The organism is Actinoallomurus vinaceus (assembly GCF_039542055.1).
Lineage (GTDB): Bacteria > Actinomycetota > Actinomycetes > Streptosporangiales > Streptosporangiaceae > Actinoallomurus > Actinoallomurus vinaceus.
The window spans coordinates 1-56,691 of record NZ_BAABHK010000033.1 but is presented as its reverse complement, the minus strand read 5'-3'; the positions used below and the strand labels follow the sequence as shown (position 1 = coordinate 56,691).

Genomic DNA, 56,691 nt, shown 5'->3' with positions numbered 1-56,691 from the left:
TTCTGGCCGATGCCGCCGTGCGCCGCCGTGACGGCCGGCTGGTCACCTTCGCCAGAGCGGTCGGCGACCCCGCCCATGACGACGCCGCATGGGCCTGGCGCGCCCTGCGGCATCTGAGCGGCGAGCATGTGAGAACCCGGCCGGGTGAGCCGGCCCGCTGGTTCGCCGATGTGGCGACTCCGGTGCGCGGCCTGGACGAGCCGATGTTCCCGCTGCACCCCCTGGCGTGCAAGACCGGCACGGCCGCCCTCCTGGCCGCGCACGGTGCCCGCGTCCACCTGACCGGTCACGGCGGGGATGAGCTCACCGTCGTCCCGCACTGCTATCTGCACGATGTCGCCCGCACCCGGCCGTCCGCGTTGTGGCCGCGCCTGCGCGCCGGCCGCGCCCGAGAACGCTGGCCCCTTTGGTCGTGCCTCCGCGCGCTGGCCGACCGCCGTACCTACTCGGAGTGGCTGGCCGACCAGGTCCGGCAGCTGACCGCGCCGGAGCCGCCGATGGGCCACCCGGACTTCGGCTGGGAGATGCCGCTGCGGCTGCCCGCCTGGGTGAGCCCGGCCGCGGTCGACGCGGTCGCGCGACGTCTGCGCGTCACCGCGCGCGATGCCCGCCCGTACGCGACCGAGCGCGCCCAGCACCAGATCATCTCCAACGTGCTCAGGACCGCGCCGACCTACGCCGCCCTGCGGGACCTCACCGGCCAGGTCGGCGCCGCCACGCACGTTCCCTTCCTGGACGACCACGTCATGAGCGCGGCCCTGGCCGTCAGGTTGGACCATCGTGTCGTCCCCGGCGTCTACAAAGCCCTCACCTTTGCCGCCATGCGCCCGCACGTGCCACCCGAATGTCTGGCACGCACCACCAAGGCCGACTTCTCCGCCGATTTCTACGACGGTCTGCGCGCGCACCGCGACCAGGTGCTCGCCCTGGCCGACGGTTCCCTTCTGGTCGAGTACGGCCTGGCCGACCCCGCGGCCCTCCGTGACGTCTGTACCGGGACCCCTGCCGAGACCGGGCGCCGGTCGCTCCCCCTCATCACCTTCGTCGCCGTCGAGAACTGGCTGCGCGCTCAACCCTCCGGCGCCGAGAACACCGGCTCGACCATCGGCCGGCGGAAGGGAGGTCCGGTCCGTGAAGACGCGCCTACCTGACCGCGTCACTCTCACCCCCGCCGACCCCGAGCCGGGCGATGGCGGCGGGCAGAACGGGGCGGTGCTGCTCGACGAACGCACCGGCCGCTACTACCAGCTCAATCCCTCCGCCCATTTGATCGTGGCCGGGCTGATGGAGGGAGCGACCCCGGCCGAGGTCGCCGCGCGCCTGACGGCCGCGTACCCCGATGCCGCCGCCCACGCCGACACCGACACCCGCCAGTTGATCGCCCACCTGACCCGCGCCGGGCTTCTGGAGCAGCGATGAGCGTCTCGTACGTCCATCAACGGCGGCCTCGGCTGCCCTGGCGGCAGCGCCCCGCCGCTCTGCTCGCGGTCGCCGCCGCCCATGTGATCGCCCGCCAGTCGCCGGCCCGCATCCGCGCCGTACTCGCCGCGGCCCGGCGCGGCGCCCGTCCGGCCACCGCCGCCCAGGCGAAGGCCGCCCGTGACGCCGTCATCGCGGTGAGCCTGTCCTGCGCCGGCGAGGGCTGCCTGCCCCGCTCCATCGCCACCGCCCTGCTGTGCCGTCTGCGTGGCACCTGGCCCACCTGGCGCACCGGCGTACGCCTCCACCCCTTCTACGCGCACGCCTGGGTCGAGGTCGACGGCCGTCCGATCGACGAACCGTACCCGCCGGGCTACCACACCCCCACCATCACCGTTCCGCCGACGACCGCCGCGCCTCCATGACATCGGGGCGGGAGGCGATCGTCACCCGGGGGCTGACCAAGACGTACGGCGACCTGACCGCGGTGGACGGCGTGGACCTGACGGTCCGGACCGGGGAGATGTTCGCCTTCCTCGGGCCCAACGGCGCGGGCAAGTCGACCACGATCGCGATGCTGACCACCCTGGTCCGCCCGACCGCCGGGTACGCCCCTCGTCGCGGGGGCGGACGTGAGCACTCACCCGGCGGCCGTGCGCCGCCGGATCGGGGTGGTCTTCCAGGAGCCCACGATCGACGACGACCTGACCGCCGAGGAGAACCTGGGTGTCCACGCCACGCTGTACGGGATGCCCCGCCCGACCGCGCGTGCCCGCATCACCGAGATGCTGGACCTGGTCGGGCTCACCGAGCACCGCCGGACCCGCCCGGCCACCTTCTCCGGCGGGATGACACGCCGCCTGGAGATCGCCCGCGGCCTGCTGCACCGGCCCCGCGTGCTGTTCCTCGACGAGCCTACCCTCGGCCTCGACCCGCATGCGCGTACCCGCGTGTGGGACCACCTGCGCCACCTGCGCCGGCAGGAGCCGATCACGATCTTCCTGACGACGCACTACCTGGAAGAGGCCGAACACTGCGACCGCATGGCGATCATCGACCACGGCCGCATCGTCGTCTGCAACACCCCCTCCGCCCTCAAGGCGGCCCTCAGCACCGACCACGTCCACCTGCGCACCAGCGACGACGCGGGTGCACAAGCCGTGCTGGCGCGCGATCTGGGTCTGGCCGCCGCTCTGCGACCCGACGGGCTGCACCTGCGCCTGCGGGGCGCCGACACCGCCGTGCCCCGCCTCTGCGCCGCCCTGGACGTCCCCATCGTCTCCATCGAGGTCACCCGCCCCAGCCTCGACGACGTCTTTCTGCACTACACCGGCCACACCATCCCCGAGGCGGACTGATGATGCTTCAGCGCCGCAACCCGCGCATCACACCGACCGCGACCGGCGACCAGACCGCCGACGACGCCGGCTGGTCGCCGGTCGCCGAACTACGCGCCGCCCTCGCCCTCTGGCGGCGCGAGACGACCCGATACGTCCGCAACCGCGTCCACCTGGTGCTCACCCTGCTGCAGCCGATGCTGTATCTCCTCATCATCGGTACCGGGCTGGGCACCCTCGTGTCCCATGCCGGCCGCAGCGACTATCGAACGTTCCTGTTCCCCGGGGTCCTCCTCCTGGCCGTCCAGATCGCGGCCGTCGGCTCCGCCGGCTCCATCGTCCGCGACCGCGAGGGCGGTTTCCTGCGCGAGATGCTCGTCGCCCCTGTCCACCGCTCCACCCTGCTGCTCGGCAAGTGCCTGGGCGCCGCCACCATCGCCATCGGCCAGGGCACCGCCGTCCTCGTCCTCGCGCCCGTCGCCGGTGTCCCCTACAACCCTCTGCTGCTCGCGACACTGATCTTCGAAATAGCCGTACTGGCCCTGGTCCTGACGGCGCTCACCGCGCTGCTCGCCGTCAGCATCACCAACATCGACACCTTCTACGCCACGGCCAGCGCCATCGTGCTCCCGATGACGTTCCTGTCCGGCATGTTGTTCCCGACGACCCGGGCGCCCGGCTGGCTCGTCACCCTGATGGTCATCAACCCGCTCCTCTACATGACCGACGTGCTGCGCCGCACCATCCAGGCGTACCTGCCCGCCCACACCGCCATGCCCCCCACCCACCCCTGGCATCCCCCGATCGTCGCCGAGCTGGCGGCCATCGCCCTCGTCGGCCTCATCGCCCTGTTCCAGGCCGCCCGCCGCTTCTCCCGCACCGTGTGAAAGACGAATCAGCGCAGCGCAGCGGCATGACAGCCCTATTTGACCAATATTTGGGTACAGGCCCGGCGTCCATGCCGCCATCCGTCGACATGTGATCGGCACCGACGCCGATCGCGGTCGACGTCGTCGTTGGAGTGAGGATGAAAGTCACCACGGCCGTGGTCATCTTGTGGCTCATCATCGGAGCCATCGCCGCCGGGCAACGGCACTACTACAGCAGCGGCCCGAAGAACTGCTCCCAGGCGGGCACGCTCCTCGTCACGATCATCGCGGGCCCCCTCAACTACACGGGCGTGAACCCCAAGATCTCCTGCAAGACGCCCGAGCCCAGCAAGTGACATCTCTCCGCTGGACCCCCGGTCACGCGGTCGCGCTACTCGAAGAGGGACAAGTCTCCGGCGCCTCTTCGGACGATCTCGGGCTCGTCCTGGGAGAAGTCGATCACCGTCGTCGGCACGGCACCGCACTCGCCGGAGTCGATGACGGCGTCCACGGCATGGTCGAGCCGTTCCTTGATGTCCCACCCCTGGGTCATCGGTTCGGCGTCGTCGGGCAGGAGCAGCGTGCTCGACAGCAGCGGCTCGCCGAGTTCGGCCAGCAGAGCCTGGGCGACGGCGTGATCGGGGATCCGGACGCCGACGGTCTTCTTTCTGGGGTGCAGCAGCCGCCGCGGCACTTCCTTCGTCGCGGGCAGGATGAAGGTGTAGCTCCCGGGGGTCGCCGCCTTGATCGAGCGGAACAGCGCGTTGCTGACCTGGACGAACTGGCCGAGCTGCGCGAAGTCCTTACAGACCAGGGTGAAGTGGTGGCCGCTGTCGAGGCGGCGGATCTCTCTGATCCGGTCGATGCCGTCCTTGTTGCCCAGACGGCACCCGAGCGCGAAGCACGAATCGGTCGGGTACACGATCAGCCCGTCCGCACGGATGAGGTCGACCACCTGGCGGACCGCCCGGGCTTGCGGGTTGTCCGGATGCACGTCGAAGTACCTGGCCATCTGCGAAAGCTTAGGTGACGCGGATGACCGATCACCGGCCCGCCCGCAGAATCCGGACGGGCCGGTTTCCGGCATCAGGTCACGGGACCGTCCAACTGGAGGTCGTCGGGTGTTTCCACCCACACCTCGCCGTCCGGGCCGATCTCTTTCTTCCAGATGGGGGTCTCGGCCTTCAGACGCTCGGCGCAGTCCCGGGCGGCCTGGAATGCCTCGCCACGATGAGGAGCGGATGCGGCGACGATGACCACGACCTCGCCGACCTTGAGCCGGCCGGTCCGGTGTGCCACAGCGACCCCGACCCCCGGCGCGGCGGATTCACACTGCCGGACGATCTCGACCAGGCTCCTGTGCGCCATCGACCCGTACGCCTCGTACTCGAGCTCGTTCACCGGTCTGCCCTGGCTGTTGTCGCGAACGTAGCCGATGAAGATCACGATGCCGCCCTTGCCGGGACCGGAGACGGCCGCGAGGACCTCGTCGAGGCTGAGCGGTTGATCCGTGATCCGGCAGTACGGCTCGGCACCGCCGGCCACGGGAGGGATCAGCGCGATGACGTCACCATCGGTGAGTCGATGCTGCAGGTCGACGATGTCCTCGTTGACGGCGAGCTTGAGGTGAGCGGCCATGCGATCGAGGCCCGGATGACTGCCGCACAAGCGGCTCATCAGATCCTTCAGGGAGGAACCGACCGGCAACGTGACGGGTTCCTCGCGCGTGTTGGCGATCCGTTCGCGAACGATTCCGAAGTACAGCACCCGGACCTGCATCGTCATCTCACTGTTTCTCTCGCTGGTAGTGGCCGCTACGTCCGCCGCTCTTCTCGTCGAGCTGGATGTCGCCGATCCGCATGGATCTGTCGAGCGCCTTGCACATGTCGTAGATGGTCAATGCCGCGACGGAGACCGCGGTGAGAGCCTCCATCTCCACGCCGGTGCGGGCGGTGACGGCGACCCGTGCGGTGATGGCCACCCGGTCGGGCGGAAGCGCCGACAGGGTGACGTTGACACCGTCCAGCCCCAGCCGATGACAGAGCGGGATGAGCTCGTCGGTTCGCTTGGCGGCCATGATTCCGGCGAGCCGGGCGGTCGCGAACACGTCACCCTTCGGGACGTCACCGCCGACGATGGCATCGAGTGTCGCCGGCCGCATGACCACGAAGCCGGAAGCCTGCGCCTCTCGGCGGGTGACGGCCTTGTCCCCTACGTTCACCATGCGGGCGTTGCCCAGGGAATCGAGGTGGGTCAGCCGCATGTCGGGAGTAGCGTGCTCGGGCATCAGGGCCTCCTGGTGTCGCGATCAACCGCCCCGGGTGTGCATTTCGAGGTGCGGATCGTTCCTGAGCGTCTGGACGCTCACGAAAGTGGTTCGCCGGCGCTCTTTGAAACGCTCCACCGCCCCTTCATCGCGCCGTTGCCGCCAGACACCCGCGACCAACTCCCCCAACTCCTCGGCGGTGGCGCCGGACCTCAACGGTTCGCGCAGGTCAGTGCCGGTCAATGCGTACAGGCAGCGATACCACATGCCATCGGCCGTGAGGCGGCTGCGGTCACAGGTGGCACAGAACGGCGCCGTGGTGGACGAGATGATTCCGAAGACGGTGCCGTCCGGGAGCGCGAACCGGTCGGCGGGAGCGTTGTCGAGTTTGGGGACCTCTTTGATCTCTCCGTAGACGGCGGTCAGGGCAGCGAGCATCTCCGCCCGGCTGAAGACCAGGTCACCGTCCCAGTTGGTGGCGCCGCCGACGTCCATGTACTCGATGAACCGCACTTCGGCATCGACCGTCTTACCGAACTCGAGCAGCGCCGGCAGTTCGTCATCGTTGACGCCCCGCATGACGACCGTATCGATTTTCGTCTGCGTGAACCCCTCTTCGACGGCGGCGTGGATGCCGTCCATCACCGCAGAGTGGCTGGTACGCCGGGACAGCTTCGCGAAACGGTCGGCGTCGAGGGTGTCGAGACTCACGGTCAGCCGGTGCAGTCCTGCCTCGCGAAGTGCCCGAGCGTGCTTGCGAAGGAGAACGCCATTGGTGGTCAGCGCGAGATCCCGGATCCCGGGGATGGCGACGAGCATGGCAACGAGTTCGGTAAGGCCGCCGCGTAGCAACGGTTCACCACCGGTCAGGCGTATCTTGTCGGTGCCGAGCCCGACGAACACCTCCACCAGTCTGCGGTATTCGTCAAAGGTGAGAATGTCCGACTTGCGCAGCCAGTTGTACTCCTCCTCGGGCATGCAGTACTGGCAGCGGAGATTGCACTTGTCTATCACGGACAGGCGTAGGTGGCCGAGTGGTCGTCGCAGCGCATCAACGATTCGCATAAGGCCCCAATAATCGATGGCCGACTCGCGCCGTAGCGCCCAGTCGCACAATGACAAGGCCAGGGCATTTCGGGCACCATGCTAGGAAGGAAAAAACGGCCGCACAAGACTTGATCTTCGAGCGATACGGGGGGAGGCTGGATGATCATCCGCGCGGCGAGCACTCGCGGTACCGGCCGATCAACCATGAGTTCACCGTCGCGTCAACGCGTCGCACGGCGGTCATGACTCGGCGAGAAACTCACCACGAGTACGCCTCAGGAGCCGCTCCGCCGGGGCCGGGAAATATCTCGTCCAGGCGGGCGAGCATTTCTCGGTCTATTTTTGTTTCGAGTGAGCGAACGGCTTCGTCCAGTTGCTCGACATTGCGCGGCCCGACGATCGGCGCGGTCACCGCAGGCTGCCGCAGAAGCCACGCCAGCGCGATGCGCGCCGGATGATCGCCACTTTCATCGCAGAACGCCTCGAATTCGCTTATCCTGGCACGGTGCTCGCCGATTTCCACTGACGCCGAATAGCCCTTGTCCTGTTTTCGCAGGACACCGCCGAGCAAGCCCGCACCCAGCGGGCTCCATGCGAGCACGCCGACACCATAGTCCTGACAGGCGGGCAGCACCTCCAGTTCCACGGTGCGCCGGAGAAGGTTGTAGATGGACTGTTCGGATACCAGACCGAAGGTTTCTCTTCGGCGGGCCATCTCTTGCGCCTTCGCGATATGCCATCCGGCGAAGTTCGATGAGCCGACGTAAAGGATCTTCCCCTGCCGGCGGAGGACGTCGAAGGCCTCCCAGATCTCCTCGAACGGGGTTTCACGGTCGACATGATGCATCTGATAAATATCGATGTAGTCGGTCCGCAGGCGCTTCAGGGAGGCATCGCACGCCCGGCGGATGTTCAAGGCCGACAGGTGACCCTCGTTCGGCCAACTTCCCGTCGGGCTGTACAGCTTGGTCGCAAGCACCGTCCGGTCACGCCGCCCGCCGCCGAGGGCGAACCAGCGGCCGATCATTGCCTCGCCTACTCCCTCGCCCCTGGGGTGTCCGTAGACGTTGGCCGTGTCGAAGAGATTGATACCGCACTCGTGAGCCCGGTCCATGAGGGCACGGGCGTTCTCCTCAGAGATCAGCCGGCCGAAGTTGAGCGTGCCGAGACAGAGCCTGCTCACCGACAGGCCACTGCGCCCTAGATGCGCGTAGTCCATTCCGCGTCAGCACCGCTCCCTCGAGACCTTCGCCGCCATCGCGCTCATCCTGTTCCGGGACCGAGTGCGACCGGGCGGGCGGGATCCATGGTCCACTGGCTCCAGGAGCCGGTGTACAGAGCCGCGTCGATACCGGCGACCCGCAGCGCGAGCACGGCGTGCGCGGCGAGAATGCCGGAGCCGCAGTACGCGCCGACCGGTGCCGTGCCGAGCCCGCCGAATCTGCCGCGCAGATCGCTCGCCGCGCGGAAGCGACCGTCCGCCGTGACGTTGTCCAGCGCAGGAGCACTGACCGCTCCGGGGATGTGCCCCGGCACTTCTTTGGCGTGGTCCCCCTCGCCTCGGTACCGCTCGGCCGGGCGTACGTCGAGCAGCACGCCGGTTCGCGCGGTTCGGGCCGCACCCTCGGCGTCCAGCGTGGGCATGCTCCCGGGAACGGCGACGAAGGTTCCCCGTCGGCGCTCCGGCGGACCGGACTCGACAGGCAGGCCTGCGGCGAGCCAGGCGGCATAGCCGCCATCGAGTACCCGCACGTCCTGGTGGCCGAAGTAACGGAGGAGCCACCAGCCTCGCGCCGCCGCGCTCGAATCGTCGGCGTCGTAGACGACGACGGGCCGGTCGGGCCGGACTCCGTGTTCGCGCATGGCGGCCGTGAATGCCTCGGGACTTGGAACCGGGCGGCGCCCTCGCGCGTCCGCCGGGGCGCAGAGTTCCGTGTCGAGGTCGACATAGGCCGCGCCGGGAACGTGCCCGGCGCCGTACTCCGCGAGTCCCACCGGGCCGCGGAACCGCCACCGCACGTCCAGCAACGTGACGTCGGTCAGCGTCCGGCTCAGCTCGGCCACGGCGATGAGCGGGTCCGGCCGCGCCGGGGCGGACGTCACGACGCCGTCCCGAAGAGGCCCGCCGAGGCTCCCGCCTCGATGCCGGCATGCAGAAGCGGCGTGAACTCCGCTGACACCGCGACGATGCGCTCCGGCGCGAGCAGGCGTCGCAGCCCGCCCGCGAGGAGCGTGTCCAGTGACCGGCGCGCCAACGGGCGCTTCACCGCGGCCGGAAGGTCGTCGCCCAGGCTCGCGGCCACGGCCCCGAACATGAACGCCGTGAGCCAGAATTCGAAGACCAGGGTCCGGCTGATCGTCTCCTGCACCGTCGGCATGACCGGGGCGGCGTCAACGGCCTCTTCGAAGCGCTCGATCTGCTCCGGCAACGGCATTCCGTTGCGCGTGAGCCAGTGATGTGTCGTGACGTCCTCCCACCGGCCGTTCTCACGTACGCAGCAGATCGAGCGGCCGGTCCAGAAGTGCGGCACGACGGTGAGGCACTCCACCGCGGCCGAAGACCAGGAGGACGCGCTTCGCGGGGGGTGGCCGAAGCACGGGGATCTGCGGTGTCCCATCAACAGGTCGTTACCGAGCAGGCTGGGCAGGCCCTGATGTTCGACCAGATTCGGCACGCTGACGAACGCGGTGGCCTGCCGCGCGTCGAGGAAGGCCCGCATCGACACCGCGTCGTCGTCTCCGATCTCCGGATGCGCGGCCACGAAGGCGACGAACTCCGCGACCATGGACGCGGGCAGCAGGATCGCCTGCGCCGGGACGACCTCGTCGATCACCTCGGCCCATGATCTCCCGCCCAACGCCGCCAACCGCAGGGTCTGCGCGGCGCGTGTCCCCCAGTCGGTGAAAAGGAACAATGGGCTGTCCGGCCTGCTGGCGACGGCGGCGGCGACCTCTTCGGAGAAGTCGGCGCACAGCAGGACGTCGTCCTGGAGGACGAGGTGATGCGTCGCCGCGTCCGGGATCGTCTCCCAGGCCAGCAAGGCGGTCCGCAGCGTTGATCCCGGCGTGCCGGGGTCGGGATCGAAGACGATCCGCGGTTCCAGTTCCGGGCACTGACCGGCGACCTTTCTGGCGTTCTCGGCACGGCTGGGATGCGCCATCACCGCCGCCGAGATCCGGATGTCGCTCACGAGCTCACCCGTTCTCGCCCCTCCACGCCACTTCGCACCGCGGACTCCACGAACGCGTTCAGCAGTTCGTACGCCTGCGGGGACGCCTGGGGGTCGATGATCCGGCGAAGCCCGCCCGGCGCGAGCGAGCGCAGCGACGTCCGCGCCGCGGCGCTCGTCATGTCGATCTCGCTGGACCGCTCCGCCGCGATCAGGCCGACGCCGTAGGCCGTGAGCCAGAGCGTCCGCAACAGCGACCTGCTGAGCAATCCGGAAAGGTGTTCAAGCCGTCCCACCGCGGACGCGAACGGGCCATCTCCGTCGTCGTCCGCAGCGGTGAGGCCCCGGCGCGCCAGGACGACGGCCAGTTGTTCCTTGCGCCATTCCGACGACGTGCCGTCATCGCGTACGAAGCACTCCGCCTGGAGGTTCCACCAGGAGAAGAACGGCACCGTGGTGAGGCCGGTGAGCGGATCGCCTTCGGGAACTCCGGCAGCCGCGAGTTCGGGTGTGAAGCAGGCGGAGGGCCGCAGGCCCATCTGCTCGTGCTGGATGAGGCTCGGCACGTCGGCGTGGTCGACCAGGTTCGGCACCGAGACGAGCGCGGTCATCCCGGCACGCGCCAGATGGTCGTGCAGCACGTGATCGGACAGAGTGTCCTCGGGCAGGGAGGCCGCATAGTCGTCAAAACCACGGGCGACCTCGGCCGGCATCACCAGCGCCAGGTCGGGGAGGTAGAAGTCGACCACCTCCGTCCAGGGGCGGCCGCACAGCGCCGCGATTCGGAGCGCGCTCGCGGTCCGGCTCCCCCATTCGGTGAAGAACACCAGGGCCTGGTGCGGCCGCCGTCGTACCGCGCGTTCGACGTGGTCGAGGAAGCCGGGCCCGAAGACCGTGTCGTCGGTGACGACCAGATGATGAGTCGCTCCCGGCTCGACCGCGGCCCAAGCCGCCCGCGCGGTCCGGAGCGTCGCGGGGCCCTTCTCCGGTGCCGGATCGCAGACCAGGCGCAGGTCGTGGCCTTCGGCCTCGCGTACCAGCCGCTGCGCACGAGCGAGGCGGGCGGGATGTGTCATCACCGCGGCGGACAGACGAACTTGATCATCTCCCACAGGCCGCAGTAAACCACGGAAGATCCGGCCTGCAGAGACCTGATCGAACACCGTCGCGGACGAGCGGCGCCCGCCCGGTCGGCAGATCCCCCGCGAAGGCGGCCATCGCCGGTCTACAGTCGGGGACCAGCAGTGATCGATCTTGAAACTGCACCGTTCTCCTGACGGCCGTCGACCATGCGATCGCCGTGACCGCACCGACGTCGGGGTCCCCGGCCGACCGACCGGAGCCCTGAATACGAGGTGGTGAGCGAGATGCGTCACCTGCCGCTCGACCGCGGCCGGCGCTGGCTGTCCATCGCCCGGCTGCTGCCGCTGGCAGGCCGGCCGGCCCTGCTCTCCTCGGTCCTGGTCAACCTCACCATCGGACTACTGCCCGTCGGGTTCATCGTGGGCACGAGCGTGATGCTGACGCGCGTGCCCGCGCTCGCGGCCGTGCGGCACGGCCCGGACGCCTGGCCGGGGGTCCTGTCGGCGTTCGCGCTGGCGATCGGCGCGCTCGTCCTGCAGAACATGCTGTCGCCGCTGCAGGCGGCATTCGGTGAACTGGTGACCCGGCGGATCGACGGCCACTGCATGCGCCGCTTGATGACGGCCTGCCTCGCGGACGCACCGATGACCCTCCTGGAACAGCGGGAGGTCATCGACGACCTGAGCCTGGCCCGTCAGGGCCTGCTGGAGCGCTCACAGACACCCGGAGCGGCGGCGGCCGGGCTGCTGGCACTCATCGCCCGCTATGTCCAGGTCATCGGCGCGGTGATCCTGGTCGGTCTGGTACTCGGCCCGTCCGCCGGGGTGATGATCGGGCTGGTCGCGGCCGTGGTGCGCGCCGGGAGCCGGGGCGCGCTGACCCGCTGGTCGCTGGTCATCCGGCGGCGTTTCGCGGGGACGCAGCGAAGGATGCGGTACGTGCTCGACACGGGAAGCGACCCGGCGGTCGCCAAGGAGGTGCGGGTGCTCGGCATCCTTCCCTGGCTGCGCGCGCGAGCGGAGTCGGAGTCCGGCTCCTTCCTCGCGTCCTGGTGGAGGGAAAGGCGGCGAATCTACTTCACCCCGTTTCTGGTGTTCACCCTCGTGGCGCTGGTCGGCACGGTCGCGGTGCTCCTCGAGCTCCGCGCGGCGGCGGGCGGTGTCTCCGTACTCGGCCTCTCCCTCGCCGTCCAGTCGATACTCGTCCCGCTGCGGATGGGCACGTTCTTCCCGGAGAGCGATCTGCAGACGATGTACGGGATGCAGGCCTACGACACGATCACCGATCTGGAGGAGCGGTTCCGCACCGGCGCGCGGCGGACCGGACCCGCCGTCGCGCGGACGACCCTGGAAACGTCCCCGGTACAGGAGCTGCCTGCGAAGGCCATCCGCTTCGAAGACGTACGGTTCCGCTACCCGGACGGCGACCGGGACGTGCTGTGCGGGCTGGATCTCGAACTGCCGGTCGGCACGTCGACCGCCATCGTCGGGCTGAACGGCGCGGGCAAGACGACTCTGATCAAGCTACTGGCCCGGCTCTACGAGCCGACCGGGGGCCTCATCACCGTGGACGGTGCCGACCTGCGCGACATCGACCCCCGGGCGTGGCAGCGGCGGCTCGCGATGATCTTCCAGGACTACGTCAGATACGAGCTGGACGCGGCCGCCAACATCGGGATGGGCGCGCCTGATCACATCGGTGATGAGGCCGCCCTGCGTGCCGCGTCGGAGTGGGCCGGCGCGGCCGACGTCCTCGACACGCTCCCGGCACATCTCGCCACTCCCCTGTCGAGCCGGTACGCGCGGGGTGTCGACCTGTCCGGCGGCCAGTGGCAGCGGATCGCCCTGGCGCGCGCCCTGTTCGCGGTCGGCGCCGGGGCTTCGGTGCTGGTCCTCGACGAGCCGACCGCCCAGCTGGACGTCCGCGCGGAGGTGGCGTTCTTCGACCGGTTCATCGAGCTCACGGAAGGTCTCACCACCATCGTCATCTCGCACCGTTTCTCCACGGTACGGCGCGCGGACCGGATCGTCGTCCTCGACGAGGGACGCGTCGCCGAGGAAGGAGATCACGATGAGCTGCTGCGCGGGGACGGCGGATACGCGGAGCTGTTCCGCCTTCAGGCTCACCGGTTCTTCACCGATGGCCTCCCCGGATCCGAGGCGATGCGGTGAACGTCCTGCGCGCCGCCCGGTTCCTGCTGTCCCTCGGCATGCGCATCGACCGTGCCCGCCTCGCCCGCGCCGTCGTTCTCATGCTGGGCGGCTACGTCGCGACGCCGCTGGCGGCACTCGCCCTCGGCCGGTTCGCCGACGACGCGCTCGCACACCGCGTCGGGCCCACCCTCTGGCTCGCGGTCGTGACCGCGGCCCTGTTGGTCGCGCAACTGATGATGAGTCATTTCGCGCACCTCGACTATTTCGAGCTCGCCGAGACGCAGGAGTCACGGCTGCGTACCGAGCTGATCGAGTTGGTCAACGGCCCCCCGGGAGTCGAGCATCTGGACAGCCCTGCCTTCGCCGACGAGCTCGGCCTCGTCCGTGAATCGCTGTTCGGCGGCCCGCGCGCGCTGGAGGCCGTACTGCAACTGACCGGGCTGGTTCTGCAGACGGTCATCACCGGCGCCATCCTCATCGCCCTGAGCCCGTGGCTGGCGCTCCTGCCGCTCGCGGCGGTCCCGCCCGTCGTCTTCGCGCGGAAGGCTCAGGAGGTCTTCGAACGGGCACGTGAGCAGACGGCCGAGCAGATCCGGCTCAACGCGCATCTGATCGAGCTCGCGACGAGGATCGAGTCGGTCAAGGAGCTGCGGATCGTCGGGGCGGACCGTGAGCTGCTGCGGCGCCAGGAGACGGCGTGGAGGGTGATCACGGAGCGGATGTGGCGCGGCCAGGCGGCGGGCGCCGCGCTGCGCAGCGTGGGGCAGCTGATCTTCGCCGTCGGTTACGGCGGCGCGATCTTCCTGGTGATCAGGAGCGCGGCGGCAGGGCACGCCACCATCGGCGACCTCGTGCTCGTCATCACGCTGGCGGTTCAGGTCAGCGTGCAGATCGCCGGGGCGTTGCAGCTTCTCGCGGTGTTGCAGTCCGCCGGGAAGACCGTCGAGCGCATCGATTCGCTGCGGGCGATGGCGGCTCCACGGGCGGGCCGACGCCCAGGGCGCGTCCGGCCTCCGGAGGCGTTCGCCCACGGGATCGCGTTCGAGCACGTGAGCTTCTGCTACCCCGGCTCCGACACACCCGTGCTCGACGACGTCTGTCTCACCCTCCCGGCCGGCCGCACGCTCGCGCTGGTGGGCGAGAACGGCGCCGGGAAATCGACCCTCGTGAAGCTGTTGTGCGGCATGTACACCCCGACGAGCGGCCGGATCCTGGTCGACGGCGTCGACCTGGCGGACCTGGATCCCGCGGAGTGGCGCGCGCGGGTGGCAACGCTGTTCCAGGACTTCTACCGATTCGAGTTCACGCTGCGCGAGGGCATCGGTCTCGGCGAGGTCGCGAGACTGGGCGACGACGCGGCGCTGGCGCGCGCCATCGACCTGGCACGCGCCCAGCGCGTGGTCGAGGCCGTGCCCGGCGGCCTGGCGGGCTTCACCGGCCGCGGTTACGGTGACGGGGCCGAACTGTCCGGCGGCCAGTGGCAGACCGTCGGTCTGGCGCGGTGCCTGATGCGGGACCGTCCGCGGCTCCTGGTCCTCGACGAGCCGGCCGCGGCCCTGGACGCGGCGGCCGAGCACGCGCTGTTCGACCGCTACGCCTCCTCGGCCTCGGCCGCCGCCCGCGACCTGGGGGGCATCACCGTGCTGATCTCACATCGCTTCTCGACCGTGCGGATGGCCGACATGATCACGGTGCTTGCGGGAGGCCGGCTGCTGGAGAACGGCACGCATGACGCGTTGATGGCACACGGCGGCCAGTACGCGGAGCTCTTCCGGCTCCAGGCGCGCGCGTACCGATGACCGCCCGTCATCCGCCATCATCACCGTCCGGGGCTCTCCCGTGGCCGAGGAGGTTTCGAAATGCGATTCGCAGGCATTGCGTGGACCGGTGAGGGCTACGAGGTCGCCGTCCAAGGACCCGGCCGACCATCGACCATCACCTTCGTCCCGGGCCAGAGCGGCGCCGTGGTCGACCTGCTGCGCAGCGCCACCTCGTTCGGAGAAGAGCGACTCGCCGTGGTCGTGGACAGCACCAACGGACTGCTGGACGGCCACCTTACGGCCGCCGGGTTCGACGTCCATCGAGCGGATCCGTGGCAGCTTCCCGTGAGGGACACCTTCGGCTCGGTCGGCGCGGACCTACTCGCGGGACTGGCCGAGCGCGACCTCGCGGCCCTGACCCGGATCACCGGCGAGACGGGGACGCTCGCGGGCCGGATCAAGGAGCTCAACGCGGAGAACGCCCGCTGCACCATGGTCGAACAGCGCCTCGCCAAGACGGGGCGGTTTCTGACGTGCGCCGAGATCGATCACCCGCGAATCGCGCTGACCTTCGACGACGGGCCAGAGCCGCCGTTCACCGGCGCGATTCTCGACATCCTTGGCGATCGCGGGATCCACGCCACCTTTTTCAGCGCGGGGTTGAATGCCAGAGCCCACCCGGACCTGCTGGCGCGGATCGCGGCAGAAGGTCACCAGGTGGGCAACCACAGCTGGTCGCATCCGTTCATCGCCGATCTCACGCCGCCTGACCTCGCGGCGCAGGTCGAGGCGACCGGCGCCACCATCGCCGAGGTCTGCGGTGACGCACCGGACCTGTTCAGGCCGCCCTACGGCGCACGCACCCCTGACTCCCTCATCTGGCTCGCCGAGGCAGGGATGACAACCGTCCTGTGGAGCATCGACTCCGGCGACTGGGCGCGTCCGGGCCCCGAGGCGATCGAACACACCGTGCTCGCGGGCGCGGCCAACGGCTCGATCGTCCTCATGCACGACGGCGGCGGTGACCGCTCGCAGACCGTCGCGGCGCTGCCCGCGGTCGTGGCTGGGCTGGAAGAGCGGGGCTTCTCACTGACGACGGTCGAGGGACTGCGCAGTCCGGCTTCCGGCACCTGGTCGGCCTGACGCCGATGTCGCGGCCCCGAGCGCCGCACGGGAGACTCGGGGCCGCGACCACGTTCAGGCGTTCTGGGCGCCGTTGTAGACGTTCCAGGCGGCGTCGCGGTAGTAGGCGAAGTAGGAGTTGCCGTCGGTGCCCGAGCCCCAGCTACCGAAGAAGCTGGCGGTCTGCACGGCGGATCCGTCGGACTGGTAGTTGAAGATGAACGGCCCGCCGCTGGCGCCGCCGCTCAGGCCCTGGCAGTTGGGGATGTGTACGCCGCCGTTGTAGCTGTCGACCGCCATGCCTTCGCACCACACCGCGTAGTCGAGGTTCGCGGGGATGCCGATCGCGTGCGCGTAGCTGTTGGTCGACCAGTTGAAGCCGATGCCCGAACTGCCGACCGCGGCCTGGACGTGCGCGCCGCTGTTGCCGCCGGAGTTGAGCACGATGAAGGCGTTGTCACCGCCGGGACTGGTGTCGTCGACACGGACGCCGGCCGACCGCCAGGTCCACCAGCCGTACGGGGCGTTGCCCTTGTTGTAGCTCGGCGCGAACTGGAAGTTCGTGTACCAGGTGCCGTTGCTGATGTCCATGACGCAGTGCCGCGCCGTGGAGATCACATCCTGGTTGTTGCTGGTGACGACGTTGGCGGTGCAGACGTAGTCGAGGCCGTTCTCCGGGTTGTGGAAGAACAGGCGTCCGACCGTCACCCACACGCTGGAGTTGGCCTGCACCTTGCCCGCGGTACCGGCAGGACGGCTCGCGTGGATCATGCGCGGTTTTCCGCCGGGAGAAGCGGTGATCGCCGCGGCGCGGGGGCGTGCGGGAAGCGGAGCGGGCTTCGCCGCGGCCAGGTGGCGCGGGGTCCAGTACGAGCGCACCGCTCGGGTCGAGGAGTGGTTGACCGCCCAGCGGGTCTGTGGCGGGGTCGGACGGGTGGGAGCTGACGACGTGGCCGCATGGGCCCCCGGGATGAGCGCGCCGAACATGGCCACACTGACGGCGACGGCCATTGCGACACGGCGGAGGGGTGTAGGCACGATGTCCCTTTCTGGCGGGAATGGACACCGTGATCTTGAATGGCATAAGTCATGATCCGATAAGGATCCGGTCAACGTTTGATCAACAGGTTCTGGCGCGTCGCGGGCGTGGGCTCAGGCCGGTTCGAGGTCGATCAGACCGCTGCGCAGGCCCGTGACGTCCTCGCCCGCCGGCGCGACCGTGTCGGTCAGCCGCGCCCCGGCCCGCACCCGCGCCCCCGGCAGCACCACCGACCGGTCCACCTCGGCGCCAGGCTCGACGACGCAACCCGGGAACAGCAGGCTGGACCGGACCACCGCGCCGGCAGGCACCTCGACGCCCGCTCCGATGAGGCTCCCCCGCTCGGGGACGAACCGTGATGGTACGTCGGCCAGCGTGCGCGGGAGCGTGGCCGGCGGCAGCGGGAACGGGCGGTCGAGGAGCCTGATCTGCTCCAGGTGGTAGCGCTCCACCGTGCCGATGTCGGCCCAGTATCCGGAGACGGGATGGGCCAGCACACGACGCCCCTCCCGGATCATGGCGGGGAGGACGTCCCTGCTGATGTCGTGTCTCCACCCGTCCTCGCCGAGCGCGGCGAGCGACGTGAGGACCTCCTCCAGCACGTCGGCCCGGAACACGCAGAAGGCGGTGAACACCAGGTCCGACGTGGGCTCGGCGGGTTTCTCGACGAGCCGGCGCACGCGCAGGTCGGAGTCGACCTCCACCATGCCGAACAGGTGAACGAACCGCCGTTCGATGCGCTGGACGCCGATGGTGACGTCCGCGCCGGCCGCGCGGTGCGCCGCCACCATCGGTCCGTAGTCGAAGACGTAGACGTGGTCGGCGTGCTGGACGAGCACGTCCCGCGCGCCGGGCGCGAAGAGGTACTCGGCGTTGTTCAGCAGGGCGTCGGCCGTACCGGACTCGGCGGGCCGCGGTGGCAGCGGGGCGCCCGCGGCGAGCGAGCCCGTACGGACGAGTTCGTCGTGGGGCCCGAAGTTCACCCGGGTGCCCCTGCCGTCCCAGTGCGCCACGAGGTGGTCGATCAGGTCGCGCTCGCGGTGCATCGACAGCAGCACCACCTCGGGCACGCCGGAGCGCACCGCGTTGGCGACGCTGAAGTCCACCAGGCGGCAGGACGCGGCGTACGGGACGAGCGGCTTGCACATCGTCTCGGTCAGCCGGCCCATCCGTTCCCCGAGGCCGCCGGCGAGCAGCGCCGCTCGTACGTCCGGCAGGGTCATCGTGTCCTCCTCGGCCGGTATGACCGGCACGTCACCATGTGCGCCCCTGCGGGCGGTCCTGCGGCAGAAGGTCGCGCAGGAGCCGTACGGAGACGCGCACGCTCTGCTCGCGCGGCAGGAGGGCGTCCTCGTGTTCGACGTAGAGCACGCCGTGGAAGTCCTCGTCCAGCAGCGCCGACACGATCGACGGCCAGGCGAGCCCGCCCGCGCCCAGGGCGCGGAACCGGATCGGCGGCCCGGGGCCGTAGCGGGACCACCCCGCTCCGCGCGGGGCGTCGGCGCCCCGCCATACCTGAAGGTCCTTCGCGTGGGCGGCGCCGAGGTCGGTGCCCCAGCCGCGTACCGCGTCCACCGGGTCGTGCCCCGTGGCGGCGAGGTTGGCCGGGTCGAGGCAGATCCGTACCGTCGCCCGCGGCTCGGCCAGCGCCGCCGCGTCGAGGAGCCGCCGGGCGCTCTGCCGGTCGTAGGCGACCTGTTTCGGATGCGGCTCGACCAGCAGCGTCACGCCGTACTCGGCGGCCAGCGCCAGGACCGGCCGGGCCTGCTCGCACCAGGCGGTGACGTTGTCGGCCCAGCTCACCGGGCTGTGCCACCAGGACAGCCAGCGGGCGACGTCCGGCACGCCGAACATCAGCCGGGCGTACGGCACGCCCAGGTCGGCGGCCAGGCGGACCGTGTCCAGGGCGTGCCGCAGAGCGTGTTCGCGCTTGGCCCGCACCGGGCCGTCGAGGACCGGATCCGTGTGCGGACCGTGCGGGCCGAGCAACAGCTGGGTGTCCCTGCTGTTGCTCACGCAACCGACCCTGACGTTCGCCAGCGCCATGCGCAGCTCCGTACGGTAGGTCTCGTCCTCGGACCAGCGCGCGAGATCCAGCAGCCCTGAGGTGGTGTCGGTGGGCAGGTCCACGGCGTCCGCCCCGGCCAGTGCGGCGTGTTCGAGCGCCGCCGTGAGTCCGGAGCCGCCCCAGGCGGCCAGGCACAGCCCGACGGCCACCCGCCGGTCGCCGTCCTCGATCGCAGTGCGGGCCGAGCGGATGCCATCCGGGGATTCGCGGTCCTGACGCGGCATCGCGGACGTCCGCCGGGTGCGGTGCGGCGGCGCCTCCAGGTCAACGAGCCACGCGGAGCCGCCGGCCGGTCCGTCCGGCGGGCGGGTCTCTCCGTCCCGGACGCAGTGGCGCAGCGCGGCGTGCACGAACGTCACCGGCTCGGTGACCGGCACGACCTCGGCCGCCTTCAGCTCCGAGCGCAGTCTGCGGTCGAGCTCGGCCAGCATGGGCGGGCAGCCGCGCAACACCCCGCCTCCGGCGGCGACGGACCAGTCCGCGGTGAGGCCGGCCCGGTCACGGGCGGCGCGCACCCCCAGGACGAGTTCGTCGAGCGCGGCGGACACCAGTGCGGCCGCCGGGCCGTCGCCGTCGAGCCAGGCGTCGCAGACGGCCGGTGCGAGGGCGGCCACCGCGGCCTTGGGGAACGCCGCGGCGGCGAGCCGGCGGGCCAGTTCGGCCGGGGAGGTCCCGTGGCCGGCGGTGAGCCGGGCGGCGATCGCGGTCGCCGGTCCCCTGCCGTCCTCGGCGCGGACGGCGGCTCGGAGCCCGGCCAGTCCGAGGTCGAAGGCGCTGCCCTCGTCGCTGCCGAGGTACTCGCAGCCGCCGACCCGCACCAAACCGGCACGGTCGCCGGCGGCGACGAACCCGGATCCGGTGCCGCACACCAGCGCCACGCCGCGGCCCTCGAGCGGCGGGGCGACGAGCCACGGCAGGGCGTCGTTGGACAGGATCAGCCGTCCGCTCAGGCCCGCGTCACGGGCGAGCCCGCGCAGGCGGTCCGGTTCCCCGCCGGGGTCGGCGAGGTCCACGGTCGCGGTGGCGATCCATCCGGTCCCGGGCCGGCCGTCCAGCGCGGCGGCGACGTCGCCGAGCAGGGCGCGCAGGGTCCGGTCCGCGGTGTCGGCCCCGACGGACGCGGGGTTGACCGGCCCGTACGTCCTGGTGACGCCCGAGCCGGGCTCCCGGCCGGGCGAGGGGATGATCGCCGATGTGGTGCTGCCGCCCGCGTCGACCGCCCAGGTCACCGTCACCGGTGCCCCACGGGGACGCCTTCGGCGACGTTGCGCAGGAGGGCGGCCCGTACCTCGTCCTCGGTGACGTCATCGACGATCAGGGTGGTGCCGAGCTCGACCGGCAGCACGAAGCGCAGGCTGCCGTCGCGGATCTGCCGGATCTTGCCGAGCGCGGCCAGCACGTCGTCGACGGGCGGCACGAAGCGGAGCCGGTCGAGGCGGACGGGCAGCCCGAGGTCGGTGAGCAGCCGGATGATCCGGTCGGCGAGGGCGGGGGCCAGCAGACCGCGGGCCCGGGAGATGTCGACCGCGACGACCATGCCGAAGGCCACGGCCTCGCCGTGCAGCACCGGACCGTACCCGGTGGTGGTCTCCACGGCGTGCCCGACGGTGTGCCCGAAGTTCAGCGGGCGGCGGAGGTCCACCTCGTACGGATCGCGTCCGACGAGTTCGCACTTGATGGTGCTGGCCGCGCGGACCAGGGTCTCCGCGGCCGGAGGCCGGCATCGTACGAGGTCGTCGGCGTGCCGTTCGATGAACTCGAACAGTTCCGGGGAGGCGATGATCGCCTTCTTGACGGCCTCGGCGAGACCGGCACGGGCCTGCCGCGCGTCGAGCGTCTCGAGGGACTCCAGGCAGGAGACGACGGCGCGGGGCTGGTGGAACGCTCCGACCAGGTTCTTGGCGTCGTTGTGGTCGACCGCGACCTTTCCGCCGATCGCGGCGTCGACCTGGGCGAGGAGGGTGGTCGGGACGTTGATGTAGGGGACTCCGCGCATGTACGCGCTGGCCACCCAGCCGACCGTGTCGAGGATCATTCCGCCGCCGAGGGCCACCACGACGTCCCGGCGGGCCAGGCCGATCTGGGCCAGCCAGTCGATGAGCAGGTACGCGGTGTCGAGGGTCTTGCTGCGCTCCCCCGGCGCGATGGCGATCGCGCCGAGCAGCAGCCCGCTGTCGTCGAGAGCCCGGGTGATCTCGTAGGCGGGCAGCGAGGCGACGGTCCGGTCGGTGATCACTGCGGCGCGACGGCCGTCGAGCTCCTCGAGGAGCGCCTCGGCCGCCGCCGACGAATCCGGCACGACATGGATCCGGTAGCTGTCCTTACGTTGGTGGGTGACCTCGATGGCCGACGGAGCCGTGGACAAGGGGATTCGATCACGAACGACGTAGCCGTTTTCGGCCATCTCTCTTCCTTACCAACGACGACCAAATATGTCGGATTTACCCCACAGTAGGCCCCATAACCAGCAAGAGGTCTGGTTTGGAAGATATGAGATTTGTCAATGAATGGTCCTGATGCGTACATCTGAGGGCCTGGTGGCGTGGCACGCCGGCCAGGTGAGACCCGCGATGACGATGACCGTGACGCGCACCGGCGTCTCCGAGGCCACAGCGTGGTGACCATGGTCGTGGGCAGCGGCTATCTCGGTGGCCGCATCGGCGCCCGGATCCGCGAGCTCGGCGGCAGGGCGGTCCTCTGCTCCCGGCGTCCGCCGACGGCCCGGTCCTCGACGGGCATGGACTGGCGGGAACTCGACGTCCGGGACCCCCGGGCCTGCCAGGACGCCGTCCGCGCCGTCGCGCCGGACGCCGTCATCGCCGTGCACGGCCCCTCCGACATCACCTGGTGCGAGCGGCACCCCGAAGAGGCGATGGCCGCGCACGGCGCCGGCTCGGCCAACCTCGCCGCGGCCGTCGGAAGACTCCCCGTCCTGCTGATCTCGACGGACAACGTCTTCGCCGGCACCCGGCACAGCTACAGCGAGTCGGACGAGGTCGCGCCGGCCAACGCGTACGGCCGCGCGAAGCTGGCCGCCGAGCGGGCGCTGCTGGAGACCGGCCGCGCCCTGGTGCTGCGCGTCAGCCTCGTCTACGGCTGGGACCCCGACGGGCACCGCCCCAACTACTTCACCACCTGCGTGCGAAGGCTCCGGGCGGGACTTCCGGTCGAGGCCCCGGCCGACCACTGGAACACCCCGGTGCTCGTCGACGACGTCGCCGCCTGGTCGACCGAACTGCTGCGGACCCGGCGGACCGGCGTGCTGCACCTGGCCGGCCCCGAGCGCCTGTCCCGGTACGCATGGGCCGGCCGGATCGCCAGGGGTCTCGGGCTGGACGCGGGCCTGGTCCGCCCGGTGGACAAGGCGGGCACGGCCTACGCCTGCCGCCCGCGCAACGCCTGCCTGCACAGCGAGCAGGCGTCCGGCCTGCCGGAACTGGCCGGACTGTGGCCGCTGGACGTGGACGAGGGCACCCGGCGCCTGGCCGGTCCCGCGCTCGCCCCCGAACGGTTCCCCACCGTCCCCGCCCCCCGATCCGTGGAGGAGTGAGAGTGAGCAAGCGCGTCTTCCTCGCCAGCAAACGCGCGGTGGTCAGCTACGCCCCCGAGCCGGAGACCGGTCAGCTGCGTGCCTGGCTCGCCCCCGGCGGGACCGGAAACGTGGTCGCCGAGCAGGCCGGCTACCTGGACGTGGCGTGGATCGTGAGCGCGGACAGCGACGACGACCACCGGGCGGCGCTGGAGAACCCGGACGGCCTGCGCATCGAACTGCCGTCGGGGCGCGGAGTGCGGCTCCACCAGTTGCGCCACGACCGCGACACCTTCCGGGTCGTGCAGGACTTCTTCACGGCCGAGCTGATGTGGGCCGGGAACAACTACGGCTGGGACCGCTGGACGCGGCCGTCCTTCGGCGAGGAGACCCGGGAGGCGTGGGACCGCTTCGGGGAGTTCACCGAGGACTTCGCGGCCGAACTGCTGCGACGCTCCGAGGGCGAGCCGGACCCGGTCTTCCTGGTCCACGACTACCAGCTCGTCCGCGTCCCCGAACGGCTCCGGGAGAAGCGCCCGGACGCGCCGATCCTCCTGTTCGTGCACATCCCGTGGCCGTCCGCGGACTACTGGCGGATCCTGCCCCGGATGATGCGGACCGGCGTGCTGGAGGGCATGCTCGCGGCCGACACGATCGGGTTCTTCGCCCACCGGTGGACGGCGAACTTCCTGGCCTGCGTGGCCGACCTGCTGCCCGACGCCGAGGTGGACGTCGCCGCCCGTACGGTCCGGCGCGGCGGTCACCTGACGAAGGTGCGGACCCAGCCGCTGGGGTACAGCCCGGAGACCCTGCACCGCCGCGACGCGCGGCTGCCCGACGGCGTCGCCGAATGGGCCGGCGACCGCCCGCTCGTCGTGCACTCCGGCCGGACCGATCCGATCAAGAACGGCGAACGCGCCGTCCAGGCCTTCGTGCTGGCCGTCCAGCGGAACGAGCGGCTGCGCGGCACGCGGATGCTCGTGCGGATGAACCCCAACCGGCTGTACGTCGAGGCCAACGCCGAGTACCAGAGGCGCGTGGAGCGCGCCGTCGCCGAGGCCAATGCCACGCTGGGACCCGACACCGTGCGCGCGCACTGCGACAACGAGGTCGGCCACACCTTCGGCTGCTTCGAACGGGCGGACCTGCTGGTGTTCAACTCCACCGTGGACGGCCAGAACCTCAGCGTCTTCGAGGCACCGCTGGTGAACGGGCGCGACGCCGACGTCGTGCTCTCCGAGATGGCCGGCGCGGCGGAGATCCTGGCTCCCGTATGCCGCACGGTGAACCCGTACGACCTGGTCGAGCAGGCCGAGGCGATCGCCGCGGGGCTGCTGGCCGATCCGCGGGAGCGCGCCGAGGCGGCGCAGCGGCGGCGCGAGACCGCCCGCCCGTGGACCCTGGAGCGCTGGGTCACCGAGCAGCTCGCCAGTCTGGACGCCCGCTGATGGACACCGGCGCCGATCCCCAGGCATTCGCCTACTACGAGCTCGGCGACGTCCGTCTGGTGCACGGTGAGGGCGTACGAGTCTGGGACGCCGACGGCCGGGAGTACCTCGACTGCGTGTCCGGGACGTTCAACCTGGTACTGGGGCACAATCACCCGGCCGTGCTGGCGGCGGTCCGGGGCCAGCTCGACGACCTGGTGTTCGCCAGCTCGTCCTTCCGTACGACGCCGACCGACCGGGTCATGGAGCTGCTGGTCGAGATGAGCCCGCCGGAGCTCACCCGCGTGAACCTGCGCAGCTCCGGCGGCTCCACCGCCAACGAGGGCGCCATCAAGATCGCGCAGTGGATCACCGGCAGGCGGGACGTCATCGTCCCGTTCCGCGGGCACGTCGGCCAGAGCGTCGCCGCCACCAGCTACAACGGGACCTCCCGGATGCGGGCGCCCTTCCCGTACCACCTGCCCGGAGCGGTGCACGTGCCCGACCCGTACTGCTTCCGCTGCTTCTACCGGCAGACCCCGGACACCTGCGGCCTGTGGTGCGTCGACCGGATCGACGACTTCATCACCTACGCCAGCTCCGGCAGCGTCGCCGCGATGATCATCGAGCCGATCAGCGGGGTCGGCGGCAACGTCGTCCCGCCCCCGGGCTACCTACGGCGGCTCAAGGAGTTCTGCGACGAACGCGGCATCATCCTGATCTTCGACGAGAACCAGACCGGGCTCGGCCGTACCGGCCGGCTCTTCGCGGCCGAGCACTTCGGCGTGACCCCGCACATGATGACGCTGTCCAAGGGACTGACCGGCAGCGGGTTCCCCCTCGCCGCCATCCTCACCGAGGAACGCCTCGTGGGCATGCCGCGCTCGATGCACGGGTTCACGTACGGCAGCCACACCCTGTCCGCGGCGGCCGCCGTCGCGACGCTGAACGAGGTGCGCCGTCCCGAGTTCCTCGCCGGTGTACGCGCGACCGGGGCCGTGCTGCTGGAGCGGTTGCGCGCGCTCCGCACGGACTTCCCATGCGTGGGCGACGTGCGCGGTGTCGGCCTCATGCTGGGCGTCGAGCTCGTCGAACCCGACGGCGCCCGCTCCCCCCGGCTGGCCACCGCCTTGAACAAGGCCCTCACCGACCGCGCGGTGATCACCCGTGTCTCCGAGCACGGCCAGGGCAATGTGATCGAGCTACGTCCGCCGCTCGTACTGACGCCTGAGGACGCGGGCCTGATCGCCGACCGGTTCGGTGAGGCCCTGGAGGGGCTGCGGCCGTGACCGGCGCCCCGGACACCCGCCCGGCGACACGGGAGGCGGAGCCGCTCAGCGTGGAGCTGACCGGCGCCGGGCCGCGACTGTCGCGCGCCCGGCCCCGCCGTCCGGACACCCCCGACGCGGTGCTCGTCGAACCGGCGCTGGTCGGCATCTGCCGCTCCGACCTGAAAGAGATCGCCGGCATGCGACCGGGGCCGAGCCAGTTCGGCCACGAGCTGGTCGGCGTGGTGGCGCGCAGCTCCACGTCCCGGCTTCCGGTCGGCGCGCGCGTCTGCCTCGACCCGAACGTCCCGGCGCTCAGGGGCACCGGCTTCGCGCGCTGGATGTGGGCCGGCGGCGACGGCGACCTGCTGGCACGGGCGCTGCCGCTCGCCCCCGCCGGAGTCGGCGACCGGCGCCTGGTCTTCGCCGAGCCGCTGGCGTGCGCGGCCCACTGTCTCACCATGATCCGCCGGCACCTCGGCGGCTCCGACCTGCGCGGCGCGACGATGTGCGTGCTGGGTGCCGGAACGGCCGGCGTACTGATCGCCCGGCTGGCCGAGGCCGCCGGTGTCCGCGTCCTGATCACCAACCGCGACGCCGATCGCCTGACCTTCCTCGCCGAGCGCCGGGTGCTCCCGCGGACCGGCGGCGCGCCCCTCGGCGAGACGTCCTCCGACGCCCACGACATCGTGGTGATCGCCACCAGTTACGTCCGGCCCGAGGTCCTGGAGCACGCGCTGCGGCTGGCGCACCGCCACGGACTCGTGATGCTCTACGGCGGCACCGCCGCGGGCGACCGGCTGCCCGGCCTGGGCTGCGACCTCGACCGCGTACGCCGAGGCGAGCTGGTCCAGACGACGGAGTGGCGCGGCAAGCCGGTACGGATCGGGGGAAGCTACGGGACCACGCCCGGCGACTTCCAGCACGCGCTACGGACCCTGTCCGACTCGCCGGACGGGCTGGGCGTAGAGCGGCTGATCACGGCCGAGGTGTCCCTGCCCGAGCTGCCCGCGGTCCTCCGCACCCTGGTCGAGGAGCGACGGTTCGGCAAGGTACTGGCGCGCCCCTGACCCGTACCGGCGCGTCCCTGACCCGGTCGATGGCGTCCCCGAGCCGGCTCGCGGCCGGGCAGGCATCGGCGGGGGGCGGCCGGGTGCCCGAGGGGCCGGCCCTCAGTGGACCAGCCGGAGGACGGCCGCGAGCCCTCGTGGCCGGTGTACGGACCGCTCGCTGGGCAGCAGGTAGACGGGCAGCCCGGCCCGTACGGCGGCGCCGTCCTTCACGGGGTCGTCCCCGACGTACAGCACGCGGTCCGGGGAGACGCCAAGCCGCTCGCAGGCCAGGACGAAGAGCGCGGGATCCGGCTTGGCGATGCCGTGCTCGCAGGACAGCACGACCGTGTGCAGCGGCTCCAGCGCGCCCACCCGCGCGAACGCCGGCCTGATGTCCCAGCCGATGTTGCTGAGCACGCCGATGCGGACACCGGCGTCGCGCAGCGCGCGAAGCACCGGGACGGTGTCCGGGTACGGCCGCCATGCCTCCGGATCGGTCAGGCACGCGTAGAGCGCCGCGACCAGTTCGGGCCCGTACGGCCCCGCGTCGGCGATCAGCGCGGTCCACACCGACCGGTGCGCCTCCGGCGACAGGTCGCTCCCCTCCCGTGCCGCGAAGCCCTCGGGCGAGTCGACGTGGCGGAGAGTCCGCCGGATGACGTCGGCGGCCTCGGCCTGGTCGAGCTCCACGCCGTGGCGGGCGGCCGTCGCGACGAGGGCCGCGGGATCCAGCACCCCGGTGTCGTCGAACAGGGTTCCGGAGAAGTCGAACAGGACGGCGTCGGCGCGGGCGTCGGGGAGATCATCCACGGCGACAGCATAGGGCGGCGTCCGCCGCGTTCCGAGGTCTCCGACTCTGTAGCGGCCCTAGCGGGCGTTTCCGCCCGTTACGGTCGCGACGGCCGGCGCCTCACGCCTCCTGGTGGCTCGGCATGGTCCGCTCGCGCGTGCCGAAGCCGCTGAGGTGGAGCAGCGGCGGCGTCAGGACGAACAGCGCGGCGGCGAGCGCCGCCACCGCGACCATGGCGCCGCGCAGGCCGGTCGCGTCCGCCCACAGGCCGACGTACACCGGGCCGAGCAGGAAGCCCAGGTACGACACGGTGCTGACGACCGACGTCGCGCGGCCCCGATACGCCTCGTCCACGTGACGCGACACGATGCCGAGGAGGGTGGGGAACAGTACGGCGGTTCCGGCGCCCCCGAGGACGAGCCCCAGCGCGGCGACCGGCAGGGTGGGGGCGGCCGCGATGACGAGCGCCCCGAAGGCCGCCGCCAGCGCGCCGGCGAGAACGACGACCCGCGCGTCGACCTTCTTGAACCCGCCGATCGAGAACCGGGTGATCGCGACGGTTCCGGCGAAGACGGCAGGGGCCACCGTCGTGAGCCAGGCTCCGGCGTGCAGCTCGTCCTGGGCGAAGACGGCGCTCCAGCTCTGATGCGCGTTCTCGCTCGCGAAGGCGAGCGTGCCCAGGACCCCCACGAGCAGCAGCGGAACATAACGCGATCGGGCGGCGGGCGCGGCGTCTCCCGAGCGGGCTCCTTCGCCGTCGTCGGCGCGGCCCGGCGGGAGCGTCCTGAGCAGGGCGACGCCGGCGACGACGGAGAGGGCGGCCACACCGAGGAACGGCACGGCGAGCGGCCAGGACATGGCTGAGGCGGCGCCCGTGCCGAGGCTGGTGACGACGACGAGGGCGGAGAACGTGCCGTGGGCGCGGGTGATGACCGGACGCCCGGCGATCTTCTCCGCGCGCCCCGCCACCGCGTTCATCGCCACGTCGGCCGCGCCACTGGACGCGCCCGCGACGGCCAGCCCGGCGCACAGGCTCGGCAGGTTCACCGCCGTCAGCGCCAGTGCCGCTCCCACGACGCCGAGCAGGCCGATCGCGCCGGCGGCGACCTTCAGCCCCCAGCGGTCCAGCGCCCTGCCCACGAGCATCATCGCGGGAAGAGCACCCGCGCCGACGAACAGCAGCGCGAATCCGAGCCCGCCGTCGTCGACGCCGGCCTGGTCCTGCACCCGAGGCACCGAGGCACCCCAGACTCCCCAGAACGCGCCGAAGGCGGCGAAAGCGGTGAACGCCGAGAACACGAGGCTGCGTGGTGAGGCGATGACGACTCCTCCGACCCGTACGGTCATGATCGCGAGCGACCACGGTACCGATCGAGCGTGTGCCCGCCTGTGAGTTTCTGTGAGTTTCCGGGCGGCCGGCCGCCGTGTCCTGCCGATCTCCGCCGGACGGGACTCCCGGTTCGCATGGAGTTCCCAGACTCGTGCAGATCGGTCACAGAAGAGCGGATCACTGTGACGTGGTGCGCGACGACGGCGCCCACCACGTACACCATCGACTCTGGAGTCACGATGATCGAAGTCCGCGAACTCACCAAGCGCTACGGCGAGGTCCTGGCCGTCGACGACCTGACGTTCGCCGTCCGTCCAGGTGAAGTGACCGGGTTCCTCGGTCCCAACGGCGCGGGGAAGTCGACCACGCTGCGGATGATCCTGGGTCTGGACGCCGCCGCCTCGGGGACCGCCACCGTCGGCGGGCGCCCGTATTCCAAACAGCCGGCGCCGCTGAAGGCCGTCGGCGCGCTGTTGGACGCGGGCGCGGTGCTGCCCAGCCGCACGGCCTACCACCATCTGCTGGCTCTCGCGGCCGGCAACGGGATCCCGCGCAGCCGGGTGGCCGCGGTGCTGGCGGAGGTGGGTCTTGAGAGCGTGGCCGGCCGCAGGACCGGGACGTTCTCGCTCGGCATGCGGCAGAGGCTCGGCATCGCCGCGGCGCTGCTGGGCGATCCCCCGGCGCTCATTTTCGACGAGCCCCCGCCGTGCGCGCCGGGCTGCGTCCACTGCGCCGGATCGAGACCACCGCGGCGGCCATCGCGGACGGCGACCTGTCCAGCCGGGTCCCGGAGCTGGCCGCCTCCCGCACCGAGCTCGGCCGCCTGGCCGCGGCGCTCAACGGCATGCTGGACCGGATCGAGGCGAGTGACGCCGCGCGGGCGGCCGCCGCGGAGCTCATGCGCCGCTTCATCGCGGACGCCGGCCACGAGCTGCGTACCCCTCTCTTCGGCATCAAGGGGTTCACCGAGCTGTACCGGATGGGCGGCATGCCCGAGCGCACCGATGTCGACGCCGCGATGAGCCGCATCGAGCGGGAAGCGGCCCGGCTGGTCCGGCTGGTCGAGGACCTGCTGCTGCTCGCCCGCCTCGACGAGCACGCCGCCGCCGCGGACCTCCCGCTCCGTCTCACCCCCATGGACCTGCGCACCCTGGCCGCCGATGCCCTGCACGACCTCCGCGCACTCGACCCACGGCGCCCGGTCACCCTCACCGGCCCCGGCGGTGGCCCGCCGGGTGGCACGCCGGTCCTCGGCGACGAGGCGAGGCTGCGGCAGGTGACCTCCAACCTCGTCGGCAACGCGGTGGCCCACACCCCGCCCGGCACCCCGGTCCGGATCGGCGTCGGCACCCAGGACGGCCTGGCGGTACTGGAACTCCACGACGAGGGTCCCGGGATGTCCCAGGAGCAGGCCGCCCGTGTCTTCGACCGCTTCTACCGCGCGGACGACGCCCGCGGCCGCACCGCGAGCGGAGGCGCAGGCCTCGGACTCGCGATCGTCGACTCCCTGGTGACGGCCCACCACGGCCGGGTAGAGGTCCGCACGGCCCCGGGCGAGGGCGCCACCTTCCGCGTCCTGCTCCCCCTGCACGTCTCTTACCTGCCACACACGTGATCCGCGTCATTCGTGCGAAGATCATCTGATGTTCGATCGGCTGGACGAACATCCGGCATCGATGCCGCGCGGACACGCCGTTCGCCCGAATCGAGGAGGACACCATGTGCCGTGACGGACACTGTGAGCACAGCGCCACTCCCTTGGCGCCCGGCGTGGACGACGGCGTGCAGCCGAGCGCGGACACCGTCGACCGGCGGCGCCTGCTGATGGCGGCCGCGACGGGCGCCGCCCTCACCCTCGCCCCGATCTCCTTCGCCCCCGCCCGGGCCGACGCCGCCACGAAGGGCGCCGCCCCGGCCGACGGCGAGGTGACCCGCGTCGTCACAGGGCAGCTCGCGACGGGCGCGGCGGACTTCGTGTACCTCCCGGTGGAGGTGCCGAAGGGCGTGCAGAAGATCGCCGTGCAGTACTCCTACGACAAGCCGACCGTCCCCGCCGGTACCCCGGGGAACTCCTGCGACATCGGCGTCTTCGACGAGCGGGGTCTCAAGCTCGGCGGCAAGGGCTTCCGCGGCTGGTCCGGCGGCTTCCGCACCTCCTTCGAGATCAGCAACAGCGAGGCCACCCCCGGCTACCTGCCCGGTCCGGTCAACCCCGGCACGTGGCACATCGTCCTCGGGCCGTACCAGGTGGCGCCGCAGGGCTTGAACTACCAGGTCCAGATCACGCTGACGTACGGCGAGCCGGGCCCGGCCTTCACCCCGAACTACCCGCCGAAGCGCGCCAAGGGCCGCGGTCGCGCCTGGTACCGCGGAGACGGTCATCTGCACACGGTGTACTCCGACGGCAGGAGGCTGCCCGCCGAGGTCGCGGCCGGAGCCCGGGCTGCCGGTCTCGACTTCATGGTCTCCACCGACCACAACACCTCCGCGTCGCATGCCGTCTGGGGGCAGTACGCCGGCGAGGACCTGCTCATCGTCACCGGCGAGGAGGTCACCACCCGGAACGGTCACTGGCTGGCCCTCGGCCTGCCCGCCGGGGAGTGGATCGACTGGCGCTATCGTTCGCGCGACGACGCGTTCCGCCGCTTCGCACGGCAGGTGCACAGCGTCGGCGGTCTCGTGGTGCCCGCCCATCCGTACTGCCCGTACGTCGCCTGCCAGTGGAAGTTCGGGTACGACGACGCCGACGCCGTCGAGGTGTGGAACGGCCCGTGGACCTACGACGACGAGTCCGCCGTCGACACCTGGGACGCCATGCTCGGCGAGGCCGTGCGCACGGGAAAGCGCTGGATCCCGGCGATGGGCAACAGCGACGCCCACAGCGAGCCGCAGGTCATCGGCCTGCCGCACAACGTCGTGTACGCCGACGACCTCGCCACCGACGCCATTCTCGGCGGCCTGCGGGCGGGCCGGACCTGGATCGCCGAGTCGCACACGGTGCAGTTGACGTTCGCCGTCACCGGCGACGGGCGGAAGGCCGGCATCGGCGAGACGCTGACCACACGCGCCGACGCTCCGATCGACGTACGGCTGGACGTCGAGGGTGTACCGAACGGCACGGTCCGGTTCATCACGGATGAAGGACAGATGCACCAGGAGTCGCTGCCCGCCTCCGGCTCGGGCAGCGTCGTGTGGCGGACCACCACCTCGCTCGCCGCCTACGTGCGCGCGGAGGTCCGCCATCCGATGGCCGACGGGACGCCCGGCAAGGGCAACGCGATGGGCCCGAACCTCATGTGGGGCCCGATGGCCGCCCTGACCAACCCGGTCTTTCTGCGGCGCTCCGGCGACTGACGGATCCGCCCAGGTCAGCCCATTGATCGGCGGAGGGTGACCCCGCGCTAAGGTGCGCGTCATGGAAGCGGTACCGGAGGACTGGCAGCGGGCGCTCGCCGTCGTGGCCCACCCCGATGACCTGGAGTACGGCGCGGCCTCGGCGATCGCCCGGTGGACGGCGCAGGGCAAGACCGTGATCGAGGTGCTCGGCACCCGGGGTGAGGCCGGCATCGCGTCGATGGACCCGGCCACGACGGGGCGGCTCCGTTCGGCGGAACAGGTGGCGGCCGCGTGCGAGGTCGGGGTCGAGGTCGTCGAGTTCCTCGATCATCCCGACGGGATCCTGGAGTACGGGTTGCCTCTTCGCCGTGACCTCGCCCGAGCGATCCGCCGCCATCGGCCCGAGGTCGTCGTGTCGCTGAACTTCCGCGAGACGTGGTCCGACGGGCAGGGCTTCAACATGGCGGATCATCGGGTGTTCGGCCTGGCCCTGGCCGACGCCGTACGCGACGCGGCCAACCCGTGGTTGTTCACCGAGCTGCCGGAGGAGCCGTGGAAGGGCGTGCGGTTCGCGCTGTTCAGCAACTCTCCGAACGCCGCGCACTTCGTGGACGTCACCGGCCACCTCGACGCCGGGATCGCTTCGCTGCGGGCGCACAAGGTCTACCTGGAAAATCTCGGCGGCGACTTCGATCCGGCCGCGTTCCTGACCGGCATCGCCGAGGCCACCGGGACGACGGTGGGGGTCCGCCACGCGATGCCCTTCGAACTGATCACACTCTGAGCAGGCGGGCCCTCGGCATCGGGCACCCGGCGGCTCGGCCATGAGCCGGAGCCGCCGGGTCGACCAGGTGCCGGGGCCCGACACCTTCATCCGCTTTCTCAGGGCTGGGGCCTGTCCCACAGCGTGAAGGCGAAGTCTCGCAGGATGGGGGTGACCGGCTGGAAGAACGTGGTGCCGCCGACGGAGCAGTTGCCGGAGCCGCCGGAGAGCATTCCGAGTCCGGTGCCGCCGTCGTAGAACGGGCCACCGCTGTCGCCCGGCTCGGCGCAAGCCGTCGTTTGGGTCAGACCATTGACCGTTTCTCCACTGCCGTAGGTCACGGTCACGTTGGTCGCTGTGACGGTGCCGCCGCGGACACCGGTGGTGCTGCCGCTGCGCTGCACTGCCTCGCCGACGAAGGCGTCGCCCGAGCCGGAAATGAACTGTCTGGTGCCGGCCACCGTGCCCCAAACGTGGATCCCGGCAGTGTCGTATTCGACGACGCCGTAGTCACCGCCGGCGCCGAAGACGTTCGCGTGGCCCGAATTGCTGCCGAGACGGCTGGTCAGGCCCTGGTTGGCGAACCAGGTAGAGCTAAGGTGCGTGCAATGTCCGGCGGTGATGAAGAAGTGCCGGGCACCGTTGAAAACATTGAAACCGAGTGAGCAGCGCGCCGTACCTCCCGCGGCGCCTGCGTAGATGGCCGTACCGTCCAGCATGGTAGGGCCGTCGAGCGTGCTCAGCTTTCCGTTGAGAGGCACGATCCTGGCCGCCGCACCGAGTTTGCCGGCGACGGAATTGAGCTTGGTCAGCTTGGACCCCGTGACGGATTTGTCCGCTGAGATCACAACCTGGTCGGTGGCCGGGTCGATCGCCCACGCGGTACCGGGGATCCGGGCAGAGCGGTCGAGTTCCGCGGTCGCCCTGGTGAGATCGGCGTGGCTGCGAGCGACCATACGCGGGGTCGCACCGGTCGCACGGACGCTCTGGGCGGCGGAATTGTCGGTGACCGTGACGATGAGCCGGCCCGTCGCCTTGTCGAAATACGAGCCGGCGCTTCGCTTGTCGCCCAATTGCCTGGCCAGCGTGGTCGCGAGGTTCGCCAGATGTTGCCGGCCGGCCGGCGCGGCCGGTTTCGGCGATGGCGACGCGGCAGCCTGCGCACTCGGCGTGACGGCCGCGAAAGCGGCCGTCACAGCCATCGCGACCGCGCATGAAAATGAAGCGATCTTGAGCATGGTCCCTCCGGACAGATTTCTTGGACGCGCCGGTAATTACCGGCCGCGTCCTTGTTCCGTCAGGACGTTAGGCGACTCACGAATCAGTGCGAATCGGCCGAATTATGCAACCCGCACAACCGGTGATGGGTAATTTCACCCACGCGGCTTCGCGCGTGCAAGGATGCGGCCTCCACGTGTTCGAGAACACGGCGGACCCGGGCGCGCTCGGCGCGGCGGGGATTGAGCGGATGCACCAAGGGGCGGCAGGCCTGGCGGAAGGCCTCCAGCGCCTGATCAAGATCATGTGCATCGAGTGCGGGCCTCGGGACGCCGTCCTGCGGCGCGCAGCGCACGAGGTGGTCGAGAATGAAAAGCAGCTCCCTCAGACGCATTTCGGCGACCGCGCGGACGGTCGTGGGGACGACCAGCGCGGCTGCCAGAACTCCGCACCCGGCCCCCAGAACGGTCTCCTGGACGCGAAGGGCGAGCAGTTCCGGGGAGAGCGTATGGAGGACCGCGAGCACCATACTGAGCGAGCCGGTGATGAAGAAGGTCACCGCCCAGTAGCTGGCGGAGGGGGTGTAGAACATCCCGAAAACGCAGGCGAGGAGAAAGGCCAGGGCCAAGGTCGTGTGCCCGTCGGCCAGGACGGCGAGGCCGTATCCGAACGGCACCCCGGCGACGGTGCCGATCAGCCGCCGGCCGCTCTGCAGCAGGACGTCCCCGGTGTGCTCGGCATTGATGAAGACGACCCATGCCGTGACCACGGCCCAGTACCACAGGTGCGGGGAGACCAGATGTCCGCCGAGTATGGCGAGCGCGGCCGCGGCGGTCACCTGGAACGCCTGCCGCGTCGTATGCCGCCACGGGCCTGAAGGCCGTACTGCCGCCGGACGGAGCGCCACACGGTCGCGCTCTGTCAGGTCCACCGGCTCCGCCTCCCTCACCCGGTGGGCGGAGGACTCCGTCGAATCCTCCGACGCGCGGATCGCGCGTACTCCGAGGCGCTGCGCGGTCGCGTCCGCACGTGCCACCCGATCCAGCTCCGCCGTCGTGTCGCGGAGCATCCCGGCGGGAGCCTCGTACAGGAATTCCTGAAGCAGCAGCGCGGAGGCGTGCAGCCGGTCGAGACGTCGTTCGAGTCTGCGGACGCCGGCTCCGCCGTCTGCGAGCAGATCCGACGTTGCCTGCTGCGCATCACGAAGCCGTCTGTTGAACGCCGCCCTCAGGCGCCTCAGGATTCCGTAGGACGTCGTGCGCACCAGACAGAAGCGAGTGACCGCCGCTGCCGCGAAGGCGACGGCCAACGCCCCGGTCAGCTGCGGGAGTTGGTGGGACTGAACCCTGGCGAACTGGGACAGGAAGTAGGCCATGAAGGCGAAGATCCCGAGGTCCAGGCCGCGTCGTCCGAAGCGGCGCGCATAGACCGCGGCGAAGATCAGCAGCAGGAAGGCCAGGTGAGACGCGACGGGGAAAGGTGCCAGCAGGCCCCCGGCCGTCAAGGCGGCAAGGGTCACGGGAACCCCGGCGAGCAGAGTGCGGAACTGGTTTCGGGGGTGCGGGTCGCTGATCGCCAACGAGGTGACCACCACTGTGAAGCCGCCGGTCAGAAGCACGACAGAGGACTGATCCCGTACCGTCAGCGTGGCCAGGGTGAGAGTGAGGCCGAGGACGGCGCGCAGCCCGGCGGTCAGACGCAGCAGTCCCGGGTCGGCTGCGGCAAGTCGCTCCCATAGCGACGCCGTCGTCGCAGCCACCATGGATTTCCGTTCCTTCGTCGTGGTCGGCCGTCCCCGTCCGGCCACGACGAGCGGGGCCGGGTGCTGTCCAGCCTGGTCCGTCGGGATGGCGCGCGGTATGCGTCAGGTGACTGCTTCCACCGCCGGGCGTGCCCTCATTCCTGGTGGCCGGCCCCCGCGAGGGTGCCCTCGATGAGGTCGCGCAGCTGGGATCGGGCGGTGATGCCCAGCTTGGGGAAGCTGCGGTAGAGGTGCGAGCCGACCGTGCGCGGGGAGAGGAAGAGCTTTTCGCCGATCTCGCGGTTGGTCAGCCCGCGGGCGGCGAGCCTGATGATCTGCTGCTGTTGCGGGGAGAGTTCGGCGAGCGCGTCGGGGGTCGAGTCCGTGACGTCGAGGCCGGCGGCACGCGATTCGGCCCGGGCGCGCTCGATCCACGGGCGTGCGCCCAGGCGCCGGAAGGCCTCCAGGGCCTCGGTGAGCGGCCCCCGCGCCTCTGCGATGCGCCGACGGCGCCGCAGCCACTCGGCGAGGTCGAGCAGGGTCTGGGCGCGTTCGAAGGGCCAGTACTCCAGAACCGGATCCGCCAGAGCCGCCCGGAAGTGCGGCTCGGCGTCCTCGGGGTCCGCCAGCAGGCCACGGGCTCGGCTGATCAGCGCACGCAGGCGAGGTGAGGCGTTGTCCGCCAGCGCACACGCCGAACGCTCGACGATCGCGACGGCCTCCTCACGGCGGCCGCAGCGTACGGCGGCGGCGGCCAGATCCGCGAGGGCCGGGTAGGAGGCGTGGTAGTGCACAGGCGCGCCGTCTGCCGCGAAGACCATGCGGAGTTGGTCGTACGCGGTCTCGTAGGCGCCTTCCGCGGCTGCCGCGGCGCCGAGCGCACGACGGGCATAGACGGAGACCGAGCGGCTTTCCAGCGGATCGATCAGCGTGAGCGCGTCCTCGGCCCGGGCGCGGGCCGTGGCCGCGTCACCCTGGAAGGCCAGCAGGGTGGCGTCCACGGTGGCCGCGCAGGCCACGGCGTGGTCGAGGCCGACCACCCGGCCGACCGCGGTGGTGCGGACGCAGGCCTGCCGGGCCTCTTCCCACCTTCCTCGTTCGACATAGGCCCAGGCGACCGCGCCGCCCAGACCCTCCGGCAGCGGTCCCTGCAGCTCCCAGCGGTCGAAGGCCTCGTCGAAGGCGCGGACGGCCTGCGGGGTCTCGTCCAGGAGCCACGCCATGATCCCGACGGTGGTGAGCCGCTCCGGCCGGGCTTCCGCCTCGGCCGCCGACTGCGGGAGCAGCCGGACCAGCCCGGCCCGGTCGTCGAAGGGGTCCGACACGGCCCTCACCCAGGTGCGCAGGCCTGCATGTGAAGCGTCCTCGGGAAGGCGACGCAGGATGTCCTGGATGCGGTGCCGCTGAGTGTCTTCTCCGGAGTAGAAGCGGACCACGGCGGCTCCGGCCACGAGGTCCAGCGCGGCGGCGGGCTGGGAGACCGCCAGCGCCTCGGCGGCGTCGGCCAGTCGGGAGAAGACCACGGTGTGGCGTCCGGTCAGGACCGCCAGCCGTCCGGCCTGCACCGCTGCGGAGGCCAGCAGGGCCGCGTCATCCGTACGCGCGCGTGCCGCGGCGGCCAGTTCCTCGACCCAGGCGATGTCTCCGGTGAACACGGCCGCTGCAGCGGCTTCGACCAGCAGCCGGGCGCTGTCCTCACGCCGCGGTGCGAGTTCCGCGGCGCGCAGCAGGGCCTTGGCCGCCGCCGCATGGCCGCCGCGCCGGCGGGCCCGGGTGGCGGTCCGCTCCAGGTCCGCCGACACGGCCGCGTCGGGGCCCGGGCAGGCGGCGGCCAGATGCCAGGCACGCCGGTCCGGTTCGTCCCGCAGCATCTCGGCGAGCGCGAGGTGAGCCTCGCGCTGGGCTGCCGAGGACGCGGCGTGATACACGGCGGACCGGACGAGTGGGTGGCGGAACCGGACGTCCCGGCCGATCCGCCGGACCAGCCCGGCCTGCTCGGCGGGCAGCCAGGCCGCGTCCTCGGCGCGCGGCAGCCCCGCCGAGACGGCGATCGCGGAGTCGGCGCTGTCCATGGCGGCCAGGAGCAGCAGCGCCCGCGTGGTGGAGGCGGGAAGGCCGTTCAGGCGGGCGACGAAGATCCGCTCCAGGTGATCGGTGAGCGGAAGCGGACCTGCGGACGGCAGCCCCGCGGCCGTGTCGTGTGCCGAGGCCGCCCTTGTCAGTTCCACCAGCGCCAGCGGGTTGCCGCCTGCCTGGTCGAGGATCCGCGTCCTGGTGTGGCCGGTGGGGCTCTTCGGCTGCAGGTCCAGCAGCTGATCGGTCTCGGCGTCGTCGAGCGGTCCCAGGGTGAGCGTCAGCACGTGACGGTCGAATCCCGGTAGCTGATCGCCGCCACGGGCCCCGATCAGCATCGTGACCGGTTCACCTTCCAGCCGTCTGGCAACGAAGGACAGTGCGTCCAGGGAAGCACGGTCGAACCATTGCGCGTCGTCCAGGACCACGAGTACGGGATGGTGGTCACCCAGGGCGGACAGCATGCTCAGGACGGCGACCCCGATCAGCATGAGATCGGGTCCCGACGTGGCCGACCCCGCGCCGAAGGCGTCCCGCATCGCAGCGCGCTGCCTCCCTGGCAGTCGGTCCACCTCGGCCAGCACCGGCCGCAGCAACTGATGCAGTGCGGAGAACGCCAGGCTCGACTCCGACTCGCTCCCCTCGGCACGCAGTACGCGAGCGCCGCCGGCTTCGGCCCGACGCACCGCGCGGTCCAGCAGCGCGCTCTTCCCCGTGCCCACGTCACCGACCAGCATCAGCACCGGGTCGGCCGACACCGAGTCCACCGCACGAAAGAGGCGTGCCAACTCCGCGTCCCGGCCGACGATCGGCTCCCCCGGATCCAGCTCCGGTCTCGTGACCGCACCGAGGCCGCCTGCGTGCTCGTCCACGGAGTCTCCCGGAATCGTGGCTTTCGATCGGAGTCGCCCTACCTTGGCCCATCCAGGCTACAAGCGGCCGATGCCCGGGCCATGCGCGCAGGTGCAGTCACGTTACGGATACCGCGCGCGCCGAGGCCGCTCGTACGGTTTTAGGGAATCATCCGCATTCCCAAGGATGCCCCATGGAACAGATCAAGCTCGGCAACGTAACGATCACCCGGGTATGGGAGTACTTCGGTTCCGTCGAAATGACGCCCGACACCTTCTTCCCCGACAGCCCGAAGGAAGTGTGGGACGACGGCGCCTCCTGGCTGACCCCGCATTTCCTGGATCCCGCGACCGATATCGTGAATTCCGCGATTCAGACCTGGCTGCTGCGCAGCGAGGGCAAGACCATCCTTGTCGACACCGGCGTGGGAAACCACAAGGAGCGCCCGTACGCCCCGGTCTGGAGCCGTCTGGAGACGGACTTCCTGGCCAATCTCGCCCAGGCCGGCGTCGAGCCGGAGGACGTGGACATCGTGATCAACACGCATCTCCATATCGATCACGTCGGCTGGAACACGTACCTGGACGGTCGGCGCTGGGTGCCCACTTTCCCCAACGCCACCTATCTGATGCCGAAGGACGACTTCGACTTCTGGAATCCCGAGAACGGCCACAAGCCGCTGCTCGGCCGCGGCAACCAGAACGTCTTCGAGGACAGCGTGGCCCCGGTGCACCAGACCGGCCAGACGCTGCTGTGGGAGCACAGCCACCAGATCGACGCCGACCTCCGCCTGGACGCGGCTCCTGGACACACCCCCGGCTCCTCCGTGCTGACCCTCACCTCCGGGACGGACCGCGCGGTGTTCGTCGGCGACATGCTGCACAGCCCGGTGCAGATCCTCGAGCCGGACTCCAACAGCTGCTTCTGTGAGGACCCGGCGGGTGCCCGCGCCACCCGCCGCAAGGTTCTGGGCTGGGCGGCCGACAACAACGCACTCGTGATCCCCGCACACCTGGGCGGCCACGGAGCCGCGGAAGTGGCACGTGCGGGAGACAAGTTCGCCATCAAGGGCTGGGCCCCCTTCTCCCCGTACACCGAGCAGGCCTGAGGCCCGCGGAGAGGCATGACTGTGAACCACCATCCCGACCCCATCGTGACCACGGCACAGGGGGCCGTCCGCGGCCTGCGCCGGGGCGACACCGCCACTTTCCTCAACATCCCCTATGCCGCCCCGCCTCGCGGCGCCGGCCGGTTCGCGCCGCCTCAGCCGCACGAGCCCTGGGACGGCGTACGGGACGCCACCGTGCCGGGGCCCAACGCGCCGCAGTCCGAGCGCAAGCTCGGCAGCGTGGACATGTCCCCCTACTTCGGCACCGGCTGGAGCCGCGGGGAGGACTACCTCACCGTCAACGTCTGGACGCCCGCCGCCGGCGGCGGCGACCTGCCCGTCATGGTGTTCGTCCACGGCGGCGGATTCGTCGCCGGATCGACGCGGTCCGCGATGTACGACGGCTCCGCCTTCGCCCGCGACGGCGTCGTCCTCGTCACCCTCAACTACCGGCTCGGCATCGCCGGGTTCCTCGACATCCCCGGCGCGCCCGCCAACCGCGGCCTGCTCGACGTCGTCGCCGCACTGCGCTGGGTGCGGGAGAACATCGCCGCCTTCGGCGGCGACCCGCACAACGTCACCCTCTTCGGCCAGTCGGCCGGAGCGACCATCGTCGGCGGCGTCCTCGCCACCACCGAAGCCACGGGCCTCTTCCGCCGGGCGATCGTCCAGAGCGGCAGCGGCCTGGGGGCGTTCACCACCGAGCAGGCCGCCCGCGTCACCAAGGCGGCGGCCGAGACCCTGGGCATCGAGCCCCACGTCGACGCCTTCGCGGACATCTCCGACGACCGCCTGGTCGAGGCCGCCTCCCGGCTCGCGGGCATCGACCTGCAGACCGAGAGCCACAGTGACCCGCTGATCGGACTCAGCCCCTTCAGCCTGGTCCTCGACACGCAGCCCGCCGAATCCGTCGCCGCCGGCCTCAGCAGCGACATCGACCTGCTCATCGGGACCAACGCCGAAGAGGGAAACCTCTATCTGGTCCCGGTGGGCAAGTACTCCACCTCGACCGCCGCAGACGTCGACGACGTGGCGGCGCGCTCGCACCCGGATCCGGCGCGACTCGTCGAGACGTACCGGAAGTCACGCCCCGAGGCGTCCTTCGCCGAGCTGCGCTCCGCCATCATGGGCGACGCGCTGTTCGGCGCGGGCAGCTGGGTCCTGGCCGGCGCACATGCCGTCCACCCCGAGTCCGCCACCTACGCCTACGAGTTCGCCTGGCGCTCCCACTCCCTGGACGGAGAGCTCGGCGCCACCCACGCGGTCGAGCTGCCCTTCGTCTTCGATCTCGCGCACCTCCCCCAGCTGCATGGACCCGCCGCTCTGCTCGGCCCCGACAAGCCCCCCGCGGATCTCGCCGCCCGCATGCATGAGACCTGGATCCGGTTCGCCAGGACCGGCGACCCCGGCTGGGACCCGTACGACGACGAGCGCGGGGCCACGATGCGCATCGACGCCGAGTGGACCCAGGTCGACGACCCCCGCGGCCAGGAACGACAGGCCTGGAGCTGACCTCCTCGTACGCGCCTGTCCGCACCCTTCAAGGAGACACCATGACCAGAACCGTCATCACCACCGAGAACGCCCCCGCCCTGGCGGCCCCGCTGTCCCAAGGCATCCGCAAGGGTCCCGTCCTGCAGGTCTCCGGGCAGCTCCCGCTCGATCCGGACACGGGTGAGGTCGTCGGCACCACGGTCGCCGAGCAGACCGCGCAGACCCTGCGCAACGTCACCGCCGTACTCAAGGCGGGCGGCGCGGGCCTGGAGGACGTCGTGATGCTCCGCGTGTACCTCACCGATCCCGCCCACCTGGCCGAGATGAACGCGGCGTACGCGGCGGCCGTCGGTGAGCCCTTCCCCGCCCGCACCACCGTCTACATGCAGCTTCCGCCGGGACTGCTCGTGGAGGTCGACGCCCTGGCAGTGCTGGACGACTGACGAGGATGGCCGGCCGTCTGACGAGGGCGTGCATCAGCGAGCCTTGACAGGACGGGAAAACCTTTGCACGCTCTCAACGGCGCTTCCGTACGGTGAGAGTGGGCGTAATGGGCATTCGAACTCCCCGGGCCGCCGGCGGCCTGGCCGGCCTGACGGCGTTGATCACGTCCCTCGTCGCGACGCCGGGAGCGGCAACGGCAGCGCGGCTCTCCCCCGGTACGGTGCCCGGACGGCAGGCAGCGGAGCGAGCCACCGTGGCTCTCGCTCCTGAGCAGCGGGCGGCGCGGCTCGTCTCCCAGCTGACGCTGGACGAGAAGATCTCGCAGTTGCACGGCATCCAGGACGCCGACCACCTGCGTTATGTCCCCGGCGTCCCCCGGCTCGGCATCCCGCCCCTGCGGATCACGAACGGTCCGGCCGGCATCGGCCACAGCGACGACCGCCCGTACAAGCCCGCCACCGCGCTGCCCGCGCCGATCGGCCTCGCGGCGACCTTCGACACCCGCCTCGCCGAGGTGTACGGGACGGTGCAGGCGAACGAGACCCGTGACCTGGCGCACAGCCTGATCGAGGCGCCCGACATCAACCTGACGCGCGTCCCGCAGAACGGCCGGACGTTCGAAACCTACGGCGAGGACCCGTACCTCGCCGGGCGGCTGGCGGTCGCGAACATCCGCGCCATCCAGCGGAAGGGCGTCATCGCCGAGGTCAAGCACTACGCGGCCAACAACCAGGAGACCGGCCGGCTGACCGTCGACGAGCGGATCGACGAGCGGACCCTGCAGGAGATCTACCTGCCCGCCTTCGAAGCGTCGGTGAAGGAGGGGCATGTCGGATCGGTCATGTGCGCGTACCCGAAGGTGAACGGCTCCTACGCGTGCGAGAACTCCTACCTGCTGGACACCGTGCTGCGCGGACAGTGGGGTTTCAACGGGTTCGTGCAGTCCGACTTCGGCGCGACGCACAGCACGGTGCCGTCCGCGCTCGCCGGTGAGGACCTGGAGATGGCGACCGGCACGTACTTCGACACCGCGATGGGCCAGGCCGTCGAGTCGGGCCAGATCAAGGAGTCGGTGATCGACCGGATGATCGCGCGGCGGTACGCGGTCATGATCCGGGCAGGACTCTTCGACCGGCCGCTCACGTCCACGCCCATCCCCGCGCAGCAGGACGGCGCCATCGCCAGGAGCATCGCCGAGCAGGGCACCGTGCTGCTCAAGAACTCCGGCGCACGGCTCCCGCTCGATCCCGCTCGGACGCGGTCGGTCGCGGTGATCGGACCGTACGCCGGCGCGGCGCACACCGGTGGAGGCGGCAGCTCGCAGGTGCTGCCCCTCTACACGGTGGACCCCGTCACCGGCATCAAGAACCGGCTGCCGTCCGGTTCGGCCGTGTCGTACGCCGACGGCTCCGACGTGACGGCCGCCGCGACGCTCGCCCGGTCGGCGGACGTCGCGATCGTCATGGTGGGCGATTCCGAGAAGGAGGGAGAGGACCGAACCGGCCTGTCCCTGTCCGGCGATCAGGACCAGCTCGTCGCGGCGGTGGCGGCGGCCAACCCGCACACCGTCGTCGTCGTGAAGAGCGGCGCGCCGGTGCTCATGCCGTGGCTGGACAAGGTGCCCGCCGTGGTCGAGGCGTGGTACCCCGGAGAAGAGGACGGCACCGCGGTGAGCGCCGTCCTGTTCGGGGACGTCGACCCGTCCGGCAGGCTTCCGGTGACATTCCCGCGCGCCGATGGAGACACCCCGGCGCACACGCCGGAGCGGTGGCCCGGCGTCGGCGGCACGGCGACGTACTCCGAAGGCCTGCAGATCGGCTACCGCTGGTACGACGGCCAGGACATCACGCCGTTGTTCCCGTTCGGCTACGGCCTGTCCTACACCACCTTCCGGTACGGGCGACTGCGCGTCAGTCCGGTGCCGGCGCGTGATGGCCGGGTCACGGTCCAGGTGGACGTCACCAACACCGGACACCGGGCCGGCACCGACGTGGCGCAGGTATATGTGAGCGATCCCGCCGTAGCCGGCGAACCACCCCGCCAGTTGAAGGGCTTCCAGAAGGTGGCCCTGCGGCCGGGCCAGACGCGGCGGCTGACGTTCACCCTCGACCGACGGGCCTTCTCGGTCTGGGACACGGCCACACACGCTTGGACGACCGCCCGCGGCTCGTACCCGGTCGCGGTCGGCGACTCGTCACGCGACCTGCCGCTTCGCGCCACGGTCCGCGTGGCCGACGCGGCGGGGCGGAGGTCGCGGTGAGCGCGGCGCGGCGGGCGAGGGCGACGGCGCGGGCCGCCCCGGCCAGGTTCAGGCCGTGCGGCGTGACGGCGGTGGTCACCGGGCTGGGAGAGGTGGGCTCTGCCGGGAGCGTCGCGCTGCTACGGTGACCGCTGTGACGGAGATCGAGTCATCTGTGGCGAAGGCCGAGAGTGAGCACGAGGGTCCCGTCGTCGAACGCATGCTGCTGTTCACCGACGCCGTCGTGGCCATCGCGATCACCCTGCTCGCTCTGGAGTTGCCCGTTCCCAAGGGCAGGACCAACGCCGAGCTGTGGCACGCGGCGCTCGAGGCACGACCCGAGTACAAGGCGTTCCTGATCAGCTTCGTGGTCATCTGGGCCCACTGGTCCGCGCACCGCAAGGTGTTCCGTGGCCTGCGCGCCCTCGACCGGAACCTCAGCGCGCTCAACGGGTTGTGGCTGTTGATGGTCGTGCTCATCCCGTTCGCCACGAAGATAATCGCCGGCGACGGGGCGTTCCAGCTGCGCTTCGGTTTCTACGCGCTGATCGAGACGGTGACCAGCCTGCTGTTCCTGCTGATGGCCTGGCACGTACGACGGGCCGGGCTGGCCGCCGAAGGCACGCCGCCGGAACGCTTCACCGAATCGATGCTGCGCAGCGGCGCCATCGCCGCCTGCTTCGCCGTGTCGATCCCCGTCGCGTTCGCCGGCGAGTGGGCGTACCTCTGCTGGATCGCGGCCGTCGCCGTCACGCGCCTCGCCACACGGGTGACGCAGCGGCAGGTCCAGCCCGCCTGAAACCGGGGTCGCCAGTGCGCTGACCACATACGTTCACCGGGTCTGGTGACACGCCGGTCGATGGAACGTCAGGCGGCGCGGCGCCACAGGGGGGTCATCTCGGTGCTGGCCAGGCGCCAGCCGTCCGGGGTGCGCACTGCGGTGTAGGCCCCGCGCAGGCCGGTGGTGAGGAATGGGCCTTCGTCGGGGCGGTAGAAATGCACGACGGTGTTGGCGGTGACGTCTGCCTGGTCGCCGTCCAGGTCGATGAGCACGTCGGAGGTCACGTGCTGGGTGTGTTGGGCATCGGTGCTGTTGTGGCGGATATGTGCGATCAGCTCGCCGAGGCCGTGCACGGTGCCGCGCGGGCTGTGCGCGACGGTGTCGGTGGTGTAGAGGCGGTCGAGGTCGGCGTAGCGGCGGTCGTCCTGCCAGCTGACCCGGTGGTCGTCCAGCCAGTGGTTCAGGCGGGTCAGCAGGTCGGCGATCTCGGTACGGTCCGCCAGGTGAGCCGGTCCGGTCATGGCACCTCAGATCATTGGTTGAGCCAATATTGGGATCGCCAACTATAGCCCCGCGCCGTGGCCGGACCGGCAACTGCGGATCACCGCCTGATGGTGCGCTAGTGCATGGATCAGCGGACGTTCTCCCGCTTACGCCGCTTGCGAATCATTCGTGTCAACCGCCATCCGATCAGGACGAGCACGATCAGGAACAGGATGACGAGCGCCGGGACCAGGAGCGCGACGAGGCTCATCGTCAGTGACATCGCGTCTTCCGCCGCGCTCACGAAGGGCGTTCCGACGCCGACCGTGCCGACGTTGATGACAGGACGCACGCCGGCCTTGGTGACGTGCACGCACAGCGCGACGACGATGCCCAGCGCCCAGCCCACCCAGGGATGATCGACCATCCACCCGGAGTGGTCGATCCGCGCGGCCGCATCCGAGGCGGCGAAGACGGCACCGCCGGCCGCAGGCCGTACGAATGTCTGTATCGCGTCGTTGACATGGTCGACGACGGCGACCTTGTCGAGAACGACTTCCGCGGCGAGCAGGACTGCGACGGCCGTGAGCGCCCATCCGTTGCACATCCACGCGAACTGGTGCGGCAGCGCGATCACGTCGGTGAAGCGGGCGAGCAGGCCGACCACCAGGATCGGGATATAGGCGTTCAGACCGGCCGATGCGGACAGGCCGAGCCCGGTCAACGTCGCGAACATGCCAGGTAAGACGTCATCGATACGAAGAAAGGTTCCTCCGGGAACCGCCGCCCTGTCACGAGCGGCCGTCAGCGCGCGTTCTGCGAGGCCAGCCACGGGGAGACGCGATCACGATCGAGGAGCTCAGGCTTGGCGAGCCGGTCCAGCATGAGGTGTACCAAGTCCGCCGCGTCCTGGGTCCAGGCATAGCACTGCTCTTTGGCCCCGCACTGGATCGCGGCGCGGCTCTGCGCGACAGCCACGATCGCTGGAGCGTCGGCCCGGACCTGCTCACTGTCCGCGGCAGGGTCCCGCAGTTGTGTCCCGGCCGCCGCAGCAACACCGGCGATGTCGGACAACTGGTCGCCCAGCCAGTCCCAGGGGGCGGCTTTGATCTCGTCGGCCCAATGGCGTTCGCATGGCTCGACGCCGTCGAAGCGCGGGTGGAAGTGCGCCGCCTCGAACCCTCCGCGCACGCCGTCGATGCGATCGAAGAGATCGGCTCGCCACAGCGGCTGATCCGCAACGATCCTTTGGGCCGCCGACTCGGTCCCGCGATGTGGCTGGGGGCTTCGCAGGCGCAGCTCGACGCGCGCCCCGTGCTCGAGGTGACTGTCCTCGAGGCTGACCTCGAACCAGTGCCGGACGAGGATCGCGATCTCGTTGTAGACGAAGGCGTGTAGCATCGCACCGCTCCTCAACGATCGTCGGGTGGCCGCCCGGGCGCCGGGCCACGATCGGTGGTCGATCGCGGTCGGCGCGCGGACCGCCGAGGCAACAGATCATTCTTTCCACGCCCACCCAACGCGCACAATCACCGGCCGCGTGGTCAGAGATCGTGGCGTTCATGGGCCCGGGGCCCATGCCTGCGGAGTGCCGGGAAGTCGAATCGTGACGAGGAGACCGCCGGTGGGGCGGGGGGTGAGGTCGAGGGTTCCGTCGTGTGCTCGGACGATGCTGTGCACGATGGCCAGCCCGAGGCCGACGCCGGGATGCTCGTCGGTGCGGATCCGTTGTGTTCCGCGTTGGAAGGGTTCGGTGAGGGTCGGTAGGAGTTCCGGTGGGACCCGATGGCCGGTGTTCTCGACCCGCAACACGCTCGCGTCGTGCTGCGCTTCGGTGTGGATCGTCACGGTGCCACCGGTGGGCAGGTTGTGGACGATGGCGTTCTGGACGAGGTTGGTCACCATCCGCAGAATGAGCGCCGCGGAGCCGACGGTCTGTGCCTTCTCGCCGGTGACGTTGAGGGTGATCTGCCGCTTTTCGGCGAGGGGAAGCAGTGTTTCGGTGGCTTCCTCGGCGATGAGGGACAGGTCGACGGGCTCGCGGGTGAAGCTCCTGCTGTTACCGCGGCTGAGCAGCAGCAGGGCCTCGGTGAGATCGATCGCCCGCGTGTTGACGGTGTGGAGGCGTTCGATGAGTTCGCCCTGGTCTCGCGTGGGGTCGTGGCGGGCGGCGTCGAGGAGTGCCTGCGAGATCGCCAGCGGGGTGCGCAGTTCGTGGGAGGCGTTGGCGGCGAACCGTTGCTGTTCGGTGACGTGGGAGTGGAGTTGTTCGAGCATGGTGTCGAACACGTCGGCGAGTTCACGGAACTCATCTCTGCGGCCCTGTAGCCGGATTCGGTGGGACAGCGATCCGTTGGAGGCCATCCGTGCCGCGTCTGCGATCCGTGTCAGTGGTGCGAGCATCCGGCCGGCGAGGATCCATCCTCCCAGGAGGCCGAACAGCAGGAGGAAGGCCATTGCTGTGGCCGCGGCGGGGGCGAAGCCGCGCAGGAGTTCGGTGCGGTTGGTGCCCACAATGATGATCGCGCCGGCGAACTTCCTCCGGATGGATCCGGGGTCGTCGTCGGGTACCCAGCGCAGCACGAATACCCATACCACGGCCAGCAGGAGAGCGCCGGCGAGGAGGAGGAATCCGGCGTAGCTGAGGGTGAGTTTCAGGCGGGCGCTGAGGCCTGGGCGTCTATTCATGAGTGCTGCCAGGGTGAGCGGGGTCAATGCCGGTGTCCATGCCGGTGTCGATTCGGTAGCCGACGCCGGGCACCGTGGCGATGAGCCATGGTTCCCCGAGTCGTTTGCGCAGGGCGGAGACGGTGATGCGGACGGCGTTGGTGAAGGGATCGGCGTTCTCGTCCCAGGCCCGCTCCAGTAGCTCTTCGGCGCTGACGACACCGCCGTCGGCGGCGACGAGGACTTCGAGCACGGCGAACTGCTTGCGGGTGAGCGCGACGTAGCGTCCGTCACGAAAAACCTCCCGGCGGAACGGATCCACCCGCAGGCCCGCGATCTCACTGACCGGGGGCCGGGCGTGCGCGCGCCGGCGGTCCAGCGCCCGCAGCCGCATGACGAGCTCGCGAAGCTCGAACGGTTTGGTGAGATAGTCGTCGGCGCCGAGCTCGAACCCCGAAGCCTTGTCATCGATCCGGTCGGCGGCGGTGAGCATGAGGATCGGGATACCGCTGCCGGAGGCCACGATTCGCCGGGCGATCTCGTCGCCGGAGGGACCGGGGATGTCGCGGTCCAGGACCGCCAGGTCGTAGGAGTTGACGCTGAGCAGTTCCAGGGCGGTGTTGCCGTCACCGGCGATGTCAGCGGCGATCGCCTCCAGCCGCAGACCGTCACGGACGGCTTCGGCCAGGTAGGGCTCGTCCTCCACGATCAGCACACGCATACCCGAACCATAAGCAGGACGGCATATCGCCGACATATGCGAACCGGCACGCCCCCCGGCACGGCGACCGTGACTTCCTCTGCCGATCTCACGACGTTCCGGGCGAAGCGCGCCACCAGCGGCGCGACGCCAGTGCGGCCAGCCCGGCACCGGCGGTGTTGAGCAGAACGTCGTCCACAGAGGACACCCGGTCCAGCCGCAGGACGTACTGCGCGGTCTCGACCAGGACCGAACAGCCCGCCCCGAGCGCCAGGACCCGCGGCACCGACGCCAGCGCCGCGAACACCAGCAGGTTACCGACGACCTGGCCCGTATCCATCGTGAGCAGGTCCCGCAGCGGCACCAGGCTCACAACGGCGCCGGCCTCATCGCCCGGCAACAAGATCATCCAGACCCAGGGCACCGTCCCGTAGACGATGCCGACCTCGGCCAGCGACATCCGCCACGCCGACGCGACACCGGCGGCACTCCGACGGCGCGCCAGAACCCACACCGCCAGCGCGGCCAACGGCAGCGCGGCCACCGTGATCAGCGCCACACCGTTGAACGTACCGAACCAGACGTACCACCCCGGCCTGCGCACCGGCATGGACAGGATCCTCAGCACCGCGCCGACCGGGCCGAACGCAGCGATCGCCACACCGAGGATCGCCAGACCCACGAGCACGATCCAGCGCATACGACGGGCCGGCGCTGACAATGACGCGTTGTGGTCCATGCCTGCATTGAAGACCGAAGACCGTATCGCGGGCGTATGCGATTTCCGATACGCCCGCGATACAGGAATCCCCGGCATCACGGCAGCTCCGGAGCCGCCGGCCGTTCGTCGCCCCGACACCGAACCGCACCCGTACCAAGATGTGGCCCATTCGGTAGTCGTGCGACTACGTTGAGTATCTCATGCTGGTGGCGACAGGCGGACGTCATGGACATGCCACGGACACGCCAGGGAGACGTCATGCAGGCCACCCCCCGGACCGGCGCCTTGTGGAGCCGGCCTTGTTGCCGATCAGCCCTCGTTCTCATGGCTTCTGCCCCGACAGGATCGTGATCGACATGGTCAAGCAGGTGCATCGCGAGCGTCGGCATATGGACCTGGCCGTGAATCCGCTGTACAGCGGATTGGTGCCGGCCGGTGGGGTTCCGCGCTACCAGCTGGCGCCCGGTCCGATGGCACCGGACGCGGCCGCCGCGCTGGTCCGGGACGAGATCATGCTGGACTCCAACGCCCGCCTCAACCTCGCCACCTACTGCACCACCTGGATGGAACCCCAGGCCAAGGAGCTGATCGCCGATTCTCTGGACCGCAACCTGGTGGACCACGACCAGTACGCGCAGACGGCGGAGCTGGAGACACGGTGCGTGAACATGCTGGCCAACCTCTGGAACGATCCGGGCACCAACGGTGTCGGGTGCTCGACCAGCGGCTCCAGCGAGGCCACGATGCTGGCCGGGCTGGCGATGAAGTTCAACTGGCGTGCGCGGCGACGAGCCCAGGGCCTGCCGGCGGACAGGCCCAACCTGGTGATGCCCAGCGCGGTGCACACCTGTTGGCCGAAATTCTGTCGCTACTGGGATGTCGAGCCGCGCTACGTGCCGATCCGGGAACCCGGCTTCACCGTCGACCCGTCCGAGGTGGCGAGCCTCTGCGACGAGAACACCATCGGCGCGGTGGCCATTCTCGGGTCCAGCGCGCTGGGAATCTACGACCCGGTGGCCGAGATGGCGGCCGCGTTGGATCGGCTCCAGACCGAACGGGGACTGGACGTGCCGCTGCACGTCGACGCCGCAGTAGGCGGCTTCATCGCTCCGTTCCTCGAGCCCGACCTGGTGTGGGACTTCCGGGTGCCTCGGGTGCTGTCCATCAACACCTCGGGCCACAAATTCGGGCTGGTCTACCCAGGCGTCGGGTGGATCATCTGGCGCGACCGGAAGGCGCTGCCAAAGGAGCTGATCTTCGATTGCGAGCTGCTCGGCGGCAGCGTGCCCACCTTCACGCTTAACTTCTCCCGATCGGGCGCCCCGGTGGTGGCGCAGTACTACGCCTTCCTGCGCCTCGGGTTCGAGGGCTACCGCGCGGTGCAACAAGCCTGCCGTGACGTGGCGTCCTATCTGGCCGAACAGATCGCGCAGATGCCCGCGCTGGAGGTCATCTCCGATGGAACCCATCTGCCGGTCGTGGCGTTGCGGATGCGGCCCGACACAACCGCGACCGTGTTCGACATACACGACCGGATGCGCAAACACGGGTGGCAGATACCCGCCTACCACCTGCCCGACGCCCTCAACGACGTAGCCGTGATGCGCATGGTGATCCGCAACGGCTTCAGCCGCGACACCGCGGACATACTGCTGAACGCGCTGCGCGCCGAACTGGCCGAGCTGTCTCCCGCACCCATGGCGAAGGCCGACGAGCCCGCCATGCCGACGCCGCGACGGCGTGGCCCGGTCTACCACTGAAAGAAAACGCCATGTCGAATGACCATTGCTCCGGTCAATGCGCCTTATAGAAGGCGTTCTTCTGGGGAAGGTGTTCGGAGATGGGCGAGTTCGCGGAGAGCATCACGATCGATCAGTTGAATGACGATCCGTACCTGATTTATGCGCGGTTGCGGGAGGAGGAGCCCGTTGCCTATGTTCCGGCGCTTGATCAGTGGATGGTCACGCGGAATCACGATGTCCGGACGGTGATCAGCCTTTCAGAGACGTTCATTTCCTATTTCTCGAAGTCTTTGATTCTCAAGGTCTGCGGCGAGGGAAACATGCTTGCGACCGATGGGGACCCGCACAGCGACCTCCGCAGGTGTACCGATGATGACTACGCCCGGGAGACGTTGCCGGCGGGCCTTCGGGATCATGTACGGATGCTGGCGAACAAGTATGCCGATGAGTTGGAGCGCTCTGGGTCACCGGCTGATCTGAGGGAGCAGTACTTCGCGCCGGTCGCCGTGTTGTCGGAGGCGCACATCCTGGGTCTCGATCATATCGATCCGGAAGTCTTCATCAGGTGGGCCGACGGCATGAACAGCGCCATCACCAACTTCGAGAAGGATCCGGCCAGGACCCGGCTCGGCGAGGAGACCCGGGCCGGTATCGACCGGGTCCTCATTCCTTACCTTGAGGAACTCAAAAAGAACCCGGTCCACTCGACGCTGTCCAATCTTCTGCACTCCGGACGTCCTGCAGGCCGGCCTCGCCCCATCCAGGAGATCCTGCCCACGGTCCGGTTGATCTTGACCGCGACCGAGGAACCCGGCAACGGCGCCAGTTCGACGATGCTCGGTCTTCTCGACAACCCCGACCAGCTCGAAGCCGTGAAGGCCGACCCGTCCCTGCTGGAACATGCGGCCCATGAGGGCCTGCGCTGGCGACCCCCGGTAGGTGCCCTCATGCGGTCCGCCGCCCGTGATTTCGAGCTGGGCGGCGCCACCATCCCGGCGGGCGCCGGTGTGGCGGCCATTGCCGCCTCGGCCAACCGCGACGAGAGGGTCTACGAAAACCCCGACGCCTTCGACATCCACCGACCGATGCAACCGCACGCCTCGCTTGGCTACGGCAGTCACCGCTGCCTGGCCTGGGAACAGGTCCCGGAGATCATCCGCATCAGTATCGAAGTGCTGCTGGAGCGTTTTCCAACGATCCGGCTGGATACCGACAAGCCGCCGGTGCGCTACTACGGCTGGCGTTACCGCGGGCCGAGCGGTATTCCTGTTCGCTGGTGACCAGAGGTCCACATCTCGGGCAGCCCGCGCCAACGGTGATCAGCCCGGCACGAACGACACGACCTGCCTCCGGAGCGCCGCTGCGGCCTCCCTCCGGGCGCAGGCCATTGGCTCTCCGCCCCCGGCGCGGTCATCAACATCGCGCGGATCGCGGTACGCATGGCGCTGCATGCCTCGCGTCGGTGAGGATCCAGATGTCGCCAGGACGTTCCCCCTCGGGACAGAGGAGTCGCTCAATGACCGCCACCACTCCCCCGGTGTCGGACCGGCAACGTCAGGTTGAGGACGAGCTGGTCCAGACCGTGCTCGCCTCGTTCCGGGAGACCCCGGATGCCCGGCTCAAGGAGCTGATGCAGGCCATGGTGCGGCACCTCCACGCGTTCATCCGTGAGGTCCGCCTGACCGAGACGGAATGGCAACAGGCCATCGACTTCCTCACCGCGGCCGGCCACATCACCACGGACCGCCGCCAGGAGTTCGTGCTGCTGTCCGACGTCCTCGGCGCGTCCATGCAGACCATCAACGTCAACCATGAGGCCACCGCGGGCGCCACCGAGGCCACGGTGGTCGGCCCGTTCTTCGTCGAGGACTCCCCCGAGATCCCGATCGGGGGTGACATGGCCGCCGGCGCCCCGGGCGAACCCTGCTGGGTCGAGGGCACCGTCACCGACACCCACGGCAATCCGGTCCCCGGCGCGCGACTCGAGGTGTGGGAAGCCGACGAAGACGGTCTCTACGACGTGCAGTACGCGGATGGTCACCTGGCCGGCCGGGCACACCTGTTCACCGACGACGAGGGCGACTACACCTTCTGGGGGCTCACTCCCACGCCGTACCCCATCCCCCACGACGGGCCCGTCGGGGCCTTGCTCGACAAGACCGGGCGCTCGCCGCTGCGCGCGTCCCACCTGCACTTCATGGTCACCGCTCCCGGCCTGCGCACCCTCGTCACCCACATCTTCGTCGAGGGCGACAGCCTGCTCGCCTCCGACGCGGTGTTCGGTGTGAAGGAATCCCTCGTCAGGCGATTCGAACGGCAGGCGCCCGGCACGCCGACTCCTGACGGGCGCGACCTAGCCGGGAAGAGCTGGTCCCGCGTGCGATTCGACATCGTGCTGCCAGTGCCGCACGACCGCTGAGCGTCTTTACCCGCGTCATCTGTGCGGCAGGCTCCCCGCACCTTCCGATCTTGAAGGATCACCGTCGACGGTCTCGGCCGGTTCGCCCTTCTTTCGAGAGGTCGTCCAGCTGGCGAGGAGTCTCAGCGCGGCCTCGGAGGCCGAGCCGGGTTCGGTGGTGTAGATGTACAGGGTCTGCTCCTCCACGGCGGGGAGCTTCATGGCCTGGTACGTGACGGTGAGGTCGCCGACGACCGGATGGTGGTAGCCCTTGGTTCCGTCGGCGCGTTCGTGGACCTTCTGATCCACCCAGTGTCGCCGGAAGGGCGCACTCTCAGCCGAGAGCTCTTCCACCAGTCCCTGCAGCCACGGATCGTCCGGGTGCCGGCCGGCGTCCATACGGAGCATGGCCGTCGTGTCGGCGGCGACGGTCTCCCAGTCCGCATACAGGTCCCGGGCGTACGGGTCGAGGAAGACGAACCGTGCCTGGTTCCGCTCGGGGCCGGGAAGCGCGTCGAAGTCGACGACGAGGGCCGCGGCGAGGCGGTTGCCGGCGAGGATGTCGGTGCGTCGGCCGAGCACGAAGGCGGGGCAGTGGGCGTCGTCCAGCACGTCAAGCAGCCGGCGGGCGGCCGGCCGGACCTCCTGCGGCTCCGGCCGAGGGGCGCGGCGCTGTGCGTGGGAGGCGGGATGGGCGGCGAGGTCGAACAGGTGAGCGCGTTCGGTGTCGTCCAGGCGCAGGGCCTCCGCCAGGGCGCTGAGAACGGCCGGCGACGCGGTACGGCAGCGCCCTTGCTCCAGGCGGGTGAGGTAGTCGGAGCTGACGCCGGCGAGCTGGGCGAGTTCTTCCCGGCGCAGACCGGGCACGCGCCGCCTCGAAGCATGATCTGGGAGCCCCACATCGGCGGGTTTCAGCCGCTCACGGCGGGAGCGCAGGTACTTCCCCAGGTCCACCAGGTCTTCCATGTTCTGAGTCTGCCCGACCGAGGCAAGCCGCCGAGCGGCGTAGCCGGTCTGGGCTCGTTCTGGCAGGCGTGCGGCGGGCCGGCGACGATCTGGCCCACCACGTTCCGGCTGGGGCGCAGTGCCCTTGCCGGGTGCGGTGGGCCAGGCACCGGTGACCGGCGTCAGACGGCTTGTGCGGTGGGCAGGATGGTGATCTCGGTCAGGTTCACATGGCGGGGCACGGAGGCGATGAACGCCACCGTCTCGGCGATGTCATCCGACTGCAAAACGTCGATGTCCCTGATCAGCCCGGCCATCAGCGCGGTCGCGTCCGCGTCGGTGACATGGTCGGGCAGTTCGGTGTCGACCATGCCCGGTTCGATTGCGGAGACCCGGACGTTCTTGGGCCCGAGCTCGACCCGTAGGAGCCGGGTGAGATGGCTGATGTAGGCCTTCGTGCCGGAGTAGATGGAGAACTTCTCCAGGATCCGGGTGGCGGCGATCGAGGAGGTGTTGATCAGATCGGCCGGGCCGTCGGCTGCGGCAGCCGTCAGCTGCGGGAGGAACGCGGCGATGACGTTCATGACGCCACCGACGTTCAGGTCGATCTGGCGCTGCCAGTCATCGACCTTCAGCTCCTCGATCGCGGAGATCAGCTGGACGCCGGCGTTATTGAACACCAGGTCCACGGTGCCGAGCCGCTCCGCGATCTCGTCCGCCGCGGCCTGGACCGCGGCACGATCGGTGACGTCGACGGGCACGGCGACGGCGGTGCCGCCGGCGGCCTCGATCGTTTGCACGAGCGCGTCGAGCCGGTCCTTGCGTCGGGCCAGGACGGCGACCTTCGCGCCGAGCCCGGCGAGCCGCTGCGCGGTGGCGGCGCCGATACCGCTGGAGGCGCCGGAGACCACCGCCACGCGTCCGGCCAGAGGAGTGCCGGTGAGGATTTGTGAGGTTGCCGTCGAAGTCGCCATGGGAGTCTCGCTTTCGGTGTCATGAGTGGCCGGTGTCCGGACGGCACCGGCCGATGGGTCGGGAAGCCGGCCTCGCGGAGGATCGGAGGATCCGGGGGACGGGGGGCTCCGCGAGGCCGGCCGGTCTGGATTCAGACGGCGCCGTCGTGGGCGGTGGCGATGGACTTCTCCCGCCAGGGGCCGGCGTCGTCGCGCATCCGCTGGATCTTGACCTCAAGGCGTTCGAGGGTGTCCCGCCCCAGGTAGAGGTGGCCGGGCAGCTTTTCCTGCGCGGTGACCTCATAGATCAGGGCCGCGCCCCGGACAGGGTCGCCGAGCTGCGCGTGGTTCGCGGTGTCGATCCAGTCCAGCGTGTTGTGCGCCGGCGTGCCGTCGTAGTCCGTGATCCGGGCCGCAGCGACCGACAGCGAGCTGGCGTCGAGGAAGTCGGTTCGGAAGACTCCGGGCTCGACCGCCATCGCCTGGATGCCGAACGGCTCCAGCTCGGCCGCCAGGGCTTCGCTGATACCCGCCACGGCGAACTTGGAGGCACTGTAGAGGCCGACACCGGGCTCGCCCTCGAAACCGGATCGGGATCCGATGTTCACGATCTTGCCGGAGCCCTGGCGGCGCATCACCGGCAGCACCGCACGGGTCATGTTGATCAGGCCGAAGACGTTCAGGTCGAACAGCGATCGCGCCTCGGCGTCGGTGATCTCCTCCACCGCGCCCAGCAGGCCCCGGCCCGCGTTGTTGACCAGCACGTCGATCCGGCCGAACCGGCTCACGACCTCGCCCACCGCAGCGGGAATGTCCTCGGTCCTGGTCACGTCCAGGGCCAGCGGCAGCACATTCGAGGAGTTCTTCAGATCGTCCGGGAGCCGGTCGGGGTTGCGCACGGCGACGGCGACGGCGTCGCCGTTCCCCACGGCGGCTCGGGCTATCTCCGCCCCGATGCCACGCGATGCCCCGGTTACCAACCAGACAGCCATGATGAGCGTCCTTCCTGACAGCTTCCACTTGCCGCGTCCGCCGCCTCACCTGCGTGTTCGGCGTCCGTGGTTACAAGTTTGGGCAGCGGAGGCACGGCCAGGAAGGCCGGGAGTTTCCTGGGAAAGCCATTCCCAGGCTGCGCGGTCGGCGTGTGCTCAGGGACGACCCGGCAGGGCCGCGGCAACTATCCGGACGTGTGGTCGAAGTGGAGTTTTGTGGTGATGCGGTAGCGGTCGCCGCGGTAGGCGGACTGGGCGTACTCGATGGTGCGTCCGGTGTCGTCCTGGGTGGTGCGTTCGATGTGCATGATC

General features: G+C 70.3%; 51 protein-coding genes and 2 pseudogenes (1 of these 53 only partly in view). 26 read left to right on the top strand and 27 right to left on the bottom strand.

The window, feature by feature from the left end; all coding sequences use genetic code 11:
- The 7 genes and pseudogenes from ABEA24_RS52475 to ABEA24_RS52445 form a co-directional block, all read left to right on the top strand.
- Positions 1–1,151, top strand: the 3' portion of a protein-coding gene (locus ABEA24_RS52475; RefSeq protein WP_345444321.1) for an asparagine synthase-related protein. Its footprint begins 736 nt before the window's first position; only the last 1,151 of its 1,887 coding nucleotides appear in the window; the start codon falls outside the window, past its left edge; its stop codon occupies positions 1,149–1,151.
- The gene (locus tag ABEA24_RS52470; protein ID WP_345444319.1) at positions 1,132–1,419 is read left to right on the top strand and encodes a lasso peptide biosynthesis PqqD family chaperone; all 288 of its coding nucleotides are present in this window, start codon (positions 1,132–1,134) and stop codon (positions 1,417–1,419) included. Before ABEA24_RS52475 ends, ABEA24_RS52470 begins: the two co-directional genes overlap by 20 nt.
- Positions 1,416–1,844 carry a lasso peptide biosynthesis B2 protein gene (locus ABEA24_RS52465; protein WP_345444317.1) on the top strand — a complete coding sequence of 143 codons (429 nt, stop codon included), beginning with the start codon at positions 1,416–1,418 and terminating at the stop codon, positions 1,842–1,844. Before ABEA24_RS52470 ends, ABEA24_RS52465 begins: the two co-directional genes overlap by 4 nt.
- Positions 1,841–1,972, top strand: a pseudogene (locus ABEA24_RS52460) (ABC transporter ATP-binding protein); the annotation flags it as partial. The gene ABEA24_RS52465 and the pseudogene ABEA24_RS52460, both read left to right, overlap by 4 nt.
- Before the next feature lie 79 nt (positions 1,973–2,051).
- Complete coding sequence (locus ABEA24_RS52455; protein ID WP_345444314.1) at positions 2,052–2,777, top strand: ATP-binding cassette domain-containing protein; 726 nt, start codon at positions 2,052–2,054, stop codon at positions 2,775–2,777.
- The gene (locus ABEA24_RS52450) at positions 2,777–3,643 is read left to right on the top strand and encodes an ABC transporter permease (protein WP_345444358.1); all 867 of its coding nucleotides are present in this window, start codon (positions 2,777–2,779) and stop codon (positions 3,641–3,643) included. Before ABEA24_RS52455 ends, ABEA24_RS52450 begins: the two co-directional genes overlap by 1 nt.
- Positions 3,644–3,783: 140 nt before the next feature.
- The gene (locus tag ABEA24_RS52445; RefSeq protein WP_345444311.1) at positions 3,784–3,981 is read left to right on the top strand and encodes a hypothetical protein; all 198 of its coding nucleotides are present in this window, start codon (positions 3,784–3,786) and stop codon (positions 3,979–3,981) included.
- A 35-nt stretch (positions 3,982–4,016) separates the two neighbouring features.
- On the opposite strand, the gene ABEA24_RS52440 is transcribed toward ABEA24_RS52445, so the two are convergent.
- The 8 genes from ABEA24_RS52440 to ABEA24_RS52405 form a co-directional block, all read right to left on the bottom strand.
- Positions 4,017–4,637, bottom strand: a complete 621-nt coding sequence (locus ABEA24_RS52440) for an L-threonylcarbamoyladenylate synthase (RefSeq protein WP_345444309.1) — start codon at positions 4,635–4,637, stop codon at positions 4,017–4,019.
- Between the two features lie 74 nt (positions 4,638–4,711).
- Positions 4,712–5,410 (bottom strand): molybdenum cofactor biosynthesis protein, encoded by a 699-nt coding sequence (locus tag ABEA24_RS52435; RefSeq protein ID WP_345444307.1) that lies wholly within the window; start codon positions 5,408–5,410, stop codon positions 4,712–4,714.
- A 1-nt stretch (position 5,411) separates the two neighbouring features.
- Positions 5,412–5,912 (bottom strand): cyclic pyranopterin monophosphate synthase MoaC, encoded by a 501-nt coding sequence (gene moaC / locus ABEA24_RS52430; protein ID WP_345444305.1) that lies wholly within the window; start codon positions 5,910–5,912, stop codon positions 5,412–5,414.
- 21 nt (positions 5,913–5,933) lie between these two features.
- The gene (moaA, locus tag ABEA24_RS52425; protein WP_345444355.1) at positions 5,934–6,956 is read right to left on the bottom strand and encodes a GTP 3',8-cyclase MoaA; all 1,023 of its coding nucleotides are present in this window, start codon (positions 6,954–6,956) and stop codon (positions 5,934–5,936) included.
- A gap of 241 nt (positions 6,957–7,197) precedes the next feature.
- Entirely contained in the window at positions 7,198–8,157 is a 960-nt protein-coding gene (locus ABEA24_RS52420) for an aldo/keto reductase (protein WP_345444302.1), read from the bottom strand.
- A gap of 44 nt (positions 8,158–8,201) precedes the next feature.
- On the bottom strand, positions 8,202–9,041 hold the full coding sequence (locus ABEA24_RS52415; RefSeq protein WP_345444300.1) for a sulfurtransferase: 840 nt from the start codon (positions 9,039–9,041) through the stop codon (positions 8,202–8,204).
- Entirely contained in the window at positions 9,038–10,129 is a 1,092-nt protein-coding gene (locus ABEA24_RS52410) for a hypothetical protein (RefSeq protein WP_345444298.1), read from the bottom strand. The genes ABEA24_RS52415 and ABEA24_RS52410 overlap by 4 nt, the downstream gene beginning before the upstream one ends.
- Positions 10,126–11,184: a hypothetical protein gene (locus tag ABEA24_RS52405; RefSeq protein ID WP_345444296.1), complete on the bottom strand. Its 1,059-nt coding sequence runs from the start codon at positions 11,182–11,184 to the stop codon at positions 10,126–10,128. The genes ABEA24_RS52410 and ABEA24_RS52405 overlap by 4 nt, the downstream gene beginning before the upstream one ends.
- Before the next feature lie 291 nt (positions 11,185–11,475).
- Here ABEA24_RS52405 and ABEA24_RS52400 point away from each other — a divergent pair, with 291 nt between their 5' ends.
- Genes ABEA24_RS52400 through ABEA24_RS52390 form a run of 3 tightly spaced genes read left to right on the top strand, consistent with a single transcriptional unit; the run spans position 11,476 to position 16,247 of the window.
- Positions 11,476–13,362: an ABC transporter ATP-binding protein gene (locus ABEA24_RS52400; protein WP_345444352.1), complete on the top strand. Its 1,887-nt coding sequence runs from the start codon at positions 11,476–11,478 to the stop codon at positions 13,360–13,362.
- On the top strand, positions 13,359–15,143 hold the full coding sequence (locus ABEA24_RS52395) for an ABC transporter ATP-binding protein (RefSeq protein ID WP_345444294.1): 1,785 nt from the start codon (positions 13,359–13,361) through the stop codon (positions 15,141–15,143). The genes ABEA24_RS52400 and ABEA24_RS52395 overlap by 4 nt, the downstream gene beginning before the upstream one ends.
- A gap of 60 nt (positions 15,144–15,203) precedes the next feature.
- Complete coding sequence (locus tag ABEA24_RS52390; protein ID WP_345444292.1) at positions 15,204–16,247, top strand: polysaccharide deacetylase family protein; 1,044 nt, start codon at positions 15,204–15,206, stop codon at positions 16,245–16,247.
- A 54-nt stretch (positions 16,248–16,301) separates the two neighbouring features.
- Here the strand turns inward: ABEA24_RS52390 and ABEA24_RS52385 are convergent, their stop codons facing one another.
- The 4 genes from ABEA24_RS52385 to aroB all read right to left on the bottom strand — a co-directional run bounded on the left by ABEA24_RS52385 (position 16,302) and on the right by aroB (position 21,737).
- Entirely contained in the window at positions 16,302–17,237 is a 936-nt protein-coding gene (locus ABEA24_RS52385; protein ID WP_345444288.1) for a hypothetical protein, read from the bottom strand.
- Positions 17,238–17,378: 141 nt separating this feature from the next.
- Positions 17,379–18,488 carry a sugar phosphate nucleotidyltransferase gene (locus tag ABEA24_RS52380; protein ID WP_345444286.1) on the bottom strand — a complete coding sequence of 370 codons (1,110 nt, stop codon included), beginning with the start codon at positions 18,486–18,488 and terminating at the stop codon, positions 17,379–17,381.
- Between the two features lie 31 nt (positions 18,489–18,519).
- Positions 18,520–20,568 (bottom strand): TIM barrel protein, encoded by a 2,049-nt coding sequence (locus tag ABEA24_RS52375; RefSeq protein WP_345444283.1) that lies wholly within the window; start codon positions 20,566–20,568, stop codon positions 18,520–18,522.
- Complete coding sequence (gene aroB, locus ABEA24_RS52370; RefSeq protein ID WP_345444281.1) at positions 20,565–21,737, bottom strand: 3-dehydroquinate synthase; 1,173 nt, start codon at positions 21,735–21,737, stop codon at positions 20,565–20,567. The genes ABEA24_RS52375 and aroB overlap by 4 nt, the downstream gene beginning before the upstream one ends.
- A gap of 219 nt (positions 21,738–21,956) precedes the next feature.
- Between aroB and ABEA24_RS52365 the strand changes: the two genes are divergently transcribed.
- The 4 genes from ABEA24_RS52365 to ABEA24_RS52350 are packed head-to-tail and all read left to right on the top strand — an operon-like array spanning position 21,957 to position 26,627.
- Positions 21,957–22,883: an SDR family oxidoreductase gene (locus ABEA24_RS52365; RefSeq protein WP_345444279.1), complete on the top strand. Its 927-nt coding sequence runs from the start codon at positions 21,957–21,959 to the stop codon at positions 22,881–22,883.
- A 2-nt stretch (positions 22,884–22,885) separates the two neighbouring features.
- Positions 22,886–24,310 carry a trehalose-6-phosphate synthase gene (locus ABEA24_RS52360; RefSeq protein WP_345444277.1) on the top strand — a complete coding sequence of 475 codons (1,425 nt, stop codon included), beginning with the start codon at positions 22,886–22,888 and terminating at the stop codon, positions 24,308–24,310.
- Positions 24,310–25,578 carry an aspartate aminotransferase family protein gene (locus ABEA24_RS52355; RefSeq protein ID WP_345444274.1) on the top strand — a complete coding sequence of 423 codons (1,269 nt, stop codon included), beginning with the start codon at positions 24,310–24,312 and terminating at the stop codon, positions 25,576–25,578. Before ABEA24_RS52360 ends, ABEA24_RS52355 begins: the two co-directional genes overlap by 1 nt.
- Positions 25,575–26,627, top strand: coding sequence for an alcohol dehydrogenase catalytic domain-containing protein (locus ABEA24_RS52350; protein ID WP_345444272.1), 1,053 nt, complete (start codon positions 25,575–25,577; stop codon positions 26,625–26,627). The genes ABEA24_RS52355 and ABEA24_RS52350 overlap by 4 nt, the downstream gene beginning before the upstream one ends.
- Positions 26,628–26,729: 102 nt before the next feature.
- On the opposite strand, the gene ABEA24_RS52345 is transcribed toward ABEA24_RS52350, so the two are convergent.
- Positions 26,730–27,419: an HAD family hydrolase gene (locus tag ABEA24_RS52345; RefSeq protein WP_345444270.1), complete on the bottom strand. Its 690-nt coding sequence runs from the start codon at positions 27,417–27,419 to the stop codon at positions 26,730–26,732.
- A gap of 100 nt (positions 27,420–27,519) precedes the next feature.
- Entirely contained in the window at positions 27,520–28,746 is a 1,227-nt protein-coding gene (locus ABEA24_RS52340) for an MFS transporter (RefSeq protein ID WP_345444268.1), read from the bottom strand.
- A gap of 222 nt (positions 28,747–28,968) precedes the next feature.
- Between ABEA24_RS52340 and ABEA24_RS52335 the strand changes: the two are divergent.
- From ABEA24_RS52335 to ABEA24_RS52320, 4 genes and pseudogenes are all read left to right on the top strand, one after another.
- Positions 28,969–29,430: pseudogene (locus tag ABEA24_RS52335) on the top strand (ATP-binding cassette domain-containing protein); the annotation flags it as partial.
- Positions 29,431–29,435: 5 nt separating this feature from the next.
- Positions 29,436–30,344 carry a HAMP domain-containing sensor histidine kinase gene (locus tag ABEA24_RS52330; protein ID WP_345444266.1) on the top strand — a complete coding sequence of 303 codons (909 nt, stop codon included), beginning with the start codon at positions 29,436–29,438 and terminating at the stop codon, positions 30,342–30,344.
- A 104-nt stretch (positions 30,345–30,448) separates the two neighbouring features.
- Positions 30,449–32,083 (top strand): CehA/McbA family metallohydrolase, encoded by a 1,635-nt coding sequence (locus ABEA24_RS52325; RefSeq protein WP_345444264.1) that lies wholly within the window; start codon positions 30,449–30,451, stop codon positions 32,081–32,083.
- Positions 32,084–32,144: 61 nt separating this feature from the next.
- Complete coding sequence (locus ABEA24_RS52320; RefSeq protein WP_345444261.1) at positions 32,145–32,849, top strand: PIG-L deacetylase family protein; 705 nt, start codon at positions 32,145–32,147, stop codon at positions 32,847–32,849.
- 98 nt (positions 32,850–32,947) lie between these two features.
- Here ABEA24_RS52320 and ABEA24_RS52315 read toward each other — a convergent pair whose 3' ends face one another.
- The 3 genes from ABEA24_RS52315 to ABEA24_RS52305 form a co-directional block, all read right to left on the bottom strand.
- Entirely contained in the window at positions 32,948–34,066 is a 1,119-nt protein-coding gene (locus tag ABEA24_RS52315; RefSeq protein WP_345444258.1) for a S1 family peptidase, read from the bottom strand.
- 83 nt (positions 34,067–34,149) lie between these two features.
- Positions 34,150–35,565: an FUSC family protein gene (locus tag ABEA24_RS52310; RefSeq protein ID WP_345444255.1), complete on the bottom strand. Its 1,416-nt coding sequence runs from the start codon at positions 35,563–35,565 to the stop codon at positions 34,150–34,152.
- Positions 35,566–35,942: 377 nt separating this feature from the next.
- Positions 35,943–38,732, bottom strand: coding sequence for an AAA family ATPase (locus ABEA24_RS52305; RefSeq protein ID WP_345444253.1), 2,790 nt, complete (start codon positions 38,730–38,732; stop codon positions 35,943–35,945).
- Between the two features lie 173 nt (positions 38,733–38,905).
- On the opposite strand from ABEA24_RS52305, the gene ABEA24_RS52300 reads away from it, so the two are divergent.
- The 5 genes from ABEA24_RS52300 to ABEA24_RS52280 all read left to right on the top strand — a co-directional run bounded on the left by ABEA24_RS52300 (position 38,906) and on the right by ABEA24_RS52280 (position 44,796).
- On the top strand, positions 38,906–39,820 hold the full coding sequence (locus tag ABEA24_RS52300) for an MBL fold metallo-hydrolase (protein WP_345444250.1): 915 nt from the start codon (positions 38,906–38,908) through the stop codon (positions 39,818–39,820).
- Between the two features lie 15 nt (positions 39,821–39,835).
- Positions 39,836–41,332, top strand: coding sequence for a carboxylesterase/lipase family protein (locus tag ABEA24_RS52295; protein WP_345444247.1), 1,497 nt, complete (start codon positions 39,836–39,838; stop codon positions 41,330–41,332).
- Positions 41,333–41,373: 41 nt separating this feature from the next.
- A complete protein-coding gene (locus ABEA24_RS52290; RefSeq protein WP_345444245.1) occupies positions 41,374–41,757 on the top strand; it encodes a RidA family protein in 384 nt (127 codons plus the stop codon).
- A gap of 107 nt (positions 41,758–41,864) precedes the next feature.
- The gene (locus ABEA24_RS52285) at positions 41,865–44,018 is read left to right on the top strand and encodes a glycoside hydrolase family 3 C-terminal domain-containing protein (RefSeq protein WP_345444242.1); all 2,154 of its coding nucleotides are present in this window, start codon (positions 41,865–41,867) and stop codon (positions 44,016–44,018) included.
- A gap of 133 nt (positions 44,019–44,151) precedes the next feature.
- Positions 44,152–44,796, top strand: coding sequence for a TMEM175 family protein (locus tag ABEA24_RS52280; RefSeq protein ID WP_345444239.1), 645 nt, complete (start codon positions 44,152–44,154; stop codon positions 44,794–44,796).
- Positions 44,797–44,864: 68 nt separating this feature from the next.
- Here the strand turns inward: ABEA24_RS52280 and ABEA24_RS52275 are convergent, their stop codons facing one another.
- The 6 genes from ABEA24_RS52275 to ABEA24_RS52250 form a co-directional block, all read right to left on the bottom strand.
- Positions 44,865–45,299: a nuclear transport factor 2 family protein gene (locus ABEA24_RS52275; RefSeq protein ID WP_345444237.1), complete on the bottom strand. Its 435-nt coding sequence runs from the start codon at positions 45,297–45,299 to the stop codon at positions 44,865–44,867.
- A 110-nt stretch (positions 45,300–45,409) separates the two neighbouring features.
- Positions 45,410–46,093 (bottom strand): DUF4126 domain-containing protein, encoded by a 684-nt coding sequence (locus tag ABEA24_RS52270; RefSeq protein ID WP_345444235.1) that lies wholly within the window; start codon positions 46,091–46,093, stop codon positions 45,410–45,412.
- A complete protein-coding gene (locus ABEA24_RS52265) occupies positions 46,066–46,662 on the bottom strand; it encodes a hypothetical protein (protein WP_345444233.1) in 597 nt (198 codons plus the stop codon). Before ABEA24_RS52265 ends, ABEA24_RS52270 begins: the two co-directional genes overlap by 28 nt.
- A gap of 159 nt (positions 46,663–46,821) precedes the next feature.
- Positions 46,822–47,949 carry a sensor histidine kinase gene (locus ABEA24_RS52260; RefSeq protein ID WP_345444230.1) on the bottom strand — a complete coding sequence of 376 codons (1,128 nt, stop codon included), beginning with the start codon at positions 47,947–47,949 and terminating at the stop codon, positions 46,822–46,824.
- Complete coding sequence (locus tag ABEA24_RS52255) at positions 47,942–48,649, bottom strand: response regulator transcription factor (protein ID WP_345444227.1); 708 nt, start codon at positions 48,647–48,649, stop codon at positions 47,942–47,944. The genes ABEA24_RS52260 and ABEA24_RS52255 overlap by 8 nt, the downstream gene beginning before the upstream one ends.
- Before the next feature lie 88 nt (positions 48,650–48,737).
- Positions 48,738–49,445, bottom strand: a complete 708-nt coding sequence (locus ABEA24_RS52250) for a VanZ family protein (protein WP_345444350.1) — start codon at positions 49,443–49,445, stop codon at positions 48,738–48,740.
- Between the two features lie 260 nt (positions 49,446–49,705).
- Between ABEA24_RS52250 and gad the strand changes: the two genes are divergently transcribed.
- The 3 genes from gad (at position 49,706) to ABEA24_RS52235 (ending at position 53,510) form a co-directional block, all read left to right on the top strand.
- A complete protein-coding gene (gad, locus tag ABEA24_RS52245; RefSeq protein ID WP_345444224.1) occupies positions 49,706–51,109 on the top strand; it encodes a glutamate decarboxylase in 1,404 nt (467 codons plus the stop codon).
- 80 nt (positions 51,110–51,189) lie between these two features.
- Positions 51,190–52,371, top strand: a complete 1,182-nt coding sequence (locus ABEA24_RS52240) for a cytochrome P450 (RefSeq protein ID WP_345444222.1) — start codon at positions 51,190–51,192, stop codon at positions 52,369–52,371.
- A gap of 236 nt (positions 52,372–52,607) precedes the next feature.
- Positions 52,608–53,510: a dioxygenase family protein gene (locus tag ABEA24_RS52235; protein ID WP_345444220.1), complete on the top strand. Its 903-nt coding sequence runs from the start codon at positions 52,608–52,610 to the stop codon at positions 53,508–53,510.
- A 15-nt stretch (positions 53,511–53,525) separates the two neighbouring features.
- On the opposite strand, the gene ABEA24_RS52230 is transcribed toward ABEA24_RS52235, so the two are convergent.
- From ABEA24_RS52230 to ABEA24_RS53965, 4 genes are all read right to left on the bottom strand, one after another.
- Positions 53,526–54,455 carry a helix-turn-helix transcriptional regulator gene (locus tag ABEA24_RS52230; RefSeq protein ID WP_345444217.1) on the bottom strand — a complete coding sequence of 310 codons (930 nt, stop codon included), beginning with the start codon at positions 54,453–54,455 and terminating at the stop codon, positions 53,526–53,528.
- A 161-nt stretch (positions 54,456–54,616) separates the two neighbouring features.
- Complete coding sequence (locus ABEA24_RS52225) at positions 54,617–55,408, bottom strand: SDR family oxidoreductase (RefSeq protein WP_345444215.1); 792 nt, start codon at positions 55,406–55,408, stop codon at positions 54,617–54,619.
- Between the two features lie 131 nt (positions 55,409–55,539).
- Positions 55,540–56,379 (bottom strand): SDR family oxidoreductase, encoded by an 840-nt coding sequence (locus ABEA24_RS52220; RefSeq protein WP_345444213.1) that lies wholly within the window; start codon positions 56,377–56,379, stop codon positions 55,540–55,542.
- 185 nt (positions 56,380–56,564) lie between these two features.
- Positions 56,565–56,687: a UTRA domain-containing protein gene (locus ABEA24_RS53965; protein WP_425551343.1), complete on the bottom strand. Its 123-nt coding sequence runs from the start codon at positions 56,685–56,687 to the stop codon at positions 56,565–56,567.
- Positions 56,688–56,691 lie beyond the last annotated feature (4 nt).

Coding starts and splice junctions, on each gene's coding strand:
- ABEA24_RS52465 (WP_345444317.1), top strand. CDS start 1,416: ATGAGCGTCTCGTACGTCCATCAACGGCGGCCTCGGCTGCCCTGGCGG.
- ABEA24_RS52450 (WP_345444358.1), top strand. CDS start 2,777: ATGATGCTTCAGCGCCGCAACCCGCGCATCACACCGACCGCGACCGGC.
- ABEA24_RS52445 (WP_345444311.1), top strand. CDS start 3,784: ATGAAAGTCACCACGGCCGTGGTCATCTTGTGGCTCATCATCGGAGCC.
- ABEA24_RS52440 (WP_345444309.1), bottom strand. CDS start 4,637: ATGGCCAGGTACTTCGACGTGCATCCGGACAACCCGCAAGCCCGGGCG.
- ABEA24_RS52435 (WP_345444307.1), bottom strand. CDS start 5,410: ATGACGATGCAGGTCCGGGTGCTGTACTTCGGAATCGTTCGCGAACGG.
- moaC (WP_345444305.1), bottom strand. CDS start 5,912: ATGCCCGAGCACGCTACTCCCGACATGCGGCTGACCCACCTCGATTCC.
- moaA (WP_345444355.1), bottom strand. CDS start 6,956: ATGCGAATCGTTGATGCGCTGCGACGACCACTCGGCCACCTACGCCTG.
- ABEA24_RS52420 (WP_345444302.1), bottom strand. CDS start 8,157: ATGGACTACGCGCATCTAGGGCGCAGTGGCCTGTCGGTGAGCAGGCTC.
- ABEA24_RS52405 (WP_345444296.1), bottom strand. CDS start 11,184: ATGACACATCCCGCCCGCCTCGCTCGTGCGCAGCGGCTGGTACGCGAG.
- ABEA24_RS52400 (WP_345444352.1), top strand. CDS start 11,476: ATGCGTCACCTGCCGCTCGACCGCGGCCGGCGCTGGCTGTCCATCGCC.
- ABEA24_RS52390 (WP_345444292.1), top strand. CDS start 15,204: ATGCGATTCGCAGGCATTGCGTGGACCGGTGAGGGCTACGAGGTCGCC.
- ABEA24_RS52385 (WP_345444288.1), bottom strand. CDS start 17,237: ATGGCCGTCGCCGTCAGTGTGGCCATGTTCGGCGCGCTCATCCCGGGG.
- ABEA24_RS52380 (WP_345444286.1), bottom strand. CDS start 18,488: ATGACCCTGCCGGACGTACGAGCGGCGCTGCTCGCCGGCGGCCTCGGG.
- aroB (WP_345444281.1), bottom strand. CDS start 21,737: ATGGCCGAAAACGGCTACGTCGTTCGTGATCGAATCCCCTTGTCCACG.
- ABEA24_RS52365 (WP_345444279.1), top strand. CDS start 21,957: ATGGTCGTGGGCAGCGGCTATCTCGGTGGCCGCATCGGCGCCCGGATC.
- ABEA24_RS52355 (WP_345444274.1), top strand. CDS start 24,310: ATGGACACCGGCGCCGATCCCCAGGCATTCGCCTACTACGAGCTCGGC.
- ABEA24_RS52340 (WP_345444268.1), bottom strand. CDS start 28,746: ATGACCGTACGGGTCGGAGGAGTCGTCATCGCCTCACCACGCAGCCTC.
- ABEA24_RS52325 (WP_345444264.1), top strand. CDS start 30,449: ATGTGCCGTGACGGACACTGTGAGCACAGCGCCACTCCCTTGGCGCCC.
- ABEA24_RS52320 (WP_345444261.1), top strand. CDS start 32,145: ATGGAAGCGGTACCGGAGGACTGGCAGCGGGCGCTCGCCGTCGTGGCC.
- ABEA24_RS52315 (WP_345444258.1), bottom strand. CDS start 34,066: ATGCTCAAGATCGCTTCATTTTCATGCGCGGTCGCGATGGCTGTGACG.
- ABEA24_RS52300 (WP_345444250.1), top strand. CDS start 38,906: ATGGAACAGATCAAGCTCGGCAACGTAACGATCACCCGGGTATGGGAG.
- ABEA24_RS52295 (WP_345444247.1), top strand. CDS start 39,836: ATGACTGTGAACCACCATCCCGACCCCATCGTGACCACGGCACAGGGG.
- ABEA24_RS52290 (WP_345444245.1), top strand. CDS start 41,374: ATGACCAGAACCGTCATCACCACCGAGAACGCCCCCGCCCTGGCGGCC.
- ABEA24_RS52285 (WP_345444242.1), top strand. CDS start 41,865: ATGGGCATTCGAACTCCCCGGGCCGCCGGCGGCCTGGCCGGCCTGACG.
- ABEA24_RS52275 (WP_345444237.1), bottom strand. CDS start 45,299: ATGACCGGACCGGCTCACCTGGCGGACCGTACCGAGATCGCCGACCTG.
- ABEA24_RS52265 (WP_345444233.1), bottom strand. CDS start 46,662: ATGCTACACGCCTTCGTCTACAACGAGATCGCGATCCTCGTCCGGCAC.
- ABEA24_RS52260 (WP_345444230.1), bottom strand. CDS start 47,949: ATGAATAGACGCCCAGGCCTCAGCGCCCGCCTGAAACTCACCCTCAGC.
- ABEA24_RS52255 (WP_345444227.1), bottom strand. CDS start 48,649: ATGCGTGTGCTGATCGTGGAGGACGAGCCCTACCTGGCCGAAGCCGTC.
- ABEA24_RS52250 (WP_345444350.1), bottom strand. CDS start 49,445: ATGCCGGGGATTCCTGTATCGCGGGCGTATCGGAAATCGCATACGCCC.
- gad (WP_345444224.1), top strand. CDS start 49,706: ATGGTCAAGCAGGTGCATCGCGAGCGTCGGCATATGGACCTGGCCGTG.
- ABEA24_RS52240 (WP_345444222.1), top strand. CDS start 51,190: ATGGGCGAGTTCGCGGAGAGCATCACGATCGATCAGTTGAATGACGAT.
- ABEA24_RS52235 (WP_345444220.1), top strand. CDS start 52,608: ATGACCGCCACCACTCCCCCGGTGTCGGACCGGCAACGTCAGGTTGAG.
- ABEA24_RS52230 (WP_345444217.1), bottom strand. CDS start 54,455: ATGGAAGACCTGGTGGACCTGGGGAAGTACCTGCGCTCCCGCCGTGAG.
- ABEA24_RS52225 (WP_345444215.1), bottom strand. CDS start 55,408: ATGGCGACTTCGACGGCAACCTCACAAATCCTCACCGGCACTCCTCTG.
- ABEA24_RS52220 (WP_345444213.1), bottom strand. CDS start 56,379: ATGGCTGTCTGGTTGGTAACCGGGGCATCGCGTGGCATCGGGGCGGAG.
- ABEA24_RS53965 (WP_425551343.1), bottom strand. CDS start 56,687: ATGCACATCGAACGCACCACCCAGGACGACACCGGACGCACCATCGAG.